Genomic DNA, 55,897 nt, shown 5'->3' with positions numbered 1-55,897 from the left:
CATACACACTTTCTAATGGCCTTTCCTGCCATTCTTTTACTATTGGCAGGATCTTATCAGTAATCCGGCTGACAGTATTCGTATTAATATTATTGTCATCTATTGTGACGAATAATTTATATTTTAATTCTTCGGTATTACAATGCTTGATTTTGTCGTTTTTTATTTATTGTTTAGGAACTTTTGTAGGAGAACAGTTTTCGGATAAAGATCTAAAAATTGTTTCTATGTCATATGTAATATCTGCAACAATAGTAGCCTTTTCGATATATGTAGAATATTTTTCCGTTGGATTTGATATTACGTCACGTCAATATGCGTACGCATCAAAAAATTCAATATCGCAAATTATATTTACAGCTATTGTTATACTTATGTTTATCCATTTTGATAAATTTAGAATTTTCAATTTGCTAAAAATAGTAGTCATACTTTTTGAGGTGATTTTGCTGATGTTTTTAAAATCAAGGGCTACGATTGTTGGATTTGCAATATGTTTACTTTACATTATTTTAGGAAAGCAATTCAATCGTAAGATAAAATATTTATTAACGGTAGTTGTGGTAATTGGCACATTAGCTTTACTTATGAATGAAAATTTATTTGATATGTTCGTGGGTAATATATTGTTTGCAGGAAGAAACGCTTCTAGTTTAGATTCGCTAACATCTGGAAGAGTTTCTATTGTATCAGAATTTCCAACTTTAATAGAAGGACATTGGTTGACTGGAATAGGTTCTTTGTATTTTGAATGTTTCCCTTTATCATGTATATTACAATTTGGCATTATTACAGGAAGCATTATAATTGGAATAGCATATTTACCAGTTATAAAAAGTTTAAAACTTGACAGAACAAATGTTTATTCCTCGATACTTGTCATTGTATGTATAGGTTATGGAATAAATAGCATATTTGAGGGATTAGCTCCTATAGGACCAGGTGTTAAATGTTATTATATGTGGTTAATGTATGGCATATTGTTTGCGCGTGGTATAGAAAAATATGCTTAATAAGTAAAAGGAAGTTCAAATGAGTAAACTTAAAAAAAATTTAGGATATCAGACAATATATCAAATATTAAATACATGTATCCCGTTAATTACATCACCGTATTTAGCGAGAGTATTAGGAGCTGAAAAGCAAGGGGTTTTTTCATATACACAATCTATCGTTAATTATTTTACATTATTTGCAATGCTTGGTGTAGTGAATTATGGAACGAGAACTATTGCAGATTGTGGGAAAGATAGGGGAAAAAGAAGTAAGACGTTTTGGAATATATATATGCTTCAATTATGCTGTACAGTAATTTCAATAAGCGTGTATGCGTTTTATTTAACCCAGATATGTTCTCAAAATATATACATAGCTTTTTTACAAATTTTTTACTTATTAGGATCATTGGTCGATATCAACTGGCTATTTTTTGGAGTAGAGAAATTTAAGATAACTGTGTCAAGAAATATGGTTATTCGAATTTGCTCTGTAATATTGATTTTAATGTTGGTTAGAAAGCCGAGTGATCTTTGGATATACACAGTAATTATGTCTGGTAGTACGTTTCTTAGTAATGCAATACTTTGGTTTTTTGCATCAAAAGAGATAGAATTAAAAGCTATTAAAAAGATTTCATGGTTTGAAGTTGCTAGCCACATAAAACCTAATTTAGTTTTGTTTGTTCCATTGATGGCAATGTCAGTTTATCACATTATGGATAAAACGATGTTGGGCTTATTAAGTACTTATAAACAAGTAGGCTATTACTATAACGCTGATAAAATTATTAACATTCCAATAGGCATATTAACGGGTGTTGGGACTGTTATGTTACCGAGGATGACTTCTTTAAATAAAGAAGGAAAATTAGAGGAAGCAAGAAAACTTTTTTTACTTTCTATTGAATTAATCATTGTAGTTGCTGTAGCAATGGCATGTGGAATTTCTGCAATTTCAAAAGAGTTTACACCGTTCTTTTTTGGGAAGGGTTATGATGAATGTATCAGATTAATTATTGCGCTATCCCCGGTTCTCGTAATAAAAGGTCTTTCAGAAATTGCTCGAATGCAATATTTAATACCAAATCATAAAGAAAAAATATTTATAGAGTCTGTATTTTGCGGTGCAGGTGTCAATTTTGTGGTGAATTGGTTTTTAATATCAAGGTTAGGAGCATTAGGAGCAGTTATTGGTACATTAGTGGCAGAATTGGTGAGTTGTGTTTGGCAATATATAAAAATGAATAAATATATTTCATGTTTAACTACAATTTTTAAGTCTGAGTTGTGAAGCTGATGAGGGAAGAGGGCCTGTTGACTTTAAAATTAGCCGAGGACAAGATATAACGGTTATAGAAGTAAAATTGTCTTCTAATGGTCAGTATATGCATGGATATGACACACAGGTGGAGGAATATGCAAAAGCTGAGCAGACGGACAATATGGTTTATGTATTGGTTGATGTTGGAAATCCAGGAAAGGTAAAAAAAGTTCTTGATCGTTATAATCGAGATATAGATGAAGGTAAAAAAGTTCCAGAAGTAATCATGATAGATTCGACAAGTAAGGAATCTGCAAGCATTACATAATAGGAATTAAAATATGTATGATAAATATTCAAAGAAAGAGAGTGTGAATAATAATGGGAACATATGATACTGTAAAATGGAAAGAAAATGGAAAGTTAAAATTGTTAATTATTGTAGGAACCAGACCAGAGATTATCCGTTTGGCTGCTGTAATTAATAAAACACGTAAGTATTTCGATGTGATTCTTGCCCATACAGGACAGAATTATGATTATAACTTAAATGGTGTATTTTTTAAGGACTTAAAGCTGGAGAATCCGGAAGTATATTTGAACGCTGTTGGAGCAGATCTTGGAGAAACTTGTGGAAATATTATTGCACAGAGTTATAAGCTGATGGCAGAGATTAAACCAGATGCAGTGCTGGTTCTTGGAGATACTAATAGCTGTTTGTCAGTGATTGGTGCGAAGAGATTGCATATCCCGATTTTCCATATGGAGGCAGGTAATCGTTGCAAGGATGAATGTCTTCCGGAAGAAACAAACAGACGTATTGTGGATATTATTTCCGATGTGAATATGGCATATTCTGAACATGCTCGTAGATATTTGGCAGATTGTGGTTTACCAAAAGAGCGTACTTATGTAACTGGTTCGCCTATGGCAGAGGTATTGCATAATAATCTGTCAGAGATTGAAGCATCAGACATTCATAGCAGACTTGGCTTGGAAAAAGGAAAATATATTTTGCTGTCAGCACATCGAGAGGAAAATATTGATACAGAAAAGAATTTCTTATCTTTATTTAATGCAATCAACAAGATGGCTGAGAAGTATGATATGCCAATTTTATATTCATGCCATCCAAGAAGCAAAAAGAGAATTGAATCCACTGGATTTAAACTTGATCCGAGAGTAATTCAGCATGAACCACTTGGGTTCCACGATTATAACTGTCTGCAGATGAATGCGTTTGCAGTAGTGTCAGATTCTGGAACATTACCGGAAGAGAGCAGCTTTTTCACATCGGTTGGACATCCATTCCCGGCTGTATGTATCCGTACATCAACAGAACGTCCGGAAGCATTGGATAAAGCGTGTTTTATTCTTTCAGGGATTGATGAAAAAGGATTGTTACAGTCTGTAGATACTGCAGTTGAAATGAACCGAGCAGGAGATTATGGTATCCCAGTTCCAGATTATATTGAAGAAAATGTTAGTTCAAAAGTTGTAAAGATTATTCAGAGCTATACAGGTGTTGTTAATAAAATGGTTTGGAGAAAAGAAGTGTAAATGGAGTGTTGCACAGATTCTATAACAAATGGAATAAGGATGTGAGTTGTATGAATATTTTAGTAACAGGTGCGAAAGGCATGGTAGGCACTGCCTTAGTAAATAATTTAAAAAATATCCGGGATAACAAAAATAGGACAAGACCGAATATCTCAGTAGAAGATATCTATGAGTATGATCTTGATTCAACGCCAGAAGAATTAGATCAGTATTGTCAGAAGGCTGATTTTGTATTTAATCTGGCGGGAGTAAATCGCCCTGAAAATCCAGAAGATTTTATGAAGGGAAATTTTGGATTTGCTTCTGATTTAATGAATACATTAAAGAAATACAATAATAAAGCAACAATTATGCTTTCTTCATCAATACAGGCTACGCTTGCAGGACGTTTTGGAAACTCAGAGTATGGACGTTCAAAAAAAGCAGGCGAAGAATTGTTTTTTGATTATGCAAATGAAACAGGAGCTAAGGTTGCCGTATACCGTTTCCCTAATTTGATGGGACATTCAAGACCAAAGTATAATTCCGCAGTATCAACTTTCTGCTGGGCAGTAGCAAATGATGAAGAATTTATGGTAAATGACAGTAGTACAGAATTGGAATTACTGTACATTGATGATTTAGTAGAAGGCATGTTTGATCTGATGGAGGGCAAGGAGAAGCACTGTGAATTTGATGGTGTGGAAACGGTTATAAAAGAAGATGGAAAATATTGCTGTGTTCCAGTGACACATAAAGTTACATTGGGAGAAATCGTGGACTTATTGCAGCAATTTAAAGAACAGCCAACGACACTTATGATGCCAAAAATGCCAGAAGGTTCTTTCGCAAAGAAATTATATAGTTTATATTTGACATATTTGCCAACAGAAAAATTCAAATATGCTTTAAAAATGAATGTGGATGACCGTGGAAGTTTTACAGAATTAGTGCATACTCAGGATTGTGGTCAGGTGTCAATTAATATTAGCAGGCCGGGAATTACAAAAGGGCAGCATTGGCATAACTCCAAATGGGAACTTTTCATCGTTGTGGCAGGTCATGGATTGATTCAGGAACGCAATATTAATACAGGAGAAAAGGTGGAATTTGAAGTAAGTGGAGATAAAATTGAGGCTATACATATGATTCCAGGCTGGACACATAATATTATCAACTTGAGTGAAACAGAAAATCTTGTGACTGTTATGACATGTAATGAGATTTTTAACCCAGAAAGACCGGATACATTTTTTGAAATAGTTTAGGAAATATAAAGTATGATTTCAATGGAGGGGTTATGAGTAGATTGAAAAAATATGAGCAATACGAAGGCATTTTAAAAGAGGTTTATCATTTATCCAAAATAAGAAAATCTGAAGAAAAAGTAGATGTGATAGACAGAATAAAATCTGGTCAGCCATATAGTGATAAAGTATATGACTTCCTGATGCAAACAGATTTGGATACTGTGAAATTTGTTCAGACAGTTATGTATTTAGGGCGGGATTATAAAATTCCAGAAGAGAATGAATATGAAATTGAAAGACGAATGGAATTAGCGGCAGAAGGAATTAAAGTAGTACCTAAAAAACTGGAATCAGTAGCTGAGCCAGATATGTTGATTGACGAATATATGGCTGATCTGACAAAAGCGAAGGGATGGAAAAGCCAAGATATTGAAGCCTATCAAGTCAGTAGCAAGAGTACTTTGGATAAATATATGGAAAGAGCTTTTAAAATATTAGGTATTTAATTTCAGGGAATTTAAGGAGAGAAACGATATAATGAAGATTGCAGTTGCGGGAACCGGATATGTAGGGCTTTCTATTGCTACATTGTTATCTCAAAATCACGAGGTAATGGCAGTTGATATTGTCCCGGAAAAGGTAGAGAAAATCAATAAAAGGATCAGTCCAATTCAGGATGAGTATATTGAAAAATACTTAAAAGAAAAAGAGTTAAATCTGACAGCTACGTTAGATGCGGAGGCTGCATATAAGGATGCGGATTTTGTAGTTATTGCTGCACCGACAAACTATGACAGCAAGAAAAATTTCTTTGATACATCAGCGGTAGAAGCTGTAATCAAGCTGGTTATTGAATATAACCCAGATGCAATTATGGTAATTAAATCTACAATTCCGGTAGGGTATACCGCAAGTATTAGAGAAAAATTCCACTGTGATAATATTATCTTCAGTCCGGAATTTTTACGAGAGTCAAAAGCATTATATGATAATCTGTACCCATCCAGAATTATTGTGGGAACAGATGTTGAAAATGCTAGACTTGTAAAAGCTGCGAACACGTTTGCTGGATTGTTACAGGAGGGTGCGATTAAAGAAAATATTGATACTTTGATAATGGGATTTACAGAAGCAGAAGCGGTAAAACTATTTGCCAATACATACTTGGCTCTCAGAGTTTCATATTTTAATGAGCTTGATACTTATGCAGAAATGAAGGGACTGAACACGCAGCAGATTATTAATGGGGTGTGCCTTGATCCGAGAATTGGTTCTCATTATAACAATCCGTCATTTGGTTATGGTGGATATTGCTTACCGAAAGACACAAAGCAGCTTCTGGCAAATTATGCAGATGTTCCTCAGAATATGATGTCTGCAATCGTTGAGTCTAATAGAACAAGGAAAGATTTCATAGCAGATCGTGTTTTACAGAAAGCAGGATATTACGCTTATGGAGATGAGAATACATATGATGCTTCTATGGAAAAAGAGGTTGTGATTGGTGTATATCGTCTTACTATGAAATCAAATTCAGATAATTTCCGCCAGTCTTCTATACAGGGAGTTATGAAGAGAATCAAAGCTAAAGGGGCAGCTGTGATTATTTATGAGCCAACATTGGAAGATGGAAGTACTTTCTTTGGAAGCAAGGTTGTGAATGATCTGGACAAATTTAAAGAACAGAGCCAGGCAATTATTGCTAATAGATATGATAGTTGCTTGGATGATGTGAAAGACAAAGTATATACAAGAGATTTGTATGGCAGAGATTAAATAATATGTAAGAAGATATTTCAGGGAATGGGAGAAAATATGGGAGAACTTTATAAATCATCATTTTACAATAGGTTTTATGAAGTGGGCGGTCGATATTGGATTTTTAATACGTTAAATCAAGGGTTATTAGAGGTGCCAGAGCAGAGTTTCCGATTGCTGCAAAACAATAAGTTCGATATCGAAAAATGTGACCAAGATATGGTGGAAGATATTAATGAATTGATAGAAAATGAATTTGTTGTTTTTGAAAATTATAATGAATTGAAAACTATTAAAAATCTGTTCCATAATGATAAATACAAACGAGATTATATGTCTGTTACAATTATTCCCACGTTGGAATGTAATTGCGCTTGTTTTTATTGTTTTGAGAGGCAACATCATATAAAGCAAGAAGATAGTTTTGATTGGAATAAAGTAACAGAAGGAATTCTTCATTATATTGAGGAAAAACTTCCATATGTAAAAACACTTAATATTGCATGGTTTGGTGGCGAACCCTTATTGAAAATCAAGGAGATAGATGATTTAAGTGAAAAGTTAATTGCATTGACAGAAAAATATGGGGTGGATTATACAGCTTCAATGACTACTAATGGCACTCGGTTAAAGTATATTCCAGACGTGTGCAATAGATTAAAGAAAAATAAAATTTCTAATATTCAGATTACATTAGATGGAGATAGAGAACATCATGACCAAACAAGAAAATATGCAAGTGATGGTCAAGGTACATTTGAAGATGTTGTAAAAGCCATAAAAATATTATATTTAGAGAAATTTAATGTAAGTGTTAGAATTAATCTGAATAAAAAAAATATACATACCATTTCAAATGTTTTTGATGTTTTGGAATATGAAGATTTAAAGAAAGTGAAACTATATTTTGGACAATTATTGGATTATTCGTCTGGAAATACTTCGGAAATCTACATGAATATAGAGGAATTTTCAGATACGATTGTAAAATTATATGAGGTATTGAAGGATAGAGGATTTCCTTATGGTATGGATGATCATTATCCAACAGCAGCAAGAGCTTGTATGGCCTGTCGTCCAGACTCAGCAGTGATTGATTGCAACGGAAATATTTTTAAGTGTAGAACACAAACTGGAGAACTGGATAAAAAGATAGGAAATGTGTTAAATCTAGAGAATCAAACTAGAAAAGAAGCAATACAGGAAATAAATTGGGCAGAGTGGTCACCATTTGAATATTCAAAATGTACAGAATGTCAATTTTTACCATTGTGTATGTGTGGTTGCCCATATACGTTATACGATAATAATTCTACTGAGCCTATTTGCGTAGAGTGGAAATATATTACAGATTATTTTGTTGTCGAGAAAATAAAGGAGGCAATAATAAATGAGCAAGATTAAAAAAATTGTTGAACCTAAGAAATTCTTGAAGAATCAGAATATCAAAAAAGAGAATAAAGGCGAGTATCCATATTGCTATTGTCCTGATTGTAGATGTGAGGAATGCAATAACTAATTAACTTTTTTATTAATAGGCGATAGAATTATTATAAACAGGCTTATCAAGGTGTTTCTTTGATAAGCCTAAGTATGGATATATGGAGTGGTTTGATGAATTTATATGAAGGAGTTGCAAAATACTACGATATAGAAGAAAGTGAGTATCAACAAGAGGATATGGATTTCTATATTGAGTATGCACAAAAATGTAAAGGTAATATTTTAGAACTGGGATGTGGAACTGGAAGAGTGAGCCTACGGCTTGCATCTTTGGGATATGATGTTACTGCTTTAGATTTATCAAAAGAAATGATTCAGATAGTAGAAAGAAAGAAAAATGAACAAAACTGTAATTTGGAAGTTATTTGTGGAAATATGTCAGATTTTCATTTAAATAAAAGGTTTTCATTAATATTGACACCAGGGAGATCATTTCAAAGTTTATCTGAGCAGAAGGATATTATAAGTGCGTTGAGTTGTATATACCAACATCTTTTTCAGGGTGGGTTGTTTATTTTAGATTTGTTTCAACCGGAAACATTTTTGAAGTATCAATGTAAAGATGATAAAACTATATTTTCAAAAACGGTTGGAAATGAAAAAATAACAATGAAGTATGCATGTAATCTTATTGACAAAAAAAATAAGATTGTTCATACCACACATACATATGAAATAGAAAAGGATAATAATTTTCATCAAACTCAAAAAGCGTATATGGAACTTAGATATTATGAATATAAGGAAATAGTAACGTTATTAGAAAGTGTGGGTTTTAAGATAAAAGAGAAATATGGCTGGTATGATAAGTGTTCACTCGAAAAAGGACATGAAATTATTATAGTGGCAGAAAAATAATTTGTTTTGTTAATATTGAAAAAGTAATTGTAAAAACGGGGAGATAAAAATAAAATGTGTGGAATAGTTGGTTTTACTGGAACACAGCAGGCAGCACCTATTTTATTAAATGGTCTGTCTAAATTAGAGTACCGAGGGTACGATTCGGCTGGAATCGCTGTGCGAGATGGGGAGCGTCTGGCACAGGTGGTTAAAGCCAAGGGAAGATTAAGCAATCTGATTGAAAAAACAGATGAAGGAAAAGTATTGATAGGAACATGTGGAATCGGACATACACGTTGGGCAACACATGGCGAGCCAAGCCAGATTAATGCACATCCGCATGTATCTGGAAATTGTACAAGATCAGGTTCTGGAGAAGTAGAATCAGAAGTGGTTGGCGTACACAATGGTATTATTGAAAATTATACGGAACTTAAAGAAAAATTATTAAAGCATGGATATACTTTTTACAGTCAGACTGATACAGAGGTAGTAATTAAATTAGTGGACTATTATTATAAGAAGTATAATCTCGGACCGATTGATGCGATTGCCAAAACGATGGTTCGTGTGCGTGGTTCTTATGCCTTGGAACTTATGTTCAAAGATTATCCGGGAGAAATTTGGGTAGCAAGAAAAGACAGTCCAATGATTATTGGAGTGACAGACGGCGAAACCTATGTAGCTTCTGATGTTCCGGCTATTCTGAAATATACCAGAAATGTTTATTATATTGGTAATCTGGAATTTGCTAGATTGACACCCGGAGAAGCTCATTTCTTTAACCTTGATGGGGATGAGATTGAAAAGCAGACAACAGAAATTAAGTGGGATGCTGAGGCAGCCGAAAAAGCAGGATTTGAAGACTGTCACTGGCAGATGGTGATCTTGGTAAAAATAATAAGGATGAGAGCAATAGTATTGAAAACCAGAGATTGATTTTACAGAACTTTGTAGAATCTATGGATGAACTGGATGGGGATGTTACAGAATATGTCGATGATGGGCATACTGGAACGAACTTTAACCGTCCGGCATTTCAGGCAATGGTGGAAGATGCAAAACGTGGGAAGATAGAGGTTATTCTTGTAAAAGATTTATCCAGAATCGGAAGAGATTATATTGGTGTGGGAGATTATCTGGAACAGATATTCCCAATCTTAGGTGTACGTGTGATTGCAGTCAATTCCCAGTATGACAGTAATAATTATATTGGAAATACGATGGGTTTGGAGATGAGCATCAGTAAGGTTTATCAGGCTTCTACTTCTGAGCTGTACGGCAAGGTGGAGGAGGTTCCTCAGCGTGAGACAACGCCGTTTCATCCATATTCCCCATATGCGGTTGCGAAGCAGTATGGTTTCTGGATGGTGAAGGAGTACCGTGATGCTTATGGCATGTTTGCTGTAAATGGAATTTTGTTTAATCATGAATCGGAGCGTCGCGGCGAAAACTTTGTTACCCGTAAGATCACTCTGGCTGCGGGACGTATTGCGGAGGGACTTCAGGATCATCTGGAGCTTGGAAATATGAATTCTCTTCGTGACTGGGGTTATGCAAAGGACTATGTCGAGTGTATGTGGCTGATCATGCAGCAGGACAAGCCGGAGGACTTTGTGATCGCAACGGGTGTTCAGCATACCGTGCGTGATTTTACGGAGAAAGCGTTTGCAGCCAACGGTATCACGATCCGCTGGGAAGGCTCCGGTATCGAGGAAAAAGGTTATGATGTGGCTACCGGAAAAATGCTTGTATGTGTCAATCCGCAGTGGTTCCGTCCGACAGATGTTGACAATCTGTGGGGAGATCCGACCAAGGCAAAGACGGTTCTTGGCTGGAATCCGCAGTCCACGACCTATGAGCAGCTTGTTGAGATCATGGCCAGGCATGACCGGGAACGTGCAAAGCGTGAGAAGGCCATGAAGGCTGTTTTATAAGAAAGAAGGCAGAGGATAATGATGGAAAAAAATGCAAAAATCTATGTTGCAGGTCATCGTGGAATGGTAGGTTCTGCGATTGTACGTGAGCTTAAACGTCAGGGATATACGAATATTGTTACCCGTACACATAAGGAGCTTGATCTGATTCGTCAGGATGCGGTGGAAGCGTTTTTTGCAGAGGAAAAGCCGGATTATGTTTTTCTTGCTGCTGCAAAGGTCGGAGGTATTATTGCAAATCAGGAAGCACTGGCAGATTTTATGTACGATAACATGACGCTGGAGATGAATGTTATCCATTCTGCATGGAAAAACGGATGTAAAAAGCTGGAGTTCCTTGGTTCTTCCTGTATCTATCCGCGCATGGCGCCTCAGCCGATGAAGGAGGACTGCCTTTTGACAAGTGAACTGGAAAAGACCAATGAGGCCTATGCACTTGCCAAGATTTCCGGGCTTAAGTACTGTGAGTTTCTGAATCGTCAATATGGTACGGATTATATTTCTGTCATGCCGACCAACCTGTACGGACCGAATGACAACTATCATCCGACGCACAGTCATGTCGTGCCTGCTTTGATCCGCCGTTTCCATGAAGCGAAGGTGAATGGTTTAGAAAGTGTTGTCTGCTGGGGAGATGGTTCTCCGCTGCGTGAGTTTTTGTATGTGGATGATCTTGCAAACCTGTGTGTGTTCCTGATGAATCATTATTCCGGTAATGAGACTGTCAATGCCGGTACGGGTAAGGAACTGACCATCCGGGAGCTGACGGAGCTGGTGGCAAAAGTGGTCGGATATACTGGCAAGATCGAATGGGATACTTCCAGACCGAATGGTACACCGCGGAAGCTTCTGGATGTTTCCAAGGCAGCGAAGCTTGGCTGGACTTACAAGACGGAGTTAGAAGACGGACTGCGCCTGTCTTATGAGGACTTTCTGCATAATCCGATGCGCGCAGAACGATAACAGGCTGCTGTGATCGATAATGTATTTTGGCCGCATTTGTAGAGATATGGATGCGGCTTTTTATTTTTATACATCGTGTGGTTATATTTTATGGAGGAGTTTTGTTATGAATATAGTTTTATTATCGGGTGGTTCCGGCCAGCGTCTGTGGCCGCTTTCCAATGATATCCGTTCCAAGCAGTTTATCAAGATTTTTCATAAGGAGGATGGTTCCCTGGAATCTATGGTGCAGCGTGTATATCGGCAGATTAAGACGATTGACATGGATGCTACGGTTACGATTGCAACTTCAAAGTCGCAGGTATCTGCAATCCATAACCAGCTCGGGGAGAACGTGGGAATCAGTGTGGAGCCGTGCCGCCGTGACACCTTTCCGGCGATTGCACTTGCAGCAGCTTATCTGAAGGATGTGCAGGGAGTCGGGGAGGAGGAATCTGTGGTTGTCTGCCCGGTGGATCCTTATGTGGAGGATGACTATTTTGAAGCATTGAAGGCATTGGGCGAGAGAGCACAGAAAAGCGATTCGAATCTTGTCCTGATGGGGATTGAGCCTACCTATCCGAGTGAAAAATATGGCTACATCATTCCGCTTGGCAAGGAAGCAATAAGCAGGGTTTCTATGTTTAAGGAGAAACCGACACAGGAAGTGGCAAAGGAATATATCGAAAAGGGTGCGCTGTGGAATGGTGGTGTGTTTGCCTTCAGACTGGGCTATGTTCTGGAGCGGGCACATGAGCTGATCGATTTTCTGGATTATGATGATCTGTTCTGTAAATATGAGACTCTGAAAAAGATCAGTTTTGACTATGCGGTTGTCGAGCATGAGCCGGAGATTGAAGTTATGCGTTTTGCAGGTATATGGAAGGATCTGGGTACGTGGAATACGCTGACGGAGGCCATGGACAGCCGTGCAGTGGGTGAGGCTCTGTTCAATGAGAATTGTGAAAATGTCCACGTTGTCAATGAACTGGATATTCCGATCCTCTGCATGGGGCTGAATGATGTGGTCATTTCCGCGTCACCGGAGGGAATTCTTGTATCGGATAAGGAACAGAGCTCCTACATTAAACCGTTTGTGAGTACTCTGGATCATCGTGTGATGTTTGCTGAGAAGTCGTGGGGCAGTTTTAAGATTATTGATATTGACAGTGAATCCATAACCATCAAAGTGACGTTGAATCCGGGTCATAAGATGAATTATCATAGTCATAAGAATCGAGATGAGGTCTGGGTCGTTATTTCGGGTAAGGGAAAAACGGTCGTAGATGGTATGGAGCAGAGTGTCAGGGTAGGAGATGTGATCACGATGGCTGCCGGATGCCGCCATACGGTGATCGCTGAAACGGAACTGAAGTTGATCGAGGTGCAGCTTGGGGAAGACATCAATGTTCATGATAAGCAGAAATTTGAACTTGAGTATTGAGAAATGGAAGGAAGCTTTTGATGAATGACGGAAATATGCCTCTTTTGCTCAGACCGTCCGGAAAGGACTATCTTTGGGGCGGAAGCAGACTGAATGATGAATTTGAAAAGGGAATCAATCTGTCACCCGTGGCAGAGACCTGGGAATGTTCTACGCACCCGGACGGTCCGAGTTATGTGGTCGGTGGTGAGTTTGCTGGTATGAAGCTGGCAGAGGTGCTGCGAAATCACCCGGAGTATCTGGGAGAGCGTCACAGAGGAATGACGGAGCTTCCGATTTTGATCAAATTTATTGATGCAAAAAAGGATCTCTCCGTTCAGGTGCATCCTACGGATGAATATGCATGGGAGCACGAGAAGGGACAGCTGGGAAAGACGGAAATGTGGTATGTGCTGGATGCCGGCAGAGATGCAAAGCTGGTGTATGGTCTGAAGCGTGACAGCTCCGAAGCGGAGGTGCGAAAAGCTATTGCAAATGGGACACTTATGAATTATCTGCAGCAGGTTCCGGTCAGAAAGGATGATCTGTTTTTTATTGAGGCGGGTACGATCCATGCAATTGGAGCTGGTACGCTGGTGGCAGAGATACAGGAGAATTCAAATCTGACTTATCGGCTGTATGATTATGACCGCACGGGAAAAGACGGCAAAAAGAGGGAACTTCACATTGACAAGGCTCTGAAGGTAGCGAATCTGAAAAGCAGTACGGAACCCCGGCAGCCGCTTCGTGTGCTGAGATATCGTCAGGGAGTTGCCTTGGAACTGTTGACGCGCTGTAAATACTTTGAAGTATATCGGATGCTGATAAATACTGAACGCCGCCAGAAGGTGCATTATCGTGCAGATGAGATTGCCTTCCGTGTGCTTTTGTGCGTGAATGGATGCGGTACGATCTCCTGTGAGGATGGAAGCATGGAGTTTTATAAGGGGGACTGTATTTTTGTCCCGGCGGATTCTGAAGTGCTTACCATCAGTGGACAGGCGCAGTTTCTTGATGTGAGAGGATAAGAATGAGGAGATGGAAATGGATTACAGGAAAGAATATGAGCGTTGGATGAAACAGGCAGCGATGGATGAAGATATCGTTGAAGAATTGAGATCAATGGATGATGCAAAGATGGAAGATGCTTTTTATCGGGATCTTGCTTTTGGTACCGGCGGCCTGCGTGGTGTGATCGGTGCCGGAACAAACCGTATAAATATTTATACCATAGCAAAGGCTTCGCAGGGGCTGGCTGATTATCTGAAGAAAAATTTTGAGGAACCGTCTGTGGCAATCGGTTATGACAGCCGGATCAAGAGTGATGTGTTTGCCAGAACTGCTGCCGGAGTGTTTGCAGCGAACGGTGTCAGAGTCAGTATCTGGCCGGTTCTTATGCCGGTTCCGACCGTCTCTTTTGCAGCAAGATATCTGCATACCTCTGCGGGTGTGATGATCACGGCATCGCATAATCCATCCAAATATAATGGTTATAAGGTTTATGGACCGGATGGCTGCCAGATCACAGTGGAGGCAGCGGATAACATCCTGAAAGAGATTGAGAAGCTGGATATTTTTGCGGATGTCAGAAACAGTGATTTTGAGACAGGAATTGCAAATGGCAGCATTCAGTATATTCAGGATGAGGTATTTACCGCGTTTATAGAGCAGGTGAAAAGCCAGTCTGTTTTATTTGGTGAGGAAGTTGATAAGAATATTGCGATCGTATACAGTCCATTGAATGGAAGTGGCTTAAAACCTGTTACCCGTACCCTGAAAGAGATGGGATATACGAATATTACGGTGGTGAGAGAGCAGGAGCAGCCCGACGGAAGATTTCCGACCTGTCCGTATCCGAATCCGGAAATTAAGGAAGCAATGGCACTGGGGATAGAATATGCCAAAAGATGCAATGCAGATCTGATGCTGGCTACAGACCCGGACTGTGACCGTGTGGGGATTGCGGTTAAGAATCATGCGGGAGAGTATGAATTGCTGACGGGGAATCAGACGGGGATGTTATTGTTGGATTATATTTGCAGCCAGCGTCAGAAGCACCATAAAATGCCCGCAGATCCGGTTATGGTCAAAACCATTGTAACGATGGACATGGCACAGCAGATCGCAGAGCATTATGGATTGCGTACGATCAATGTTCTGACGGGCTTTAAGTTTATCGGTGAGCAGATCGGCAAACTGGAAGAGCAGAAGAAAGCCGACAGTTATGTCTTTGGCTTTGAGGAAAGCTATGGTTATCTGACCGGCTCCTATGTCCGCGACAAAGATGGCGTGAACGGTGCCTGCATGATCTGTGAGATGTTCAGCTATTATGCTACGAAAGGCATTGGTCTTCTGGATAAACTGGATGAATTGTACCGGATGTATGGATACTGTCTGAATACCCTGCACAGTTATGAATTTGATGGCAGTGCCGGATTTGTCAAAATGCAGAAGATCATGAAGGCGTTTCGTGGTGATGTTGAGAAATTTGGTAATAAGAAGGTGCTTAAACTTCTGGATTATGCAGCAGGTCTTGATGGCCTTCCGAAATCCGATGTATTGAAGTTTCTGCTGGAAGATAACTGCTCCATTGTAATCCGTCCGTCTGGTACAGAGCCGAAACTTAAGATGTATATTTCTGTCAGCGCAGAAGATAAAGAGACCGCTGAAAAAACAGAAGAGGAAATCTGCAGGAGTGCAGAAGAGTGTCTGAATGTACCAAAAATGGATATAAGAAACCCCCGTTGAGAAATCAACGGGGGGCTTGGTTGTTTTGTTAAACGGCAGAACTTACCTGCTCTGGTTTTAATGTGGAGAGTTTGCTTCCAACTGCTGCTGCAATGAAAATCCAGATAAACATTTTGACTGGGAAGCAGAGGAAGAGAAGCATGGTTACTGCCAGCGGTTTTTTCATAATTCCGCCGAGAAGTGATGCGGTAACGATTGCAGCTCCAAATACCACATGTCCCCCGTCCGGCCCGCAGGTCAGCATTGCCATGCCGTATCCCATACATACTCCGGCAAAGATGACAGGGAAAAAATGTCCTCCCTTTAAACCGAACTGAATACACAGATTTGTCAGCAGGAGCTTGAGAAACGCAATGCCAATAAGTGCCAGTGGCAGATAAGAGGTATAGGTTTTCATAAGCGTTCCCATCTGTTCTTCTCCGGAAAACATAAGTGCAGGTAAGAAGGAACCCGTGACTCCAAGGCATATACCTGCAAAAATCTCTTTGACAACTGCCGGGAATCTGCTGGAAATACTTCTGGTCAGTTTGTGTGTTGCCTGATAGAAGCAGGCCAGGATAAGACCACACAAAATATACAGAATCATAAGCAGATAGTCTTTTCTCTGGATTTCCACCATATCAAAGGATGGAAATCCGGAGAGCCCTGCACCAAAAAGTGCAGATAAACCTGCATAAATACCAGTGCCTGCAGCCAGCGCGATTCCGTAAAGAAATAATTTGGAACCCTTTGTTAAGGCGGCAAGATCTTCCTCAGAGTTTTCTTCTACTTCGAAAATGCCGAACAGAGGTGCATGAAACAGCACACTCATGGAGACTGCGGCACCGATCTGTGAATAATTTCTGGTATTCTGTCTGGCATATTTCAGGTTGTCTCCGGCCCAGTAGCATAAACCTACGATGATTCCGGTAAGTCCGGCTTCGGGACCTACACTGCTTCCCATGAGTAATGGCAGCAATGCTGCAACCATCATTACAAGCATGTTTTTGTATTCGTATCTTTTTTCTGTTCTGACTTTTTCCATAACGGTTTCCAGATCTTCGGGATAGTCTCCGAATATTTTTCGGAAAATACCGATAATTGCCGCACAGGCTGCACAGATAAGAATCGTATAATAGGGAACAGAGGTTTTTCCGGGAAGCCATTTCCATAGAAATTCAGTTCCGACTGCCATTATTTTCAGCAGGATCCATACCAGTGCACCGGCAACAGCACCAATGAGTGCACAGAACAGCCACAATTCAAGCTGATTTTTTAAAGATACGTTTTTGGGGTTTTTTGCGTTATTCATACAGTTATACCCTTTTTGTCAGCTTTCTGCCTTTCCAAAATTGATTCCAAGTACGATCATATTGATACCCTGCATGAAAACAGAAAAAGCGATCATATATCCTGCAGAGATCATGGTAAGCACAGGATGGGTAAATGAAATGATGCTGACAATCACGGATAAAACACCGCACACAATGCTCAGGATACCTTTTCCTTTAGAAGTTTTATATACCTTTGTGCCGCTGACAATCTGGAAAATACCATAAACCAGAATACTTGCACCAACCAGATAAGCAGCCATTACATCTGTGATGAAACGCTGGATGCCGCTGAATAATAAGATAATACCTGCAAGTCCTTCCAGAACACCGAGAATACATCCCCCGATCTCTTTCTTTTCTTTGGATAAAGAAAGGATTACAAGTTCAATACCATTTACAAACAGAAGGATTCCCAGGATCCAGCCGATCGTGAGAAAAGTCCTCATTGGCCTTACAAGAGTGTAAATTCCTAACAACAGTGTTAAAACTCCGGTGATCAAAGTGATGTATTTCATTGCTTTATTATCTTTCATACTGTTAAGCTCCTTTCATATTGCAAGTGAAACCGTTTTATACTATACTTCAATTAATTTCAGACAACAGATTATTTCATTGGAGGACAGGGGCATGAAAAGAATTAAAGTATTAGGCAGTGTTTTAAAACGGACTCGCGCAGATAAAATTATCATTGGTTTTATTGTGTTTATTTTTGCTGTCGCAGCAGTGATCCAGCTGGTTGAACCGGACATTAACCGATACGGAGATGCGCTGTGGTATTGCTATGCGGTGATCTCCACTGCCGGATTTGGTGATGTGGTTGCGGTTACTTTTATTGGAAAAATGTGTTCCGTTCTTCTGACGATCTATTCGATTTTTGTAGTTGCCATTGCCACCGGGGTAGTGGTTAATTTCTACACCCAGATGGTGGAATTGCAGCGAAAAGAGACACTTGCCATGTTTATGGATCAGCTGGAAAGACTTCCTGAGCTTTCCAGAGAAGAACTGGAGAATATTTCCAGAAAAGTGCGCCAGTTTCGGTAGCTGTGGATCTTACTGATTCTTGGAAGAATGATCTTCTTCCTGTTTGCTGCGTACCTGTGGAATCAGAGAAGCTGCCAGCTTTCCTCTTCCGCGGTTTCGCAGATACAGAATACCGATGATAGAAAATACGACTGCACCGATAAAGTTTACGATCAGATCTTTCATGGTGTCAACAATACCGATATCAAGATAGCCGCCCAGATTCCAGGTCTCGCCGTTAACGACCAGAGACTGAACATCTACATGGATCGGAACATTTGCACCGGTAGGATTCAGCTTCACAGAGTTGATGGCCGGTACGATCCAGTCTTTCTGCATATCCATTCCAAAGAACCAGTCCATACTGAATTCAAAGAATTCCCACATAACACCAACAGTCATTGAAAAACAGAATGCAAAAAAAGCTACAAAATACGGTGACATTTTAATGGAAAACCTGTCACTGCGGTTAAAAAGATCAATCAGTGCAAATCCGATGGCAGCCATCAGAAAGCCGTTAGTAGTATGTAAAATGGTATCCCAGATGGGGATTTTTACATAAAAGGCATTGATCTCGCCAAGAATCTCTGCTGAAAAGATAAAAATCAGAATGACTGTCTCCAGTCCCGGTGGTATTGTGACACTCAGTTTCCTGTCCAGAAACTGTGGAACCATAAAAAGGATCAATGTTAAGATTCCCAGAAACATATTGTGGTAATTTCCCAGAAAAAACTGACGTACAACGGATAAGATCACCAGGGCGGTAAGCACCATCTGGATCTTTGTTCTGTTCTTTTTCAAACCTGAATCAGTTCTCATTTTCTTTCCCTCCTTTCTTTGTATCGTTATCCTCGCTGTTTTTATTTTAACATAAATACATTTAAACAGCAATGACTTTGTGAATTTAAAACGAGTAAACGCATGTAAATCTTAAATGCTTTTTTAATATATTAATTTAAACTCAAAAAACAAATAACAATTAAGAGTTTAAAATGAAATTATGAAAAGTTTTATTGTATTTTGACGAAAGTTATAGTAACATAAAAGTCAGAAAATTATTAATGAACAGAAAGCAGGTACTTTTACATGAGATATAATGTACTTCATTTTTTTGAACGTAAGAATATTGATATAGCTAATATTCTTTATCTTACACGTCAAAATCCACATACAAAAATTACATTTTTTGATGGAAAAGAGATCCTGACTGCAATTCCGGTGAAAGAGATTGCAATTTATCTTCCGGATGAAGAATTTGTGAATATTACAAAAGGTATTCTTCTTCGAAAATCACAGATTGTAAATATTTCAGATGACGGATTATATACTATGACAGATGGAAGTGTATTTCAGGGACGAAAAAGGAATATCAGTCAACATAAACAGCTTAGACAGGCGCTAGGATTGTCCAAAGAACAGGATGCAAAAGCAGAGAAAATGAGCCCCCTTGAATTGTTGGAAAAATGTAGTATTCTCAATGACATGCCGCTTGCTTTTTGTGTTATTGAACTTGTATTTGATGCGAACGGCAGGGGCGTAGATTTTGTATTTCGTTATTGTAATGAGGAGATGGCTGTTGTAGAGGGAATTCCGGTTTCAGAAATGCTGAATAATTCGTTTTATGAGGTGTTTAAAAATGGAGATAAAAAATGGCTGGTTATTTATGCCGACGTAGCTTTAAACGGAACAAAGGTCATTTTACATGATTACAGTCCGGAAATCGGGAAAGATCTGTCTATTTATTGCTTTCAGCCGCATCCGGGGTATTGTGCATGTATATTGATTCCGAGCTGAATGTAATAGACCCGGGTGAATGGGAGTATCTGAAGGTATCCGGGATGAACCTGAAAACCCCCGTTGAGAAATCAACGGGGGTTTTTATGCCCATTTTCAGGGATACATAGATCTTACTATATTTATCAGTCTCTCTTGAAGATGTCTCGTGTATACACCTTGTCCTTCACATCATCGAGGCAGGAATCATATCTGTTTGCGATGATCGCCTGGCTTTTCTTTTTGAATTTGTTCAGATCATTTACAACCAGGGAACCGAAGAAGGTGTCTCCGTCCTTTAATGTTGGCTCATAAATGATCACAGAAGCACCCTTGGCTTTGATTCGTTTCATAACGCCCTGAATAGATGACTGTCTGAAATTGTCTGAATTAGATTTCATAGTTAAGCGGTACACGCCGATAACACAGGTTTTCTCCTGATCCGGAGCATAATCTCCGCGATTATAATAATCATAATATCCTGCCATATTCAGTACCTGGTCGGCGATAAAATCTTTTCGTGTACGATTGCTTTCTACGATAGCAGAGATCATATTCTGCGGTACATCGTTGAAGTTTGCGAGAAGCTGCTTGGTATCCTTTGGCAGGCAGTATCCGCCGTATCCGAAGCTTGGATTGTTGTAATGTGTTCCGATACGTGGATCCAGGCAGACACCCTCGATGATCTGCTGTGTATTTAATCCTTTTGTCTCTGCGTAGGTGTCGAGTTCGTTGAAATAAGATACACGAAGAGCGAGATATGTGTTTGCAAACAGCTTAACAGCTTCGGCCTCGGTGAATCCCATGAACAGAGTATCTATATTCTCCTTGATCGCCCCCTGCTTAAGAAGGGCGGCAAAGGTATGAGCCTGCTCTGAGGATTCCTCATCACAGGATACAATGATTCTTGACGGGTAAAGATTGTCATAAAGAGCCTTCGATTCACGGAGAAATTCCGGGCTGAAGATGATATTTCTGGTATTGTATTTCTTTCTTACGGAAGCGGTGTATCCCACCGGAATGGTTGATTTGATGATCATGGTTGCAGCCGGATTAACCTTTAATACGAGTTCGATCACCGCCTCTACAGCTGAGCAGTCGAAGAAATTCTTCTTGCTGTCGTAGTTTGTCGGTGCAGCAATCACAACAAAGTCCGCGTTTTTGTATGCTTCCTCACCGTCAAGTGTAGCAGTAAGGTCGAGGTCTTTTTCCGCAAGATACTTCTCAATATAGTCATCCTGGATCGGAGACTTCCTGTTGTTGATAAGATCGACTTTTTCAGGGATGATATCGACAGCTGTCACATGGTTGTGCTGAGAAAGAAGGGTGGCGATAGAAAGTCCTACATAACCGGTGCCGGCAACGGCGATATTGTACCTTCTGTCAAGAACCGGTTTGTTTACAGCAGGCTTATCGTCTTCGAATAAGTCGACTACCTCAAAACCAAGTACTTCAGCGATAGCCTGAAGCTGATCGATTGACGGGGTGTAGTCAAGACTTTCCAGACGGCTGATCATGCCGCGGTTGATATTGGTCATCTCGGCGAGCTGTGCCTGTGTGAGTTTCTGAGCTTTTCTTCTGGTGATAATGGTATCGGCCATTTTTGTAATAGATAATTTCTTCATGATTCCTCTCCAAATCTTAATCTTATAAATTATTATGAAAGTGTCAATTGCATTTGATATGATAAGGTGTAACTATTCAGAAGGTAGTATCCCGCGAGGCGTTTTGGCATATTTTTGCCAAAATCCCGAGACATACAAGGCAAAATGCCATCACCGAAGGTGATTTGGAATGCATTTTGACTCGTAACTGTGAGGGTACTGAACAATTACGATAAGGTGAGCATAGCAGATAGTAATTGAAATGTCAATTATAATAGAATAAATAAAAAATATTTTTTGTAATAGAATAAATAATGTCGTTTAAAATAACATAAAACTGTAGAATGAAAATAAAATATCTCTGCAAAAAAAATATGTGAAAATGCAATAAAAAAGGACAATAATATAAAGACATTGAAATCATCATCGGATTGTGCTATTATAAGCTAGAATTTTTTTACTTTTAATATGCATTGAAGGAATAAGAGGAGATATATTTATGTGTGGAATCGTAGGATTTACAGGTGATCATCAGGCAGCACCGATCTTGCTGGATGGACTTTCCAAGCTTGAATATCGTGGCTATGACTCTGCCGGAATCGCAGTGCGCGATGGGGGGAAGGAGACCAGAGTTATCAAGGCAAAAGGTCGTCTGAAAGGGCTTGCTGAGAAGACAAACAACGGAGAATCTGTTCCAGGCACCTGTGGTATTGGTCATACTCGCTGGGCGACTCATGGAGAGCCTTCGGAGAATAATGCACATCCACATATCAGTGATGACGGAAATGTTGTAGCTGTACACAACGGAATCATTGAGAATTATCAGGAACTGAAGGATAAGCTACTTCGTAAGGGTTATACTTTCTATTCCGAGACAGACACAGAGGTGGCTGTAAAGCTGATCGATTATTATTATAAGAAATATGAAGGAACTCCGGTAGATGCGATCAATCATTCCATGGTTCGTATCCGTGGTTCTTATGCAATGGCAATCATGTTCAAGGATTATCCGGAAGAGATTTATGTGGCAAGAAAAGACAGCCCGATGATCCTGGGTGTTGAGAATGGTGAATCCTATATTGCATCAGATGTTCCGGCAATCCTGAAATATACAAGAAATGTTTATTATATAGGGAATATGGAGATGGCCCGTGTGCATAAGGGCGAGATTACATTCTATAATCTGGACGGTGAAGAGATCGAGAAAGAACTGAAGGTAGTCGACTGGGACGCAGAGGCGGCAGAGAAGGCCGGTTTTGAGCATTTCATGATGAAAGAGATCCATGAGCAGCCGAAGGCAATCCAGGATACTCTGAATTCTGCCCTGAAGGATGACAGAATCGATCTCACAGAGGTTGGACTTACAGAGGAAGAAATCAGGGATATTTCCCAGATTTATATCATTGCCTGTGGATCCGCCTATCATGTAGGTATGGCAGCACAGTATGTGATCGAGGATATGGCAAGGATTCCGGTGCGTGTAGAGCTTGCATCTGAATTCCGTTATCGTAATCCGATTCTGGATCCTCATGCACTGGCGGTTGTGATCAGTCAGTCCGGAGAGACCGCAGACAGTCTTGCCGCACTGCGTCTTTGTAAGAAGCATGGAATCCGTACGCTTGCAATCGTTAATGTAGTTGGTTCTTCTATTGCCCGTGAGGCGGATAATATCTTCTACACACTTGCAGGACCGGAGATTTCCGTTGCTACGACCAAGGCATACAGTACACAGCTGATCGCAGCTTATCTACTTGCAATCCAGTTTGCCAAGACCAGGGAGCAGATCACAGAGGAGCAGTATACAGGATATATTGAAGATCTCAAAACTCTTCCGGAGAAAGTGCAGAGAATTATTGATGATAAAGAAAGAATCCAGTGGTTTGCCTCCAAGCAGGCAAATGCACATGATGTTTTCTTTGTAGGACGTGGAATCGATTATGCGATCAGTATGGAAGGCAGTCTCAAGATGAAGGAGATCAGCTACATCCATTCGGAGGCATATGCGGCAGGTGAGCTGAAGCACGGAACCATTTCTCTGATCGAGGACGGAACGCTGGTGATCGGTGTTCTCACCCAGCCGGCTCTTTACGAAAAAACCGTCAGCAATATGGTAGAGTGTAAGAGCCGCGGTGCCTATCTGATGGGTCTGACCACATTTGGAAATTACAATATTGAAGATACTGCAGACTTCACAGTTTATATTCCAAAGACAGATCCTCACTTTGCTACCTCACTTGCAGTGATCCCGCTTCAGCTTCTGGGATATTATGTAAGTGTTTCTAAGGGCCTCGATGTAGATAAACCGAGAAACCTCGCAAAAAGCGTTACTGTAGAATAATAGTAACTATTCAGAAAAAAATAATGAATGAAATCAGGCAGAGGGACAATCATTGCTATGAATGACTGTACCCTCTGCTTTTTGGTGTTTTATAATATTCTGTAAAAAAGGAGAAGATACCAATGAGAACAAGAGAAAGCAGATGAACCGGTTGAAATTTCATATGGCGGTTTCATGATCCGGAATGCTTTTTCATCCAGTTCTGGATATATTCCATCTGCTCCCGGTCGGATAATTCCTGTGAAGCCGGATCGTTTCCGGCGGCAAGACAGCAGAAGAGTACAAGTATCTGCAGCAGAAAAAAGAGTATCAGAAAAATGATCAACATAAAAAGCCTCCTTCTGGTTTCTATGGCTTTCAGTATTGGCATTTTTTCAAAAATTATGCATCATTGTACTTTTTTGAATACATTAAAATAAGTCCATTTATCAGGAGTATATTCATGAAGCAGTCAGTTTATACCGGAAAAGGCATCGGTGTGGTACTTCTGGATACGGGAATTTATCCTCATATGGATTTTGGTGATCGTATTTATGCTTTTGCAGATTTTATTTCATATAGAACCTTTCCCTATGATGACAACGGACATGGAACGTGTGTTGCGGGGATTCTTGGCGGAAGCGGAGAGGCTTCCATGGGAAAGTATAAGGGAATGGCACCGGGATGTTTTCTGATAAGCCTTAAGGTGCTGGACCGTTTCGGAAATGGAAACAAGGAGGATATTCTGGCGGCGTTTCGGTGGATCGAGAATCACCGGGAGGAATACAAGATCCGGATCGTAAATATTTCGGTCGGAACAACATATAAGACCAGAAGTGACAAGGATGTTCTGGTCCGTGGAGTGGAGGCTCTCTGGGACCAGGGACTGGTGGTGGTTGCGGCGGCGGGAAATCGTGGTCCGGAGCCGGGCAGCATTACCGCGCCGGGATGCAGTAAGAAGGTGATCACGGTGGGCTCTAGTGATATGCTTCTGGGAAAGACGGCAATCTCTGGAAGAGGACCGACGTTTGAGTGTGTCTGCAAACCGGATCTGGTTGCACCGGGGCGGCGGATCATGGCATGTGCACCGGGAGTGGGGAATACCTATGCAATGAAAAGCGGCACTTCGATGTCTACACCGGTGATATCCGGAGCGGCGGCACTTGCCCTGGAAAAGGATCCGATGCTTACAAATGTGGATATCAAGATGATGCTGCGTGACAGCGCGGATGATCTGGGCCTTTCCAGGAATCAGCAGGGATGGGGGAAATTTAACTGTAAAAAGTTCCTTTCGCTGTAATTTTCTGGAAAATTTGTAAGATTTACTATGGTAAAGCCCGAAAGTATTGACGGACAGAGTTTTTTTCGCTACAATGTAACAAATCGCTGTTCAAAGCAACAGGAGCAGCGTATAGTAACTTACTGTGAACAGTAAAATAAATGCTACACAGAGAGGAGAAACTTATGACAAAAATTCAGATGACAACGCCGTTAGTAGAAATGGACGGAGATGAGATGACCAGAATTCTCTGGAAGATGATCAAGGATGAATTACTGCTTCCGTATATTGACCTGAATACAGAATACTATGATCTTGGTCTTGCACACCGTAATGACACAGATGATCAGGTAACGATCGATGCAGCAGAGGCAACCAAGAAATATGGTGTTGCAGTTAAATGTGCGACGATCACCCCGAACCATGCGCGTATGGACGAGTATGATCTCAAGAAGATGTACAAGAGCCCGAACGGAACGATCCGTGCGATCCTGGACGGAACGGTATTCCGTGCTCCGATCGTAGTGAAGGGAATTGAACCATGTGTACGAAACTGGAAGAAACCGATCACTCTTGCACGTCATGCATATGGTGATATCTATAAGAATACAGAGATGTATATTGACAAACCGGGCAAGGTTGAGCTTGTTTATACTTCAGAGGACGGAGAAGAGAAGCGTGCCCTGGTACAGGATTTCAAGGCTCCGGGAGTTGCCATGGGTATGCACAACATGGAGGCATCCATCGAGAGCTTTGCAAGAAGCTGCTTCAACTATGCACTGGATACAAAGCAGGATGTATGGTTTGGTGCCAAGGATACGATTTCTAAGACTTATGATGCCAAATTCAAACAGGTCTTCCAGACTATATTTGATGAGGAATTCAAGGAGAAATTCGAGGAAGCCGGTCTTACTTACTTCTACAGTCTGATCGATGATATCGTTGCTCGTGTCATGAAAGCAGAGGGTGGATTTATCTGGGCATGCAAGAATTATGACGGAGATGTTATGAGTGATATGGTATCTTCTGCATTTGGTTCCCTTGCAATGATGACATCTGTTTTGGTTTCTCCGAATGGATATTATGAGTATGAGGCTGCTCACGGAACGGTACAGAGACATTATTATCGTCATCTGGAGGGCGGTGAAACCTCCACAAACTCTGTGGCAACTATTTTTGCATGGACAGGAGCTCTTCGTAAGCGTGGAGAACTTGACGGAAATGCGGAACTGGCACAGTTCGCGGATAAGCTGGAGAAAGCAACTCTTACTACTATTGAGTCTGGTAAGATGACCAAGGATCTGGCACTGATCACTACTATCGAAAACCCGACCGTATTGAACAGCGAGGGATTTATTCTTGCGATCAGAGAAACGTTGGATACTCTTCTTAAATAGTAAAAATTAACCAGAGCAATACGGATATAAAGAAATGGGAAACCCACGGCATTACGCCAGGGTTTCCCATTTTTCGTAAAGTTCTTCAAGCTCTGCCTGAATTTTGTCTTTTTCGCGGCTGAGTTCTGCACAGCGTCCGACGTTGGTACAGACATCCGGAAGAACCAGTGTTTCATCAATTTCTTTGTCTCTGGTTTCGAGTTCTTCAATCCTCTGTTCTGTCTTCTTAAGTTCCGCCTCCTGCTTACGCTTACGTGCCTGTTCTTCTTTCTGCTGCTGCCAGGTAAGCTTTCCTTCGGATGCCGCAGGTGCTGCTTCATCGGAAGTGGTTTCTTCTATCTGCTGTATCGGAGCATATTTTTCAGTGAGTTCTTCTTTTTTCTCAAGGTAATAATCGTAATCACCGATGTAGTTGACAACGGCCTGATTGGTAAGCTCCAGGATCCTGGTCGCGGTCTGGTTGATAAAGTATCGGTCATGAGAAACATAGAGAACCGTACCGGTGTAGCTGTTCAGTGCCTCCTCCAGGATTTCCTTGGATGCGATATCCAGATGGTTGGTCGGCTCATCGAGGATCAGGAAGTTGGCCTCGGAGAGCATCAGCTTTGCGAGAGAGACACGACCGCGCTCACCACCGGAGAGGGAAGAGATCAGCTTAAATACATCATCGTTGGTAAAAAGAAAGGCGGCGAGCATGTTTCGGATCTCTGTCTCGGTAAGGGTCGGATAGGTGTCGGAAATTTCTTCAAAGATGGTTTTTTCCGGATGCAGTACGTGATGCTCCTGATCGTAATAGCCGATCTGAACCTTTGAACCTAGGGTGAAGGTTCCGGAATCAGCGGGAATAAGATCGTTGAGGATCTTGAGCATGGTTGTCTTGCCGGTACCGTTGTTTCCGATCAGGGCAACGCGTTCGCCTCGCTTGATCTGGAAGGAGATATCGGTAAAAAGAGTCTGCTCCGGGAAACTCTTGGAAAGCTCCTCCACGGTAAGAACGTCATTTCCACTGATGACTCTTGGTTCGAGAGAGAGGCGCATCTGGCTCTGTACCTCTGTCGGCTTCTCGATTCGCTGGATCTTGCCGAGCATTTTTTCACGGCTCTCGGCGCGGCGGATGGATTTTTCACGGTTGAAGGATTTCAGCTTGACAATGACTGCCTCCTGGTGCTTGATCTCTCTCTGCTGGTTCAGATAAGCCTTGTACTGTGCATCACGCAGCTGAGCCTTCTTTTCTGCGTAGGCAGAGTAGTTTCCACTGTACATACGGACCTGTCCGGCATCGATCTCAATGACCTTGGTTACAACCTTATCCAGGAAATAACGGTCATGGGAAACAATAAATACAGCACCTGGATAGTTCAGGAGATAGGTTTCCAGCCAGGCAATACTCTCCATATCCAGATGGTTGGTCGGCTCATCGAGAAGAAGAATGTCAGGCTTAGAGATCAGAAGCTTACCAAGTGCAACGCGTGTCTTCTGTCCACCGGAGAGCGTTTCAATCTGCTTGTTGAAATCTTCTTCGGTGAAACCAAGACCCTTGAGGACACCCATCAGTTCACTCCTGTAAGCGTAGCCGTTTTCGAGCTCGAATTCATGGGTCAGCCGGGTATAGGTGTTCATCAGACGCTCGAGCTCCTCGCCGGAGGCATGCTTCATCTGTATTTCTGCTGCACGCATGCGGTCTTCCATATCAATGATGTACTGCTTGGTTGAGAGCAGCTCCTCGTAGATGGTGCGGTGTCCCTTGATCTCCTGATACTGTGCGAGATAACCGATCTTCTTGTCTTTCATCAGAACGACCTGACCGGAATCTGCGGAAATTTCTTCCATTATAATACGGAGAAGGGTTGTCTTTCCTGCTCCGTTGTTGCCGATAAGAGCGGCTTTCTCACGCTCTTCTATATGAAAAGAGGCATCGTTCAGAATGACTTTTTCGCCAAAAGACTTATAGATGCTCTGACATGATAAGATCATAAATATTCCTCCAAAATCAATATACGCTATGATTATAAGGGGAAAAATTATCTTTGTAAAGGAAAAACCAACGAAAAAACAGCAAAAATTGCACAGAATTACCAACATAGATTGACAATAAAATGTCATTTCGTTATAATTAACAGGAAAGTATTAAGGGAGGGACAACGGTGGAGGCAAAACAGATATCAAAAGCTGTAATTAAGAGACTGCCCCGGTATTATCGCTATCTTGGCGAATTACTGGAAGACAATGTTGAGCGTATATCTTCCAATGATCTTAGTAAGAAAATGCGTGTCACAGCATCTCAGATCCGTCAGGATTTGAATAATTTCGGAGGGTTTGGGCAGCAGGGATACGGTTATAATGTAAAATATCTTTATACAGAGATCGGTAAGATCCTGGGACTGGATGAGGTACACCCGATGATCATCGTTGGTGCCGGTAATCTTGGACAGGCACTTGCCAATTATGTTGACTTTGAAAAACGTGGTTTTAAGTTACTAGGAATCTTTGATGTGAACCCGGTACTTGAAGGTATTGCTGTTCGCGGAATTGAGATCCAGATGATCAGCAATCTTCCATTTTTCTTAAGAGAGAATAATATTGAGATCGCAATCCTTACACTTCCGAAGAATAAGGCGAAGGATATGGCGGATATCCTGATCGAGAATGGTATCAAGGCGATCTGGAATTTTGCTCATATTGATCTGGATACTCCGGATGACGTAATTGTAGAGAATGTTCATCTTTCGGAGAGTCTGATGACTTTATCCTACAATCTCAGTCAATATCGACAGGAACATGTAGAAGAGCAGCATTCATAAAAAGAGGACAGTGAAAGGCTGTTACCCGGCTCCTTGCATTAAGGAGGCTGCGTAACAGCCTTTCTGTTGTTTTTGGAGAGGAGACGAAATGAGACGGATTGTGAACGGACCGGAAATGAAGACATTGGATCGTTATACGATTGACAGGATGGGTGTGCCGTCCTGCGTTCTGATGGAGAGAGCGGCACTGGCGGTCGTGGATGAGATGGAACGGCATTTTGCGGATACGAAGCAAAAAGAGCGGATCTTATGCGTCTGCGGAGGCGGAAACAACGGCGGAGACGGTGTTGCCATTGCCAGGATCCTGCACCTTCATGGATATGCTGCAGAAATCTATATGATGGGAAACCCGGATCATCGGACAGAGGAAACGCGCCGTCAGCTGGAAATTGCCGGAAATTATCAGGTTCCTCTGGTGAATAACCTGGAACTGAGGGAATATACTACTATAGTAGATGCCATTTTCGGCGTCGGACTGGACCGTGCGATCGAGGGACGTTACCGGGATGTGCTGAGTGCAATGAATCAGGCGTCTGCCTGGAAAGTGGCGGTCGATCTTCCGTCCGGCGTGAGCAGCAGCACCGGGGAAGAACTTGGGATTGCCTTTCATGCAGATCTGACAGTGACCTTTGCTTTTGGCAAAACGGGCTTATGTCTTTATCCCGGGAAGATGTTTGCAGGAAGGGTTGTCACGGCGGATGTCGGCATCTATGAGAATCCGGAGCTTTTGCCGGAGAAAGGGGTTCTGGAGAAGAAAGATCTCCGGAAAATCCCGAAGCGTATTGCGAATGGAAATAAAGGTACCTTTGGCAAGGTTCTTATTGTTGCAGGAAGTAAGGGGATGTGCGGTGCCGCATATCTCTGTGCAGAGGGAGCGTTTGCCGCGGGTGCCGGGATGGTGAAGATCCTGACAGATGAAGAGAATCGTATTCCGCTGCAGACGCTTCTTCCGGAGGCGATGTTTGCGGATGATTCCAGTGGGGAAGATACATGGTCTGATGCGGCACGCTGGTGTGATGTGATCGTGATCGGACCGGGGCTTGGACAGTCAGAAAAAAGTACACAGAAAACAGAATCTTTTCTCTCTTTCGCACAGAGAATGGGGAAACCTGTGATCCTGGATGCGGATGGACTGAATCTGCTTTCGAAGAACCCGACGTGGAAGAAATATTTTCATGGCAGTCAGGTGATCTGTACCCCGCACCTGGGAGAGATGAGCCGGCTGAGTGAGGAGTTTATGTCCAAAAAGCCGGAATCCAGTCGGTCTTTATCTGAAAAACAGGTATCCAGGTTATCAATACCGGAAATACAGAAGGATCTTATTGGAACGGCTGAGAAGTTTGCCATGCAAAACGGTGTGGTCTGTGTGTTAAAGGATGCGTCGACGGTCATCACAGGCCCGGAGGACGATTTTTGCTGGATCAATCAGAGCGGAAATCCGGGAATGGCGACGGCGGGAAGCGGAGATGTCCTGTCGGGAATTTTGGCAGGTGTTTTGTGTACGTTCCTTTCAGAACATGACGGCAGAGTGAAACTGGCGGAGATGGCGGCCCTGGGTGTTTTTCTTCATGGGCTTGCAGGAGACAGGGCGGCACAGGATAAGGGCACTTACGGAATGAAGGCCGGAGACATTGCAAAAGCCGCGGCGAAGGTCCTCAGAGAACGGGAAAATATGTTAGAATATATTTGATAAGAATATTTGCGATATGCAGTGAGGAGATAAAGGATTATGAAGAAATTCGAGAGAGTAAAAGCGGTTGTATCATTAGATGCGATCGCACATAACTTTGCGGAAATGAAGAAAAATATTGCAGAGGGAACGCAGATCGTTGCGGTGATCAAGGCAGATGGATACGGACATGGGGCAGAGGCAATCGCCCGTCTGATCGAAGACTATGATTATATCTGGGGATTTGCGGTTGCAACACCTGAGGAGGCACTTCAGCTTCGTACCTTCGGCGTCAAAAAACCGATTCTGATCCTGGGGATTGTTTTTGAGGAATATTATACAGAAATGATCGCAAAAGAGATTCGTCTGACGGTCTGTACTTATGAGATGGCACAAGAACTCTCAGAGGAAGCAAAGCGTCAGGGAAGAAATGTACATATTCATATTGGTCTGGATACCGGAATGAGCCGGATCGGATTTGCAGACAGGCAGGAAAGTGTCGCCCAGATCAAAAAGATCAAAGAGCTTCCGAATGTCGAGATTGAGGGAATGTTCACTCATTTTGCGAGAGCGGATGAAACAGACAGAAGTCCGGCTATGGATCAGCTGAAGCGTTATCTGAATTTTGCAAAGCTTCTGGAGGATGCCGGAGTTCAGATTCCGATGAAACACTGTTCCAACAGTGCCGGAATTATCCGTATTCCGGAGGCGAATCTGAATGCAGTACGGGCAGGTATCACGATCTATGGAATGTATCCTTCTAACGAAGTAGAGAGAGACAATCTGAAACTGATCCCGGCTATGGAGCTTAAGAGCCACATCGCCTATGTCAAGACTCTGGAGCCAGGGGCTGCGATCAGCTATGGCGGAACCTTTACCGTCAAGAAGGAAATGAGAGTGGCAACGATCCCGGTCGGATACGCAGATGGATATCCGCGTTCTCTGTCAAATAAAGGCTGGGTGCTGATCCGCGGTAAGAAGGCTCCGATCCTTGGAAGGGTCTGTATGGATCAGTTTATGGTGGATGTCACAAAGATTCCGGAGGCGGATATGGGTGACGAGGTGACTCTGATCGGAAAAGACGGAAAGGAATTTATCAGCATGGAAACCTTCGGGGATCTGTCCGGACGTTTTTCCTATGAATTTGCCTGCGATATCAGCAAGCGTGTTCCGAGAGTCTATATCAGAGACGGCAGAGAATGGGGAGAGCTTACCTTCTTTAACTAAGGAAGATGATTCGTAACTGTGAGGCTGAGCAGTTACGAAATCAGATGGAAACACCACACATGTATACACGAGAAAAAAATGGAAATACTAATTCCAGAGAAAAAGAATGGGATGTTCCATAAGGGACAGTAACAGAAGAATCGGAGTGTGAATTGTGTGGTAATTAAAAGAGGAGATATCTTTTATGCAGATCTGCGGCCTGTGGTCGGAAGCGAGCAGGGCGGTATCCGTCCGGTGCTGATCATCCAGAATGATGTGGGCAACCGGCACAGCCCGACTGTGATCTGCGCAGCAATTACATCAAAGATGAATAAAGCGAAACTGCCGACACATATTGAGATCGATGCGTCTGCCTATGGGATCGAGAGGGATTCTGTGATCCTTCTGGAGCAACTGCGGACGATCGACAAACGAAGGCTGAAGGATAAGGTCTGTCACCTGGACCAGGCAATGCTGGATAAGGTGAATCATGCACTGGAAATCAGTCTTGAGCTTACTTTTTGAGCAGTTATCCTTGACGAATTTCATGGAAAGTGCTATATTTTATCAGTAATTACGCAGGTTTACCGGCTTTTTGAGCATGGTTTACAGGAAGATAAGAAATAAAAGGAGCGAGAAAAATGTCAGGACATTCAAAATTTGCGAATATCAAGCATAAAAAAGAAAAGAACGATGCCAAAAAAGGTAAGATCTTTACCGTGATCGGCCGTGAGATCGTTATGGCAGTCAAAGCCGGCGGTGCGGATCCGAACAACAACAGCAAGCTTCGTGATGTCATTGCGAAGGCAAAGGCAAACAACATGCCGAACGATACGATCGAGCGTGGAATCAAGAAGGCAGCAGGAGCTGATTCTGCTGACAACTATGAGCATGCTACATATGAAGGTTATGGCCCGAACGGTGTGGCGATCATCGTTGAAACTCTGACTGACAATAAGAACCGTACAGCAAGTAATGTAAGAAATGCTTTCACCAAGGGATATGGAAGCATCGGAACACAGGGATGTGTATCCTTCATGTTCGACCAGAAAGGTCAGATCATCATCGACAAAGAAGAATGCGAGATGGATGCGGATGATCTGATGATGACTGCACTGGATGCAGGTGCTGAGGATTTCAGTGAAGAAGAGGACAGCTATGAGGTTCTCACTGCTCCGGATGATTTCAGCGCAGTAAGAGAGGCACTCGAGCAGGCTGGCGTACCGATGCTTGAGGCACAGGTTGCCATGGTTCCTCAGACTTATGTAGAGCTTACCGATGAGAAGGATATCAAGAACCTTCAGAGGACTCTGGATCTCCTCGATGAGGACGATGACGTCACAGATGTCTGGACGAACTGGGACGAATGATCTGAGAGAGTACGTATAACAATCTATATTTTTGCACAGAATACCTCCATGAATGATACATGGAGGTATTTTTATGTCTGAGAGAAATAAGGATGAGAAGCAGAAAGAACTAGATTGTCAGGAGCAGCAGAATGCACAGATCAGGGAAACGGGAGAGGCGGTTCTGGATCAGAATCGACTGGATCACAGGATTGAACTTCTGACAGTCATTGGAGAAGTGGAAGGGCATGAGACGGCTCCCTCACAGAGCAAGACGACCAAATACGAGCATGTTCTTCCGAAGCTTGCGATGATTGAGGATGATAAGGAGGTTGAGGGGCTTTTGATCCTTCTGAATACGGTCGGCGGAGATGTGGAGGCCGGGCTTGCCATTGCGGAAATGATCGCATCCTTAAGTATTCCCACGGTCTCTCTGGTGCTCGGAGGAGGACATTCCATTGGAATTCCCATGGCTGTATCGGCGGATTATTCCTTTGCTGTTGCAAGTGCAACGATGGTGATCCATCCGGTACGGTCAAGCGGCATGTTCATAGGAGTGGCACAGACCTACCGAAATATGGAAAAGATCCAGGACCGTATCACAGGTTTTATCGCTGCCCATTCCAGGGCATCCAGGGAACGTTTGGAAGAACTGATGCTGGATACCAGTCAGCTTGTAAAGGATGTAGGGACTTTACTGGAAGGTGAGGAAGCGGTAAAGGAGGGGCTGATCGATGAAGTGGGCGGAATCAGGGAGGCACTGATGAAGCTTCATCAGATGATAGAGACAAACAGAGAAAAATCCGGAGAGAAATTGTAGAAACATATAGAAAAAAGAGTGCATAATTAGTGTGTTTTTGAATATTCCCCTTGTATTAGAAGGAATTTTAGCGTATTATTAATAAAGGATTGAATGAATATACGCTAGGAGGGGAACAATGTATAAGATTTTAAAAGCCGAAACACTGGCAGCTAAGATTCATCTTATGGTTGTACATGCACCGCGTGTTGCAAGCCATTGTCAGCCAGGACAGTTCATCATCGTCAAAATGGACGAGAAGGGTGAGAGAATCCCACTTACAATCTGCGATTACGACCGCGAAGAAGGAACCGTAACTATCGTGTTCCAGGAGATCGGAGCATCTACAATCAAGATGGCTCAGTTAAAAGCAGGAGATTCTTTCCGTGATTTTGTAGGACCTCTGGGATGTCCTTCTGAATTTGTTCATGAGGACATTGAAGAACTCAAGAAGAAAAAAATGGTATTTGTTGCAGGAGGTGTTGGTACAGCACCGGTTTACCCGCAGGTAAAATGGCTTCATGAGCATGGAATCACAGCGGACGTGATCCTTGGCTCCAAGACCAAAGACATGGTGATCCTTGAGAAGGAACTTGCGGCTGTTTCCAACCTTTATGTTACAACAGACGACGGTTCCTATGGCCGTTCCGGTATGGTAACAAAGACTCTGGAAGACCTTGTCACAAACGAAGGCAAGCATTACGATGTCTGTGTTGCGATCGGACCGATGATCATGATGAAATTTGTCTGTCTGCTTACCAAGAAACTCGGCATCCATACAATTGTCAGCATGAACCCGATCATGGTTGATGGAACAGGTATGTGCGGAGCCTGCCGTCTTCAGGTTGGCGATGAGATCAAATTCGCCTGCGTAGATGGACCGGAATTCGACGGACATCTCGTTGATTTTGATCAGGCTATGAAGAGAAGCCAGATGTACAAGACCGAAGAGGGACGTGCATTACTGAAGCTTCAGGAGGGTGATACCCACCACGGCGGATGCGGACATTGCGGAGGTGACGAATAATGGCAGATGCAAAAATGTTAAAGAAAGTTCCTGTAAGAGAGCAGGATCCGAAGGTACGTGCAACAAACTTTGAAGAAGTTTGTCTTGGATATAACCAGGAAGAAGCAATGGAAGAAGCACAGAGATGCTTAGGCTGCAAGAAACCGAAATGTGTGGAAGGCTGTCCTGTATCCATCAATATTCCAGGATTTATTGAACATATCAAAGATGGCAACATCGAAGAAGCCTATAAGGTGATCGGTTTATCTTCCGCTCTGCCGGCGATCTGCGGACGTGTATGCCCACAGGAATCCCAGTGTGAAGGCAAGTGTATCCGTGGAGTCAAGGGTGAGGCAGTTTCTATCGGCAAACTGGAGAGATTTGTTGCTGACTATGCTCTTGAGCATGACATTAAACCAGCCGGAGCAGAAGTTAAGAACGGACATAAGGTTGCAGTTATCGGTTCCGGTCCGTCCGGACTTACCTGTGCAGGAGATCTTGCAAAAGCAGGCTATGATGTAACTGTATTCGAAGCTCTTCATGAGCTCGGCGGCGTTCTTGTTTATGGTATTCCGGAATTCCGTCTTCCGAAGCAGAAAGTCGTTAAGAAAGAAATTGAGAAGGTTAAAGAACTCGGCGTTAAATTTGAAACAAACGTTGTTATCGGTAAATCCACAACCATCGATCAGCTGATCGAGGACGAGGGATTTGAAGCTGTATTTATCGGCTCTGGTGCAGGTCTTCCGATGTTCATGGGAATTCCAGGAGAGAATGCAAGCGGTGTATTCTCTGCAAACGAATACCTGACAAGAAGCAACCTGATGAAAGCGTTTGATGACTCTTATGATACACCGATCGCAGCAGGCAAGAAGGTTGCTGTTGTCGGTGGTGGAAACGTTGCCATGGATGCTGCAAGAACAGCATTAAGACTTGGTGCTGAGGTTCACATCGTATACAGAAGAAGTGAAGCAGAGCTTCCTGCACGAGCAGAGGAAGTTCATCACGCAAAAGAAGAGGGAATCATCTTTGATCTTCTTACCAACCCGAAAGAAATCCATGTTGACGAAAACGGCCATGTAAATGGAATGAAGGTTGTCAAGATGGAACTGGGCGAGCCGGATGCTTCCGGAAGAAGACGTCCTGTTGAAATCCCGGGATCTGAGTATGATATGGACGTAGATACCGTTATCATGTCACTTGGTACCTCCCCGAACCCGCTGATCTCTTCCACAACCAAGGGTCTGGAAGTCAACAGAAGAAGATGTATTGTTGCTGAAGAAGAAACAGGTAAGACATCCAAGGACGGCGTATATGCCGGTGGTGATGCCGTTACAGGTGCAGCTACAGTTATCCTTGCTATGGGAGCAGGTAAAGCCGGTGCCAAAGGTATCGATGAATATCTCAAAAATAAATAATATCTGAACATATTGGAATTCCCTGTCGGTTCTTAAGTGGGCTGGCAGGGAATCTTTTTTTCTGAAAACTCTGGACATTTTCACAAACAAATGTTTGGAAACTTGTAACTTGAACTGAAATATGTTATACTGACCTGAACTGATAGCTGTTATAAGGACGCAGGCTGCTGTGAACGGAGTGAACCGTAGCGGACGCAGCAGTATGTAGTATTAAAGGAAAAGGAAAAAGGTATGACAGTCTTATATATTATTTTATTAGCGATTGTACAGGGGATCACAGAATTTGTTCCGGTGAGCAGTTTTGGGCATCTGTGCATTCTGGAGAATTTTTTTGGAATGGATCATGATGCGGGAGTCCTTCTGGAGGCAATGCTGCATTTGGGGACTCTGGGTGCGGTATTTATGACTTTTCAGAAGGATATCCGCCATATTCTATATGAGATCCTGGATATGATCCTGGACATTGTGGGAAACGCTCATCTGTATATACATAACAGGAGGACGGGGAAGCAGCTTCATTATGCGAGGATTATCAGCAACACCTATCGTAAGTTTGCTGTACTTCTTCTTGTTTCCATGATCCCGACCGCTCTTCTCGGTTACACAGCAAGAAGGCTGGTCGTTCTGGCGGCGGACTCTGTACTGATCCCAAGTGCCGGACTGCTTGTCACAGGAATCGTTCTTCTTGTGATCGACCTTGCACGGACCGGAGGAACCAAGGCCGCTAAGGATGCGAATCTTTCGGATGCGATGTGGATCGGACTCTGCCAGGGTATTTCCGTATTTCCGGGACTTTCCAGAAGTGGTCTTACGATCAGTGCCGGTCTAATGAGTGGCTTCAGCCGCACGTTTGCAGTGAAGTATTCTTATATTTTGTCAATCCCGGCAATTATCGGATCACTGATCATGGAACTTGGACAGTTTGGTTCACCTGCCATGACAGTGGGACTTGGATTTGCCTATGTGTTAGGAATGATCGTTTCAGGGGTAACTGCGTTTTTTGTGATCCGTTATTGTCTGAAACTTGTCCATAAGGGAAGATTTCGCGTATTTGCGATTTATTGTTTTGTGATCGGTCTTGTAACGCTGATCATAAATCATATGCTTTGATTGGTAACTATTCATAAGGTAGTATCCCGCGAGACATTTTGACTCGTAACTGTGAAGGTAATGAACAGTTACTTTGACTGAAATTTTAGTAGGAGGGTGCCCTAAATGGCAGCAAAGAAACAGAACAACAGAAGAGGAACCGCCAAGACTACTTCCAAGAAAAAAAACACCAGGAAGAAAACTGCAAAAGACCAGGGAGTTGCCAGTGGATTCCAGACAGAGATTATTTTATGGATTTTCTTTGCCGCTTCAATAATTCTTATCATCAGCAACCTGGGTATGGGAGGAACTGTCGGAGGCAGCATCAGCCAGGCTTCATTCGGGATCATGGGGCTTCTGGCCTATCTTTTCCCGGTGCTGCTTTTTGGATGTGCAGTGTTTTTTATATCCAACAGAAAGAATCCGCTTGCATACAAGAAGCTTCTGGCAGGACTGGTATTCTGGATTTTTCTGTGCGGACTGGTCCAGCTTCTGACAGAAGGCTATATGGCGGAGACGACATTTGCTGAATATTACAGGATTTCTTCCAGTTATCATACAGGCGGTGGTGTGATCGGAGGTGCGATCTGCATTTCAACGACGTCTGCCTTTGGTACCGTCGGTGGCTGTGTGATCATTTTACTGGTTCTGCTGATCACACTGATACTGATCACGCAGAAATCTTTTTTTGGTTTTATTTTCCGTGTCTGGGATGCTGTCTGTGCAATGGCCAGAGACAGACATGCACTATATATGGAAGGTCAGCCGGAGCGTGACCTTAAGAAGGAGCTCCGCCAGCAGGAGCGCAGGATGCGCAGGGAACAGCGGCGTGCAGAGAGAATGAAAGAGCTGGAGGAGGCACTTGCCGAAGAAGAGGAGACGGAGCCTGAGAAACAGGAATTTCTGGCGGGAACGAAACTGACACCTCCGTCTGCTGAGCGGGAGATGAAACCGGTTCCGGCCGAGGAAACAGCATCTTCGGAAGAAAGAGTGGAGATGGAAGAGAGCAGCCAGGGACAGGTCGAATTTAAGATACATCGTGCGGAAACATCTGATGTTCCTGTGCAGGAAGAAGAAGAGAAGCCTTCTTTCCCTGTCTTTGCCAGATCAGAGACTGAAGAAGAGAATCTGCCGCAGGAAGTGGAAGAGATACCTGTTAAGGAAACAAGTGAAGCACCAATGGACAGAACAGAAGTGACATCTGCAGATGATGCGGAGGATGCCTATGAGGATGCGGACTGGCAGGAGCAGTTAAGAAATGAAGTCCGCCCTGAACCAAGAGAAGAAGCACAGACTGCCGGGAAAGAAGCTGAGGAATCATCTCCGGCATCGCAGAAGAAAAATCCGAAATCCTCAAAGGAGGAGATTCAGAGCGGCATCACCAACATTCAGAAGGAGATCACCTCCCAGGCCGAGGAAGTGCCGGTGGAATACCATTATCCGCCGCTTAAGCTCCTTAAACGGGGAGACGGCAGATCCCAGGGAGATTCCGATGAGCATCTTCGCAGGACTGCAAAGAAACTGCAGGAAACCCTGCATAATTTCGGGGTAAATGTCACGATCACAAATGTAAGCTGCGGTCCGACGGTCACCCGTTATGAATTACAGCCGGAGATGGGTGTTAAGGTAAGCAAGATCGTGAATCTGGCAGATGATATCAAGCTGAATTTGGCAACGCCGGATATTCGTATTGAGGCCCCGATCCCGGGCAAGGCAGCTGTGGGGATCGAAGTTCCGAACAAAGAAAATCATGCGGTCATGCTCAGGGAGATCCTGCAGTCACAGGAATTCCAGACGGCAAAATCAAAGCTGTCCTTTGCCGTAGGTAAGGACATTGCAGGCAAGCCGGTGGTGACAGATATCGCCAAGATGCCGCATCTTCTGATCGCGGGTGCCACGGGCTCCGGTAAGTCGGTGTGTATCAATACTCTGATCATCAGTATTCTCTACAAGGCATCACCGGATGAGGTGAAACTGATCATGATCGACCCCAAGGTGGTCGAGCTGAGTGTCTATAACGGAATCCCGCATCTGTTTATTCCGGTTGTCACAGATCCGAAGAAGGCAGCAGGCGCCTTAAACTGGGCAGTATCTGAGATGATGGGCCGATATAATACATTTGCGGAATACGGAGTCCGGAATCTTGGAGAATATAATCGCAAGATTGCGAAGATGGAGGTTCCGGAGGGAGAGGAACCGAAGAAACCAATGCCTCAGATCGTGATCATCGTCGATGAGCTTGCGGATCTTATGATGGTTGCACCGGGTGAGGTGGAAGATGCGATCTGCCGTCTGGCACAGCTTGCACGTGCGGCGGGCATCCATCTGATCATTGCAACGCAGAGACCTTCTGTCAATGTCATCACAGGTCTTATCAAGGCAAATATGCCTTCCCGAATCGCATTTTCTGTTTCATCCGGGGTCGATTCCCGGACAATTCTGGATATGAACGGTGCCGAGAAGCTTCTCGGAAAGGGTGATATGCTGTTTTATCCGCAGGGATATCAGAAACCGGCGAGACTGCAGGGTGCTTTTGTCTCTGATGAGGAGGTAAGTGGCATTGTGGAATTTCTTGCAGATAAGAATCCCAAGGTGAGTTATAACACACAGATCGAACAGCAGGTAAATACGATCAGCCTGTCGGGAGGTTCTTCCGGCGGTAGTGACGCAAATGACGTATATTTTGTAGATGCAGGTAAATTTATCATTGAGAAGGAGAAAGCTTCGATCGGCATGCTTCAGCGAATGTTCAAGATAGGCTTTAACCGGGCTGCAAGGATCATGGATCAGCTTTCGGATGCCGGAGTGGTCGGGCCGGAGGAAGGCACAAAGCCACGTAAGGTACTGATGTCAATGGAAGAATTTGAGACTTATATAGAGGAACACAACGTATAATGGAAATCCGAATTTTAACAGTTGGAAAGATCAAAGAAAAATATTTAAATGACGGAATTGCGGAGTATGCAAAGCGTCTTGGGCGGTACTGTAAGCTTACATTCTGTCAGGTACCGGACGAAAAGACACCGGATAAAGCTTCTGATGCACTGAACGAGCAGATCAAGGCAACGGAAGCTGAGCGGCTGATGAAACACATACGCGATCAGGATTATGTGATCGCACTTGCAATTGATGGCAAGATGCTGGATTCTGTGCAGCTGTCACAAAAGATCGGTCAGCTTGGCGTGGAAGGAAAGAGTTCGATCGCTTTTGTGATTGGAGGTTCTCTTGGACTTGGGGATCAGGTGCTCAGACGAGCCGATTTTAAGCTGAGCTTTTCGAAGATGACTTTTCCGCATCAGTTAATGCAGATGATACTCCTGGAACAGATCTACCGAGGATACCGGATTCTGAACCACGAGCCTTATCATAAATAATCTGTAATTGTTCAGTACTATCATAGTTACGGATCAAAATTCTATCTACAAGAGGAGGAAACAATTATGACAACAGAACGCGTAGAAAACATGGCAGGCGGTACAGGACATGTGCTGATCAAACGTCTTCTGGACGAGAAACAGTTAAACGGCAAATGCAAAATGTATGCAGAGGTTACGCTGGAGCCGGGATGTTCTCTTGGATATCATGAGCATCATAACGAAAGCGAGACTTATTATATCCTTTCCGGTAAGGGAATTTACAGTGATAACGGAACTCTCCGCATGGTAAATGCCGGAGACGTTACCTTTACACCGGACGGCAAAGGCCACGGATTGACAAACAGCGGCGATGAAGACCTTGTTTTCATGGCACTGATCATTCTGGATTAACAGGAGGAGATGTCCGATGGCGGCAGAATTAAATACTGAGAAATTTGAAGATTTTATAGCAGAATATCCGATTTATGAATATCGCCTTCTGGACACCAAGGATCTGTCTGTGGCAGAGCGGGTGAGGATCGTCTGCAAGCAGGAATGTGAACGATATGGGACAACCTGGGCCTGTCCGCCAGCGGTTGGTACGCTCAAAGAGTGCGAAGCCCGCATCCACAGTTATGACCGGGCCGTCTTTTTTTCCAGTGTTGCGGAAGTTTCTGATCTTATGAATATGGAAGAAATGCTTGCAACAAGGGATGCCCATGAAGAACTGACTACGAAGGTAGCGGAATATCTGAAGGGAGAAGGCTTTTGTACCTTCACGCTTTCAACCGAATCCTGTGACATCTGTAAGGAATGTGCCTATCTGAAGGGAGAACCCTGCAGACATCCTGAGCGGATGCATCCCTGCCTGGAAAGCCATGGCGTCGTGGTGAGTGAGATCGTAGAGCAGAAGCAGATGGAATATAATCTGGGAGGCAATACAATTCTGTGGTTTTCCATGGTTTTGTTCCGCTAACCTGCATAAAGTTAAGATAACTGTTCAGTATCCTCACAGTTACAAGTTAAGATTCTAAACAGAAATCTCCGGCATATATTTAAAAGAAAAGCCGGAGATTTTTGTGAAAAAGAAACATCAGTGGAAGGAAAATCTGGCAGAGGCGCTGGAGGTTCCGAGGGATCTGGCTTTGAAGGAATCTGTATTTACTGTCACCGGGAACAGCCGGATAAGAATAGAAAATTATCGCTGTATTCTTCGTTATGAGACACAGGAGCTGGTGATCCTGACGTTTTCGGGGAAACTGATCATTCATGGGAAATCACTTCGGATCCTGTGCTACACACCGGAAGAAATGCAGATTCAGGGAAGTTTATCAGAAATAATCCTGGAACAGTAGAGGTGTTTATGGAAAAACTGATCTATTTTTGGAAGGGTTATATCAAGATCCGGATACGGGGAGAACAGACGGAGCGTTTCCTGAATCTCTGCAGGGGAAGAAATATCTGCGTCAGAAAGCTTTTGCGTCATCCTGACGGAGAGCTTACCGGGATCATTGCAATCAGAGATTTCTTCCTTCTTGGACCGCTTCATCGTAAGACCCGGGTCAGAATACATATTGTCGAAAAACATGGAATGCCCTTCTTTTTTTACAGAAGTAAAAAGAGAAAGGCTTTTTTTCTTGGTATTTTACTGTGGATCGGTCTTTTTATTTTTTTATCGGGACATATCTGGAATATCCATGTCGAGGGAAACCGCCGATGCAGTACACAGGAAATCCTGGATTTTCTGGAAGAGCAGGGAGTCGTGCATGGTATTTCAAGGAAAAAAGTAAACTGTGGCAGGCTTGCCGAGGCACTGAGGGAAGAATATCCGGAGATGACCTGGGTTTCGGTAAAGATGGAGGGAACCAGCCTGAGTCTGGAGATCCGGGAGGGGATCCTGAGCGAAAGGAAGGAAGAGACTACGCAGAACGCTTTTAGCCTGGCAGCAGAAAAAGACGGAAAGATCGTAAAGATGATCACCCGCGCAGGTGTACCGCTTTTTCATGTGGGAGAGGTATGCAAAAAAGGAGATATCCTGGTATCGGGTGAACTGGAATTAAAAAACGACAGCCAGGAGGTTTATCAGTATCAGTATGTAAAGGCAGATGCGGATATCTATATTCAATATAAACAGGCATATTATCATGAAGTACCACTTGCATACCAGGTGGAAATTTTTACCGGAAAAGAGAAAAGAGGTGTCTTTTTTCGGGCGGGAAACTGGTGTCTGGCCATTGGAGAGAAGGCAGAAAAAGGGTTTGAGCGTTCCATAGAATATCACCCGTTTCAGGTGACGGAGAGCTTTTTTCTGCCGGTTTCTTATGGAAAAATCATCCGGAAAGAATATAAAAAAACTGCCAGAAAGTACACGGAACAGGAAGCAAAGCTTCTTTCCTGGGAGATTTTACAGGCTTATGAGAAAAAATTAATGGAAAAAGGGGTTCAAATATCTGCAAATAATGTTAAAATAGAGGTTGACCATGAGACCTGCATCAGTAAAGGGTCTTTGGAAATTATAGAAAAAACCGGAAGGGAGGTTCCCATTGAGAGAAGGGAGCAGCCCGAAGAAAGGACAACAGAGAATGACTGACAGCATTATTGAGTTACACACTCAGGTACCCGCAGATCTGGAAGGAAATGTATTCGGCCAGTTTGACGAACATCTGAAGCTGATCGAGCGTACATTGAATGTGACACTGATATCCAGAGACGGAATGCTCAAGATTCTGGGTACAGATGGAAGCGCAACTCAGGCGAAGAAGCTGATAGAGGAACTGGTAACGCTTGCGGGCAGGGGAAACACCATCACCCGGCAGAATGTGACATATGCATTATCCCTTGCGATGGAAGCGAGAAATCAGGTACTTACAGAGATAGATAAGGATTTTATCTGCAACACGATCCAGGGACGTCCGATCAAACCCAAGACACTGGGTCAGAAGGAATATGTTGAGCAGATCCGTAAGAAGATGATCGTATTTGGAATCGGACCGGCGGGAACCGGTAAGACGTATCTGGCGATGGCAATGGCGGTAACAGCCTTCCGCAATGAGGAGGTCAGCCGGATCATTCTGACCAGACCGGCGATCGAGGCAGGGGAGAAGCTTGGATTTCTTCCGGGAGATCTTCAGAGCAAGGTAGATCCATATCTTCGTCCCTTGTATGATGCTCTGTATCAGATCATGGGAGCCGACAGCTTTGCCAAAAACATGGAGCGCGGGCTGATCGAGGTTGCACCGCTTGCCTATATGAGAGGACGTACACTGGATAATGCGTTTATTATTCTGGATGAGGCACAGAATACAACACCGGCACAGATGAAAATGTTCCTGACCCGTATCGGTTTTGGTTCCAAGGTAGTCGTAACCGGTGATGCCTCTCAGAAGGACCTGCCAAGGGATGCTGTGTCCGGACTTGATGTTGCGGCCAAGGTACTTAAGAAAATAGATGATATAGGATTTTGTCAGCTTACCAGTAAGGATGTTGTCCGTCATCCGCTGGTACAGCAGATCGTACAGGCCTACGATGATTACGAAAAGAAGCAGAAGCCGGTAAGACGAAGTACGGCGAGACGCAGTGAGGAGAAGAAAAAATGACCATTCAGATTGAGTATGAAACAGAACGAAAACTGGAAATACCCTATGAGAAACTTGCAGAAAAAATAGCTTCCCACATTCTGGAACTGGAGAAATGTCCGTATGAGATCAGCGTGAACCTGGTTATTACAGATAATGAAGAGATTCGCAAAGTAAATGCAGAATTCCGCCTGATCGATTCGCCGACAGATGTGCTCTCTTTCCCGATGATCCCGTTTGAGAAGCCGGCAGATTATTCGGTGATCGATGATCAGGATGAATATTTTGATCTGGATACCGATGAACTGCTCCTTGGAGATGTGATGATCTCTGTAGACAGAGTTTATTCTCAGGCACAGGAATATGGACACAGCATCGAACGTGAATTCAGTTTCCTGTTTGCACACAGCATGCTCCATCTTCTCGGATACGATCATATGACACCCGAGGAGGCTGCCGTAATGGAGCAGAAACAGGCCAAAGCCCTGGATGATCTCGGGATTACCAGATAATCTGTCTTTCTCAGGGCAGCAGAAGGATACGACAATAAATTATACTTGGAGAGATACGAAACAATGAATTACCGTGAGATGTTAAAGGATAAAAAACGAATTGTGGTGAAGGTAGGTTCCTCTTCTCTGATCCACAAAGAGACAAACAAACTGGATCTGCGTAAGCTTGAAGTGCTGGTTCGTGAATTAAGTGATCTTCACAATCAGGGCAAGGATGTAGTACTGGTAACTTCAGGAGCCGTGGCAGTAGGAGCTTCCGCACTTGGATTTCATGGAAAGCCGGCAGAACTTAAACAGAAACAGGCATGTTCGGCCGTTGGACAGGCAAAGCTTATGATGATCTACCAGAAGCTGTTTGCTGAATACAATCAGGTGGCAGCACAGATACTGATGACCAAGAGTACCATGGTCAACAATCTGAACCGCAGGAATGCCAGAAATACCTTCGAAGAGCTTTTGAGCGTCGGAGCGATTCCGATCGTAAATGAGAACGACTCTGTTTCCAGCTATGAGCTGGAGATGATGGAGTCCTTTGGCGACAATGATACCCTGTCAGCCGTGATCACAGGCCTGATCGGAGCGGACCTTCTGATTCTGCTCTCCGATATTGACGGACTGTTTACAGATGATCCGAACAGCAATCCGGATGCAGAATTTATTCATGTGGTAGAGAAGCTGGATGAGAAACTTCTGAGCATGGGCAAAGGACCGAAGAGTAAAGTCGGAACAGGGGGAATGGCAACGAAGCTTACAGCTGCCGAGATCGCGACGGCAGCAGGCGCGGACATGGTCATTGCAAATGGCGCGGATTTCCACATCATCCACAAGATCGTGGAGGGCCGTGACTATGGAACTCTGTTTGTCAGTGATAAGAAGGAAGAATTTTTCCTGATCGACTACATCGAAAAATTACTGTAACTATTCAGAACTGCGAGGGTAATGAACAGTTACAGATTACTTAAAAAGGAGATACCACAATGGGAATGGATAATACAAAAATAGACCGCATCAATACTCTGGCACACAAGGCCAAGAGTGTAGGACTTACAGAAGAAGAAAAGGCTGAGCAGGCAGAACTGCGTAAGGAATATATTGCAGCGGTCAAAGGTAATCTGAAGGCACAGCTCAATAACATCAGCATTAAGGAATCCGATGGATCTGTCACAAACTTAGGTGAAAAATATGGAAACAAAAAAACTCATTAGAAAGCAGATTTTTAAGCTCAGAAAAGAATGTACCGATGAACAGGTGGAAACCTGGAGCCGTGAGATCGCAGCCAGAATGGCCGCACTCCCTGAATTTCGAAATGCACAGAGGATCCTTGCCTATGCGGATTACAATCATGAGGTTATGACTGGTTTTATGATCGAAGAAGCATGGAAGCAGGGAAAGGAAGTAGCGGTTCCGAAGGTTGTCGGACAGGATATGGTATTTTATAAGCTGACGGATTTTGCACAGCTTGAGAAGGGATACTTCGGGATCCCGGAACCTGCACGCGGTGAGATCATTCAGTGGGAGGATGCCATGATGATCATGCCGGGAGTGGCATTTGATCCGCAGAACCACAGGGTAGGCTATGGAGGTGGCTTTTATGACCGCTTTCTTGAGAAGCATCCGATGATAAAGAGGGTGGCTGTGGCTTTTGAATTCCAGATTCTGCCCTCTGTTCCGACGGAACCGACGGATATTTCTCCGGAGTTTATCGTTACCGAAAATACAATCTATTCACTTACAAAATAAAAGACATATTTCCGAAGGAGGTTTTGGCCATGAATGAAAGGTTACTGCAGCTTGGAAAAAACGCCAAAAAAGCTGAGACAGAGCTTCGAAACATAACAACAAACAAGAAGAATGAGGTCCTTGAGGCTGTGGCAGAGCATCTTGTAGAGTGTACCGAACAGCTGCTTAAAGCAAATGCAGTCGATGTCGCACACGGACGAGAGAATCAGATGCCGGAAGGTCTGGTGGATCGTCTTCTCCTCACAAAGGAAAGAATCGAGGGAATGGCAGAGGGACTTCGCCAGCTCGTTTCCCTGGAGGATCCGATCGGTGAGGTAACAGGAATGAAAAAACGCCCGAACGGTCTTCTGATCGGGCAGAAAAGAGTTCCGCTTGGTGTTGTGGGAATCATCTATGAGGCACGTCCGAATGTTACGGCAGATGCGTTTGGTCTTTGTTTCAAGACAGGAAATGTTGTAATTCTCAAAGGCGGCAGTGACGCAATTCATTCAAATAAGGCAATCGTGGACTGCATCAGAGAAACCTTACGTTCTCATGGAGTGACAGAAGATGCCATCCAGCTTATTGAGGATACCTCCCGTGAAACGGCAGCAGAATTCATGAAAATGAATGAATATGTCGATGTTCTGATCCCGAGAGGTGGAAGAGGACTTATCAAGGCAGTGGTAAACCAGAGCACCATCCCGGTGATCGAGACCGGAACCGGAAACTGCCACATTTATGTAGATGAGAGTGCAGATCTTACGATGGCGGTCAATATCATCATGAATGCCAAGACGCAGAGAGTCGGTGTCTGCAATGCCTGTGAATCGCTTCTGGTCCATGAAAATGTGAAAGAAAAACTTCTTCCGGTTCTTGCAGAGAAGCTGAAAGAGAAGCATGTCGAAATGCGTGCCGATAAGGAATCAAAAGAACTGATGCCGGGTGCGGTTTCTGCGACAGAGGAAGACTGGGGAACGGAATATCTGGATTACATTCTTTCGATCAAGGTTGTGCATAATGTAGAGGAAGCAATCGCACATATTAATCAATATAACACAGGCCATTCTGAGGCGATCATCACAGAGAATTACACGAATGCACAGAAATTCCTGGATGAGGTAGATGCGGCAGCAGTATATGTAAACGCTTCTACCAGATTCACAGACGGATTTGAATTTGGTTATGGAGCTGAGATCGGGATCAGTACACAGAAACTTCATGCGAGAGGTCCTATGGGTCTCCTTGCTTTGACAACAACCAAATACATTATCTATGGAAACGGCCAGATTCGACAGTAAAGGCAAAAAAGGTCGAACGATAATGACCGGAAACAGGCATCGTTGATTTGACATTTCACAGAGGCGTGTGTATAATGAAATACAGTTTATTATTACAAACTTTAACTGAAAAGAAGCGTTTTGACGATGCTGCATATTTATTTACAATCGACAATACGAAGTTTACATATTTGTGATTGTGAAATGAAGACACATGGGAGGATTTAAATTGAGACGTAAACAGTTATATGCAATGATCCTGGCCGGAGCACTTGCAGCCGGAGGAGTACCGGTTACTGCAATGGCGGCAGATACTGCGGCAGAAGAAGCAGGAGATCTTGGAGCTGGTGAGAATACAGAGGAATCTGCGGCAGAAGAACAGCCAGCAGAGGAGAATAAAGAACCGACTGAGGCACCTGCAGAGCAGCCGGCGGAAGCACCAGCTGAGTCCAATCCTGCAGAAGCACCGGCCGAGCCTGCACAGGAAGAGAAGCAGGAAACAGAAACCCCGGCTGAGACAACGGAGGAGAACAAAGAACCGACTGAAGCACCGGCTGAGGAGCAGACCGACACCGGAATTGCGATTAATGAAGTTGATGCAGATGGAAATGTCACACCGAAATATTATAACAGCCTTCAGGAGGCGATAGATGCAGCAAAGGCCGCAACAGCGGAGTCATCTGCTACAGTGATCGAAGTTTCCAAGCCGATTGCCTTATCATCTACAGTTAACGTATCCGGCAGGAAAATCTCCATCTGTGCAGTTGGAGATATCTCCATTGCCCGAGAGACAGATTCCTTTACCGGAGATATGTTTAAGGTATCCGGTGAGAACAGTTCCCTGTCATTTGAAACAAAGGACGGAGGCAGCCTGACAGTCAGCGGTGCATTTACGGATGCAGCGGTGACAGCAGAAGGCTCTATCGTCAACGTGAGTGACAGTGGAAGCTTTGGATTATTTTCCAATGTAGTGCTCAGCGGAAACATCAGCAGTGCAGACGGTGCGGCTGTCAACTGTACAGGCGGACAGATTGTTCTGGCAGGCGGCACGATCACCGGAAACACCGGTGCCAAAGGTGCTGTCTACAGTGATTCAGCTGTTTGCGTTCAGGGAACTGTCGCAGTGAAGGATAATAAGATCGGTGATGCACAGGCAAACGTATATCTGGATGGGACAGCGGAGTTTGTTATCACAGATGAACTTACCGGTTCTGATATTTCTTTCACCCATGCCGGTGCGGCAGAGGGTACAGAGGTACTTGCCGTGGCAGAGGGTGTGACAGTTGTAGATTTTAAAACTGTGGCAGAACAATTCAGTTATGATACAGAGGAATATATATTGAATCCAGATACAGAGACAAACAAAGCAACACTTAAAAAGAAAGCAACAGAGCCGTCCGTGAGTCCATCCGTGAGCCCGTCGGTAAGTCCGTCTGTTAAGCCAACTACGACAGCAAAACCGACAACGAAGCCGACAGTGACCCCAACCAAGACACCTTCTTTCCTGAAGTATAAGAGTGGTTCACTGAAATGGACAGATCATACAACAGTTTCCCTGCAGATGTCTACCACACAGCACTGCAAATGGTATTACTTCTTTGTAGATGCAGATACTGATACAAAGGTGATCCAGAACATGTATGATGCAAGTCGTGCCACAAACGTAGCGAAAGCAAACACAAGTTTTACCGTTAAGGCAGAGAATGTTCCGGAGGCAGATACCTGGCTGGTTGTCTGTGCGAAACCTGATTCTGGCAAGGCCAAGATGAGTATTTTTAAATTAAATACCGCATCCTTTAAGAAGAAACGTCCGGGTGCGGCAACTACATCTACTCGTCCGGCACGTACCTATGCGGTTACTAAGAGTACGATCACAGGTCTGGAGAATCCACTGAAATTCACTCCTGGCACTTTCTATGAATTCAGCGTAACAGGTGCAGGACAGAATGACGAGAAGCCATATGTTTCCGGGGATGAGAGATGGATTCCGATGTACTGGAGTCTTTCAGAGAATCCTACGAAATCAGGTGAGAAGAATACCACATTCAGGATCGGTTCCCCGAAGGGTATTGCAGATGCCAAGACTTACAACATCTATGTATTCTTCAAGAAACAGATTTACAATGGATCAGAATGGCAGGATACAGATGTGATTGAGTCTGTGAAGACACAGTTCAGTTCACAGAAGCTTTCTCCGGAGGATCTTACAGTAACTCCGACCGGAGCTGCAGGCGATAATGGTTCTGGTGGAGGCGGAGACGGAAGCGGCAGTGGTGATAAGACAGATGCCGAGCTGACTGCAACGGAAGCAGCATCAGAGAAGGATGGCGGCTCCAGTTCCAAGTCAGCAGTTTCTACTCTCGATGAATCTCCGATCGGAGCCATGGTGGCACTGGCAGCACTCTCACTGCTGGCAGGAGGCTATATCCTGATCCGTAAACGTAAAAAAGATATCTGATAATGTACAAAACTGAATATTTTTTTGGAGGCAGGTTCTTTTGACCTGCCTCTTTTCATATATTAATACAGGGCAGATACATGATTCTGGATAAAGTTTTTTTACAAGAAATGGAGGGAAAAGATTATGCCAGATACACGTTCCTGTACATATGAAGATCTTTATTATGAAATGTGGGAGATGTCTCAGCGTTACCGCCAGATCGCACAGTTTCGGATCATCGGAAAGAGTCACGATGAAAGAATGATCCCCATGATAGAACTTGGAAAAGGAAATAGCTGTATTTTTTGTCTTTCGGGGCTTACCGGCCCGGACAGGCAGACACCGAAGTTTCTGATTCGGATGATCCAGGAATATACCAAAGCCTGGGAAAGCGGATGGAAGATAGAAGAAATCTACGATGTCAGGGAGGCTTTAGATAAGTGGCGACTGTGTTTCATCCCTCTTCTGAATCCGGATGGGTATGAGATTTATGAAAGGGATTTTCAGGCGATCCGCAATCCGATCTATCGGCAGATGCTTCGGATGCAGGAAATTCCGGCAAAAGAATATACGGGAAATGGACGAGGGATAGATTTACGCAAAAATTTTCCTACGCAGTACTATCAGCGCAGACAGGTCATGCAGCAGCCTGCAAGTGAAAATGAAACAAAGGCGCTGATCCGTATCTTTCAGGAATATCCAAGCAGCGGACTTCTGTCATTCAATCATTTCAGGAATCGCATTCTGTACTTTAAACAGTCCCGATCCTTTGCCGCGAACCAGAAAAGCTATCGTCTGGCCAGACATCTGCAGAAATGCAGCAGCTACTATATGGACAATCTGCCGGCGGGACAGGGAGATTTTTCTGTTGCCGGTCGTCCGGGAAGCGGTTCACCCGAGCAGTTTTATGCAGAAATCTGTCATAAACCATCGTTTCGGATTGAAACACTGAAAGAAGAAAGCGAGGATAAGGAGGAACAGAGACAGAACGAGTACCGGAAGATCCATACGCTTCCGCTTGAGTACCTGTTTTCTCTTTGATATAACGCTTGCACATATTCCGATTTTTTTGTAAAATACAGATAACTGTTCAGTATCTTCACAGTTATAAGGAAAAATGCCACCTTCTGAATAGTTACGAACAGTTTCAACAAGAATTGCAGATGCATAAACAGAATACATTCAGGTCGAACCGGTGTACGACCTGTATATGGATAAGGAGTTATCAAATGACAAAAGAATCACAGAAAACAAATACAATGACTGCCGAAGAAACTGCACGCCAGAATTCTTTTATCGAACTGGCACAGACTCTTAGTGCACAGAAATCCAACACACTTGGACGCCCTCTTACTTATTGTCTGACCACCTTCGGATGCCAGATGAACGAGAAACAGTCTGAGGTTGTGGCCGGGATCATGGACGAGATCGGATATCACAGACAGGATAGCGAGGATGCCGATGTGGTGATCTACAATACCTGTACGGTACGTGAGAATGCAAACCTTAAGGTTTATGGAAGACTCGGACATCTTCACAGCCTGAAGGACAAGAACCCGGATATGCAGATCGTGCTTTTTGGCTGTATGATGCAGGAGCCACATGTTGTGGAGAAGATCAGGAAGACCTATCCATTTGTAAACCTTGTTTTTGGTACGCACAACATTTTTAAATTTGCTGAGCTCTTTTATGAAATGCAGCAGTCTGAGCAGCAGATTGTAGATATCTGGGAGGGAACAGACCAGATTGTGGAAGACCTTCCTACAGAACGAAATTATACCTTTAAATCCGGTGTTAATATCATGTTTGGATGCAACAACTTCTGCAGCTACTGTATTGTGCCGTATGTCCGCGGACGTGAACGAAGCCGCGAGCCGGAGGCTATCATCAAAGAAGTAAAGCGTCTGGCTGCAGATGGTGTCTCTGAGGTTATGCTCCTTGGTCAGAACGTAAACTCTTATGGAAAGACTCTGGAAAATCCGGTTACATTTGCACAGCTTCTGGAAATGCTGGAGGATATTGAAGGTCTTAAGAGAATCCGCTTTATGACCTCTCATCCGAAGGATCTCTCCGATGAGCTGATCGAAACCATGGCTAAGAGCAAAAAAATCTGTCATCACCTTCATCTTCCGCTCCAGTCCGGCAGCAGCCGTGTTCTGAAGGTAATGAACCGCCGCTATGACAAAGAGAAGTATCTGGATCTGGTAGAGCGGATCCGCACAGCAATCCCGGATATCTCTCTGACTACGGATATCATTGTCGGTTTCCCGGGTGAGACAGAAGAAGACTTCCAGGAAACTCTGGACGTTGTCGCAAAATGTGAATATGACACAGCCTTTACCTTCCTGTATTCCAAACGAAGTGATACACCGGCAGCAGCTATGGAGAATCAGGTACCGCAGGACGTGGCAAAAGAAAGATTTAACCGCCTTCTGGCACTGGTACAGAACGAAGGACGCAAACGTTCCTCCAGATTCGAGGGAAGTGTGCAGGAAGTCCTTGTAGAAGAAGAAAGTAAGGAAAAGGGAATTTTCACCGGAAGAACCCAGTATAATCTTCTGGTACATTTTGCAGGAGATGAATCCCTTCTTGGCAAATATGTCAAAGTACATCTTGATGAATGCAAAGGTTTCTATTATCTGGGAACCCTGGAAGAGAACGAATGAAGATTTATCTTGCCCCGTTAGAGGGGATTACAAATTATGTATATCGAAAGGCTCTTTTTACCTGCTTCGATGGCTTTGACAAATATTTCATTCCGTTTATCCGTGCGAAACAGAATTTGAACTTAAGCGGGAGAGAAAAGAAAGACCTGCTGCCGGAGAATAATAAGGGAATGTATGCTGTTCCGCAGATCCTTACAAGAAAGGCAGAGGATTTTATCCGCACAGTGGAGCTTCTTAAGGAATATGGTTACAGGGAAGTCAATCTGAACTTAGGCTGTCCGTCAAAAACGGTTGTGACCAAGGGCTGCGGCGCGGGCTTTCTCGAAGATCCAGGGGAACTGGAACGATTCCTGGATACTGTTTTTGAGAAGTGCGATATGAAGATTTCGGTAAAAACCCGCCTGGGAATGGAGGATGCCTCGGAATTTTCTGAACTGATGAAAGTATATAATAAGTTTCCTCTGGAAGAACTGATCATCCATCCAAGGGTGCAGAAGGATTTTTACAAAAACACGCCAAATCTTTCTGCCTTTGCAGAAGCCTTTGTCCAAAGCAGAAATCCGGTCTGTTATAATGGGGATATTTTTTGTGTAGAAGATTATCGGAGAATCCGTGAGAAATTTCCGGAGCTGGGAGCTGTTATGACAGGCCGGGGAGTGCTGGCAGACCCGGCTCTTGCAAGAGAACTTCGTGGTGGAGAAAAACTTACGAAGTCAGAATTCCGGAAATTTCACGATCTGGTATATCATACTTACCGCGAGGAGGTTTCCGGAGACCGGAACGTGCTCTTCAAGATGAAAGAACTCTGGTTTTATATGGCACCACTGTTTTCGGATAACAAGAAATATCTCAAAAAGATCAAAAAGAGCGAGAAATGCGTGGTATATGAAAGTGCCGTGATGGAACTGTTTGGCAGTGAAAGTGCGGTGTTTGATCCAGGAAATTTAATAAGATAAAGAAATGGCAGATATGTTTCTCATTATAGAGATCATACCTGCCATTTCTTAGGTCTGTGGAAATCTTAATAGTAAGTTTCTTCCTGGACCAGATTTTCATTAAAAAGCTCAGAATCGGAATCCGAACCACCGGTATCATAATCGATCTGAGTATCACCGGAAGCATCTCCAGAAGTATCGGTATCCTGCGTGCCATCAGTAGAATCTTCTGTCGGATATGTGATCTGATCGGAAGTATCATAATCACCGGAATCACTGTCCTCGTTGGCATAGTCACCGGAAGCAGTGCTGTCGTAAGACGGATCCGAAGACTGGGAAGTGTCTGTCGTGTCCGGGGCAGGATCCGTAGTGGTGGTATCCTGAGTGCTGTCAGAGGCAGCGGTATCCGAAGAAGTATCGTAGTCATAATTGCTGTCCTGGGAATAGATAGTAAATCCGGTATCCTCGGCGTCAGACTCTGCCTGTGCCTGTGCCTCGGCAGCAGTTTCCGGCGCCTCCTTAAATGTACTAGTGCTGCGTGCCTTAAGGACACTGACATCCTTGGGGACGGCTGCGTAAATCAGAACCATCACACAGCAGAAGCATGCCGCCATGACCCCGATCCTTATCTCGTCTTTGTATCTCATAATCACTCATTCCTTCTTCATATCTGTTTTTCATAAGTATACCATGAAATCATAAAGTTTTGTAATAAAAATTATTCGGATTTTGGTTTGGTGTGAGTATAGTCTATATCTTCAGGTTATTTTTTTCAATTTCTGGTTGCACTTCAAACACAGACTTGCTGCCATGAATGGGAAGGGTGAATCAGATGTTTTTCTACGTCATATCATTACGTGTGGAATGCCTCAATTTTATTGTACTAATAAAATAAATAAGATCCGCTTTAACAAAGCTTAGCAAGAATTCTCCTACCTCTTCAGGTAGTGAGATGAATTGTGGCTCTGAGCATAAATGCTCAAAAGAATCTTGTAAATAAAGAGAAGAAACACTTGTTCTGGTGGCGGTTTTGTATTATAATAAAAGAACAAGATGTTCAAAAGCAATGATTGAAATCATTTATCAACATATAGAAATAAGAGGTGAGGAAAATAAACCGGGCAGTAAAAATAAGAATCTATCCAAATGCAGAACAACGTGTGCAGATAGAAAAAACA

Annotated in this window: 51 protein-coding genes and 2 pseudogenes; 45 read left to right on the top strand and 8 right to left on the bottom strand. The window is 43.3% G+C overall.

What is annotated here, in order from left to right; translation table 11 throughout:
- A pseudogene (locus tag GT674_RS17910) lies at positions 1 to 79 on the bottom strand (transposase); the annotation flags it as partial.
- A gap of 953 nt (positions 80 to 1,032) precedes the next feature.
- Here GT674_RS17910 and GT674_RS10645 point away from each other — a divergent pair.
- From GT674_RS10645 to GT674_RS10580, 14 genes and pseudogenes are all read left to right on the top strand, one after another.
- Positions 1,033 to 2,289: a flippase gene (locus GT674_RS10645; protein WP_161285668.1), complete on the top strand. Its 1,257-nt coding sequence runs from the start codon at positions 1,033 to 1,035 to the stop codon at positions 2,287 to 2,289.
- A 73-nt stretch (positions 2,290 to 2,362) separates the two neighbouring features.
- A complete protein-coding gene (locus GT674_RS10640) occupies positions 2,363 to 2,587 on the top strand; it encodes a hypothetical protein (RefSeq protein ID WP_161285667.1) in 225 nt (74 codons plus the stop codon).
- Between the two features lie 53 nt (positions 2,588 to 2,640).
- Positions 2,641 to 3,819: a non-hydrolyzing UDP-N-acetylglucosamine 2-epimerase gene (wecB, locus tag GT674_RS10635; protein WP_118420057.1), complete on the top strand. Its 1,179-nt coding sequence runs from the start codon at positions 2,641 to 2,643 to the stop codon at positions 3,817 to 3,819.
- A 50-nt stretch (positions 3,820 to 3,869) separates the two neighbouring features.
- The gene (locus GT674_RS10630) at positions 3,870 to 5,066 is read left to right on the top strand and encodes a polysaccharide biosynthesis C-terminal domain-containing protein (RefSeq protein ID WP_161285666.1); all 1,197 of its coding nucleotides are present in this window, start codon (positions 3,870 to 3,872) and stop codon (positions 5,064 to 5,066) included.
- 32 nt (positions 5,067 to 5,098) lie between these two features.
- A complete protein-coding gene (locus tag GT674_RS10625; protein WP_118420059.1) occupies positions 5,099 to 5,554 on the top strand; it encodes a hypothetical protein in 456 nt (151 codons plus the stop codon).
- A gap of 31 nt (positions 5,555 to 5,585) precedes the next feature.
- Positions 5,586 to 6,824, top strand: a complete 1,239-nt coding sequence (locus GT674_RS10620; protein WP_118420060.1) for a nucleotide sugar dehydrogenase — start codon at positions 5,586 to 5,588, stop codon at positions 6,822 to 6,824.
- Between the two features lie 27 nt (positions 6,825 to 6,851).
- Entirely contained in the window at positions 6,852 to 8,210 is a 1,359-nt protein-coding gene (locus GT674_RS10615) for a radical SAM/SPASM domain-containing protein (RefSeq protein WP_118420061.1), read from the top strand.
- Positions 8,211 to 8,420: 210 nt separating this feature from the next.
- On the top strand, positions 8,421 to 9,167 hold the full coding sequence (locus GT674_RS10610; protein ID WP_161285665.1) for a class I SAM-dependent DNA methyltransferase: 747 nt from the start codon (positions 8,421 to 8,423) through the stop codon (positions 9,165 to 9,167).
- 54 nt (positions 9,168 to 9,221) lie between these two features.
- Positions 9,222 to 10,031: pseudogene (locus GT674_RS10605) on the top strand (glutamine--fructose-6-phosphate transaminase (isomerizing)); the annotation flags it as partial.
- A 53-nt stretch (positions 10,032 to 10,084) separates the two neighbouring features.
- Positions 10,085 to 11,086, top strand: a complete 1,002-nt coding sequence (locus GT674_RS10600) for a GDP-mannose 4,6-dehydratase (protein WP_161285664.1) — start codon at positions 10,085 to 10,087, stop codon at positions 11,084 to 11,086.
- A gap of 21 nt (positions 11,087 to 11,107) precedes the next feature.
- Positions 11,108 to 12,049: a GDP-L-fucose synthase family protein gene (locus GT674_RS10595; RefSeq protein ID WP_334297016.1), complete on the top strand. Its 942-nt coding sequence runs from the start codon at positions 11,108 to 11,110 to the stop codon at positions 12,047 to 12,049.
- Positions 12,050 to 12,155: 106 nt separating this feature from the next.
- Positions 12,156 to 13,472, top strand: a complete 1,317-nt coding sequence (locus tag GT674_RS10590; RefSeq protein ID WP_161285662.1) for a sugar phosphate nucleotidyltransferase — start codon at positions 12,156 to 12,158, stop codon at positions 13,470 to 13,472.
- Between the two features lie 20 nt (positions 13,473 to 13,492).
- Positions 13,493 to 14,479, top strand: a complete 987-nt coding sequence (locus GT674_RS10585; protein ID WP_243149100.1) for a type I phosphomannose isomerase catalytic subunit — start codon at positions 13,493 to 13,495, stop codon at positions 14,477 to 14,479.
- A gap of 10 nt (positions 14,480 to 14,489) precedes the next feature.
- Positions 14,490 to 16,199 carry a phospho-sugar mutase gene (locus tag GT674_RS10580; RefSeq protein ID WP_442859859.1) on the top strand — a complete coding sequence of 570 codons (1,710 nt, stop codon included), beginning with the start codon at positions 14,490 to 14,492 and terminating at the stop codon, positions 16,197 to 16,199.
- Positions 16,200 to 16,227: 28 nt separating this feature from the next.
- On the opposite strand, the gene GT674_RS10575 is transcribed toward GT674_RS10580, so the two are convergent.
- A complete protein-coding gene (locus GT674_RS10575; protein WP_161285660.1) occupies positions 16,228 to 17,490 on the bottom strand; it encodes a chloride channel protein in 1,263 nt (420 codons plus the stop codon).
- A gap of 18 nt (positions 17,491 to 17,508) precedes the next feature.
- Positions 17,509 to 18,045: an HdeD family acid-resistance protein gene (locus GT674_RS10570; RefSeq protein ID WP_161285659.1), complete on the bottom strand. Its 537-nt coding sequence runs from the start codon at positions 18,043 to 18,045 to the stop codon at positions 17,509 to 17,511.
- Positions 18,046 to 18,139: 94 nt separating this feature from the next.
- Between GT674_RS10570 and GT674_RS10565 the strand changes: the two genes are divergently transcribed.
- On the top strand, positions 18,140 to 18,553 hold the full coding sequence (locus GT674_RS10565) for a potassium channel family protein (RefSeq protein WP_161285658.1): 414 nt from the start codon (positions 18,140 to 18,142) through the stop codon (positions 18,551 to 18,553).
- Between the two features lie 9 nt (positions 18,554 to 18,562).
- Here GT674_RS10565 and GT674_RS10560 read toward each other — a convergent pair whose 3' ends face one another.
- Entirely contained in the window at positions 18,563 to 19,351 is a 789-nt protein-coding gene (locus GT674_RS10560; protein ID WP_161285657.1) for a hypothetical protein, read from the bottom strand.
- A 267-nt stretch (positions 19,352 to 19,618) separates the two neighbouring features.
- On the opposite strand from GT674_RS10560, the gene GT674_RS10555 reads away from it, so the two are divergent.
- On the top strand, positions 19,619 to 20,326 hold the full coding sequence (locus tag GT674_RS10555) for a hypothetical protein (protein WP_161285656.1): 708 nt from the start codon (positions 19,619 to 19,621) through the stop codon (positions 20,324 to 20,326).
- A 125-nt stretch (positions 20,327 to 20,451) separates the two neighbouring features.
- On the opposite strand, the gene GT674_RS10550 is transcribed toward GT674_RS10555, so the two are convergent.
- Positions 20,452 to 21,930, bottom strand: coding sequence for a nucleotide sugar dehydrogenase (locus GT674_RS10550; RefSeq protein WP_161285655.1), 1,479 nt, complete (start codon positions 21,928 to 21,930; stop codon positions 20,452 to 20,454).
- Positions 21,931 to 22,408: 478 nt separating this feature from the next.
- Here GT674_RS10550 and glmS point away from each other — a divergent pair, with 478 nt between their 5' ends.
- Entirely contained in the window at positions 22,409 to 24,247 is a 1,839-nt protein-coding gene (gene glmS / locus GT674_RS10545) for a glutamine--fructose-6-phosphate transaminase (isomerizing) (protein WP_161285654.1), read from the top strand.
- Between the two features lie 172 nt (positions 24,248 to 24,419).
- Here the strand turns inward: glmS and GT674_RS17125 are convergent, their stop codons facing one another.
- Complete coding sequence (locus GT674_RS17125) at positions 24,420 to 24,575, bottom strand: hypothetical protein (RefSeq protein ID WP_173901963.1); 156 nt, start codon at positions 24,573 to 24,575, stop codon at positions 24,420 to 24,422.
- Positions 24,576 to 24,689: 114 nt separating this feature from the next.
- On the opposite strand from GT674_RS17125, the gene GT674_RS10540 reads away from it, so the two are divergent.
- Both GT674_RS10540 and GT674_RS10535 read left to right on the top strand, forming a co-directional pair.
- Positions 24,690 to 25,526, top strand: coding sequence for a S8 family peptidase (locus tag GT674_RS10540; protein WP_161285653.1), 837 nt, complete (start codon positions 24,690 to 24,692; stop codon positions 25,524 to 25,526).
- 164 nt (positions 25,527 to 25,690) lie between these two features.
- Positions 25,691 to 26,902, top strand: coding sequence for an NADP-dependent isocitrate dehydrogenase (locus GT674_RS10535; RefSeq protein ID WP_161285652.1), 1,212 nt, complete (start codon positions 25,691 to 25,693; stop codon positions 26,900 to 26,902).
- A 51-nt stretch (positions 26,903 to 26,953) separates the two neighbouring features.
- Here the strand turns inward: GT674_RS10535 and abc-f are convergent, their stop codons facing one another.
- Positions 26,954 to 28,876, bottom strand: a complete 1,923-nt coding sequence (gene abc-f / locus GT674_RS10530; protein ID WP_161285651.1) for a ribosomal protection-like ABC-F family protein — start codon at positions 28,874 to 28,876, stop codon at positions 26,954 to 26,956.
- A 170-nt stretch (positions 28,877 to 29,046) separates the two neighbouring features.
- Between abc-f and GT674_RS10525 the strand changes: the two genes are divergently transcribed.
- The 25 genes from GT674_RS10525 to GT674_RS10405 all read left to right on the top strand — a co-directional run bounded on the left by GT674_RS10525 (position 29,047) and on the right by GT674_RS10405 (position 54,740).
- Entirely contained in the window at positions 29,047 to 29,703 is a 657-nt protein-coding gene (locus tag GT674_RS10525; RefSeq protein ID WP_161285650.1) for a redox-sensing transcriptional repressor Rex, read from the top strand.
- A gap of 88 nt (positions 29,704 to 29,791) precedes the next feature.
- Positions 29,792 to 31,393 (top strand): NAD(P)H-hydrate dehydratase, encoded by a 1,602-nt coding sequence (locus GT674_RS10520; RefSeq protein ID WP_161285649.1) that lies wholly within the window; start codon positions 29,792 to 29,794, stop codon positions 31,391 to 31,393.
- 39 nt (positions 31,394 to 31,432) lie between these two features.
- Complete coding sequence (gene alr, locus GT674_RS10515; protein ID WP_161285648.1) at positions 31,433 to 32,599, top strand: alanine racemase; 1,167 nt, start codon at positions 31,433 to 31,435, stop codon at positions 32,597 to 32,599.
- Positions 32,600 to 32,755: 156 nt separating this feature from the next.
- Positions 32,756 to 33,103: a type II toxin-antitoxin system PemK/MazF family toxin gene (locus GT674_RS10510; RefSeq protein WP_022215039.1), complete on the top strand. Its 348-nt coding sequence runs from the start codon at positions 32,756 to 32,758 to the stop codon at positions 33,101 to 33,103.
- A gap of 116 nt (positions 33,104 to 33,219) precedes the next feature.
- Positions 33,220 to 33,948 carry a YebC/PmpR family DNA-binding transcriptional regulator gene (locus tag GT674_RS10505; RefSeq protein WP_161285647.1) on the top strand — a complete coding sequence of 243 codons (729 nt, stop codon included), beginning with the start codon at positions 33,220 to 33,222 and terminating at the stop codon, positions 33,946 to 33,948.
- 73 nt (positions 33,949 to 34,021) lie between these two features.
- On the top strand, positions 34,022 to 34,747 hold the full coding sequence (locus GT674_RS10500) for a ClpP family protease (RefSeq protein ID WP_161285646.1): 726 nt from the start codon (positions 34,022 to 34,024) through the stop codon (positions 34,745 to 34,747).
- 118 nt (positions 34,748 to 34,865) lie between these two features.
- Positions 34,866 to 35,753: a sulfide/dihydroorotate dehydrogenase-like FAD/NAD-binding protein gene (locus GT674_RS10495; RefSeq protein ID WP_161285645.1), complete on the top strand. Its 888-nt coding sequence runs from the start codon at positions 34,866 to 34,868 to the stop codon at positions 35,751 to 35,753.
- Positions 35,753 to 37,147 carry an NADPH-dependent glutamate synthase gene (gltA, locus tag GT674_RS10490; RefSeq protein ID WP_161285644.1) on the top strand — a complete coding sequence of 465 codons (1,395 nt, stop codon included), beginning with the start codon at positions 35,753 to 35,755 and terminating at the stop codon, positions 37,145 to 37,147. Before GT674_RS10495 ends, gltA begins: the two co-directional genes overlap by 1 nt.
- A 231-nt stretch (positions 37,148 to 37,378) precedes the next feature.
- Positions 37,379 to 38,257: an undecaprenyl-diphosphate phosphatase gene (locus GT674_RS10485; RefSeq protein WP_161285643.1), complete on the top strand. Its 879-nt coding sequence runs from the start codon at positions 37,379 to 37,381 to the stop codon at positions 38,255 to 38,257.
- A 105-nt stretch (positions 38,258 to 38,362) separates the two neighbouring features.
- Positions 38,363 to 41,131 carry an FtsK/SpoIIIE family DNA translocase gene (locus GT674_RS10480; RefSeq protein ID WP_192926013.1) on the top strand — a complete coding sequence of 923 codons (2,769 nt, stop codon included), beginning with the start codon at positions 38,363 to 38,365 and terminating at the stop codon, positions 41,129 to 41,131.
- Positions 41,131 to 41,610 (top strand): 23S rRNA (pseudouridine(1915)-N(3))-methyltransferase RlmH, encoded by a 480-nt coding sequence (rlmH, locus tag GT674_RS10475; RefSeq protein WP_161285642.1) that lies wholly within the window; start codon positions 41,131 to 41,133, stop codon positions 41,608 to 41,610. Before GT674_RS10480 ends, rlmH begins: the two co-directional genes overlap by 1 nt.
- Positions 41,611 to 41,676: 66 nt before the next feature.
- Positions 41,677 to 42,003, top strand: a complete 327-nt coding sequence (locus tag GT674_RS10470; RefSeq protein ID WP_161285641.1) for a cupin domain-containing protein — start codon at positions 41,677 to 41,679, stop codon at positions 42,001 to 42,003.
- A 16-nt stretch (positions 42,004 to 42,019) separates the two neighbouring features.
- Entirely contained in the window at positions 42,020 to 42,568 is a 549-nt protein-coding gene (locus GT674_RS10465) for a DUF2284 domain-containing protein (protein WP_161285640.1), read from the top strand.
- Positions 42,569 to 42,671: 103 nt separating this feature from the next.
- Positions 42,672 to 42,947: a YabP/YqfC family sporulation protein gene (locus tag GT674_RS10460; RefSeq protein ID WP_265107698.1), complete on the top strand. Its 276-nt coding sequence runs from the start codon at positions 42,672 to 42,674 to the stop codon at positions 42,945 to 42,947.
- Positions 42,948 to 42,955: 8 nt separating this feature from the next.
- On the top strand, positions 42,956 to 44,182 hold the full coding sequence (locus GT674_RS10455; protein WP_161285639.1) for a sporulation protein YqfD: 1,227 nt from the start codon (positions 42,956 to 42,958) through the stop codon (positions 44,180 to 44,182).
- Entirely contained in the window at positions 44,175 to 45,188 is a 1,014-nt protein-coding gene (locus tag GT674_RS10450; protein WP_161285671.1) for a PhoH family protein, read from the top strand. The genes GT674_RS10455 and GT674_RS10450 overlap by 8 nt, the downstream gene beginning before the upstream one ends.
- Complete coding sequence (gene ybeY, locus GT674_RS10445; protein WP_161285638.1) at positions 45,185 to 45,679, top strand: rRNA maturation RNase YbeY; 495 nt, start codon at positions 45,185 to 45,187, stop codon at positions 45,677 to 45,679. Before GT674_RS10450 ends, ybeY begins: the two co-directional genes overlap by 4 nt.
- Positions 45,680 to 45,742: 63 nt before the next feature.
- Positions 45,743 to 46,597: a glutamate 5-kinase gene (proB, locus tag GT674_RS10440; RefSeq protein ID WP_161285637.1), complete on the top strand. Its 855-nt coding sequence runs from the start codon at positions 45,743 to 45,745 to the stop codon at positions 46,595 to 46,597.
- A gap of 65 nt (positions 46,598 to 46,662) precedes the next feature.
- On the top strand, positions 46,663 to 46,884 hold the full coding sequence (locus GT674_RS10435) for a DUF896 domain-containing protein (RefSeq protein ID WP_161285670.1): 222 nt from the start codon (positions 46,663 to 46,665) through the stop codon (positions 46,882 to 46,884).
- A complete protein-coding gene (locus GT674_RS10430) occupies positions 46,862 to 47,419 on the top strand; it encodes a 5-formyltetrahydrofolate cyclo-ligase (protein WP_161285636.1) in 558 nt (185 codons plus the stop codon). Before GT674_RS10435 ends, GT674_RS10430 begins: the two co-directional genes overlap by 23 nt.
- 29 nt (positions 47,420 to 47,448) lie before the next feature.
- Entirely contained in the window at positions 47,449 to 48,699 is a 1,251-nt protein-coding gene (locus GT674_RS10425) for a glutamate-5-semialdehyde dehydrogenase (protein ID WP_161285635.1), read from the top strand.
- 208 nt (positions 48,700 to 48,907) lie between these two features.
- Complete coding sequence (locus GT674_RS10420) at positions 48,908 to 51,136, top strand: hypothetical protein (protein ID WP_161285634.1); 2,229 nt, start codon at positions 48,908 to 48,910, stop codon at positions 51,134 to 51,136.
- A gap of 126 nt (positions 51,137 to 51,262) precedes the next feature.
- Positions 51,263 to 52,159 (top strand): M14 family zinc carboxypeptidase, encoded by an 897-nt coding sequence (locus tag GT674_RS10415; RefSeq protein WP_161285633.1) that lies wholly within the window; start codon positions 51,263 to 51,265, stop codon positions 52,157 to 52,159.
- Between the two features lie 188 nt (positions 52,160 to 52,347).
- On the top strand, positions 52,348 to 53,784 hold the full coding sequence (gene miaB, locus GT674_RS10410; protein ID WP_161285632.1) for a tRNA (N6-isopentenyl adenosine(37)-C2)-methylthiotransferase MiaB: 1,437 nt from the start codon (positions 52,348 to 52,350) through the stop codon (positions 53,782 to 53,784).
- Positions 53,781 to 54,740 (top strand): tRNA dihydrouridine synthase, encoded by a 960-nt coding sequence (locus tag GT674_RS10405; RefSeq protein WP_161285631.1) that lies wholly within the window; start codon positions 53,781 to 53,783, stop codon positions 54,738 to 54,740. The genes miaB and GT674_RS10405 overlap by 4 nt, the downstream gene beginning before the upstream one ends.
- 65 nt (positions 54,741 to 54,805) lie before the next feature.
- On the opposite strand, the gene GT674_RS10400 is transcribed toward GT674_RS10405, so the two are convergent.
- Positions 54,806 to 55,366: a hypothetical protein gene (locus GT674_RS10400; RefSeq protein ID WP_161285630.1), complete on the bottom strand. Its 561-nt coding sequence runs from the start codon at positions 55,364 to 55,366 to the stop codon at positions 54,806 to 54,808.
- 456 nt (positions 55,367 to 55,822) lie between these two features.
- On the opposite strand from GT674_RS10400, the gene GT674_RS18250 reads away from it, so the two are divergent.
- A partial coding sequence (locus tag GT674_RS18250; protein ID WP_161285418.1) for a helix-turn-helix domain-containing protein occupies positions 55,823 to 55,897 on the top strand: 75 nt, incomplete at its 3' end.

This window comes from Blautia sp. BIOML-A1 (genome assembly GCF_009883055.1).
Classification (GTDB): domain Bacteria; phylum Bacillota; class Clostridia; order Lachnospirales; family Lachnospiraceae; genus Blautia_A.
This window is presented reverse-complemented; position numbering and strand designations above follow the sequence as displayed.

Bases quoted from the DNA above. Each gene is read 5' to 3' on its own strand.
- GT674_RS10645 (WP_161285668.1), top strand. From the start codon at position 1,033: ATGAGTAAACTTAAAAAAAATTTAGGATATCAGACAATATATCAAATA.
- wecB (WP_118420057.1), top strand. From the start codon at position 2,641: ATGGGAACATATGATACTGTAAAATGGAAAGAAAATGGAAAGTTAAAA.
- GT674_RS10630 (WP_161285666.1), top strand. From the start codon at position 3,870: ATGAATATTTTAGTAACAGGTGCGAAAGGCATGGTAGGCACTGCCTTA.
- GT674_RS10625 (WP_118420059.1), top strand. From the start codon at position 5,099: ATGAGTAGATTGAAAAAATATGAGCAATACGAAGGCATTTTAAAAGAG.
- GT674_RS10620 (WP_118420060.1), top strand. From the start codon at position 5,586: ATGAAGATTGCAGTTGCGGGAACCGGATATGTAGGGCTTTCTATTGCT.
- GT674_RS10615 (WP_118420061.1), top strand. From the start codon at position 6,852: ATGGGAGAAAATATGGGAGAACTTTATAAATCATCATTTTACAATAGG.
- GT674_RS10610 (WP_161285665.1), top strand. From the start codon at position 8,421: ATGAATTTATATGAAGGAGTTGCAAAATACTACGATATAGAAGAAAGT.
- GT674_RS10595 (WP_334297016.1), top strand. From the start codon at position 11,108: ATGGAAAAAAATGCAAAAATCTATGTTGCAGGTCATCGTGGAATGGTA.
- GT674_RS10590 (WP_161285662.1), top strand. From the start codon at position 12,156: ATGAATATAGTTTTATTATCGGGTGGTTCCGGCCAGCGTCTGTGGCCG.
- GT674_RS10585 (WP_243149100.1), top strand. From the start codon at position 13,493: ATGAATGACGGAAATATGCCTCTTTTGCTCAGACCGTCCGGAAAGGAC.
- GT674_RS10580 (WP_442859859.1), top strand. From the start codon at position 14,490: ATGGAAATGGATTACAGGAAAGAATATGAGCGTTGGATGAAACAGGCA.
- GT674_RS10575 (WP_161285660.1), bottom strand. From the start codon at position 17,490: ATGAATAACGCAAAAAACCCCAAAAACGTATCTTTAAAAAATCAGCTT.
- GT674_RS10570 (WP_161285659.1), bottom strand. From the start codon at position 18,045: ATGAAAGATAATAAAGCAATGAAATACATCACTTTGATCACCGGAGTT.
- GT674_RS10565 (WP_161285658.1), top strand. From the start codon at position 18,140: ATGAAAAGAATTAAAGTATTAGGCAGTGTTTTAAAACGGACTCGCGCA.
- GT674_RS10560 (WP_161285657.1), bottom strand. From the start codon at position 19,351: ATGAGAACTGATTCAGGTTTGAAAAAGAACAGAACAAAGATCCAGATG.
- GT674_RS10555 (WP_161285656.1), top strand. From the start codon at position 19,619: ATGAGATATAATGTACTTCATTTTTTTGAACGTAAGAATATTGATATA.
- GT674_RS10550 (WP_161285655.1), bottom strand. From the start codon at position 21,930: ATGAAGAAATTATCTATTACAAAAATGGCCGATACCATTATCACCAGA.
- glmS (WP_161285654.1), top strand. From the start codon at position 22,409: ATGTGTGGAATCGTAGGATTTACAGGTGATCATCAGGCAGCACCGATC.
- GT674_RS17125 (WP_173901963.1), bottom strand. From the start codon at position 24,575: ATGTTGATCATTTTTCTGATACTCTTTTTTCTGCTGCAGATACTTGTA.
- GT674_RS10540 (WP_161285653.1), top strand. From the start codon at position 24,690: ATGAAGCAGTCAGTTTATACCGGAAAAGGCATCGGTGTGGTACTTCTG.
- GT674_RS10535 (WP_161285652.1), top strand. From the start codon at position 25,691: ATGACAAAAATTCAGATGACAACGCCGTTAGTAGAAATGGACGGAGAT.
- abc-f (WP_161285651.1), bottom strand. From the start codon at position 28,876: ATGATCTTATCATGTCAGAGCATCTATAAGTCTTTTGGCGAAAAAGTC.
- GT674_RS10520 (WP_161285649.1), top strand. From the start codon at position 29,792: ATGAGACGGATTGTGAACGGACCGGAAATGAAGACATTGGATCGTTAT.
- alr (WP_161285648.1), top strand. From the start codon at position 31,433: ATGAAGAAATTCGAGAGAGTAAAAGCGGTTGTATCATTAGATGCGATC.
- GT674_RS10505 (WP_161285647.1), top strand. From the start codon at position 33,220: ATGTCAGGACATTCAAAATTTGCGAATATCAAGCATAAAAAAGAAAAG.
- GT674_RS10500 (WP_161285646.1), top strand. From the start codon at position 34,022: ATGTCTGAGAGAAATAAGGATGAGAAGCAGAAAGAACTAGATTGTCAG.
- GT674_RS10495 (WP_161285645.1), top strand. From the start codon at position 34,866: ATGTATAAGATTTTAAAAGCCGAAACACTGGCAGCTAAGATTCATCTT.
- gltA (WP_161285644.1), top strand. From the start codon at position 35,753: ATGGCAGATGCAAAAATGTTAAAGAAAGTTCCTGTAAGAGAGCAGGAT.
- GT674_RS10485 (WP_161285643.1), top strand. From the start codon at position 37,379: ATGACAGTCTTATATATTATTTTATTAGCGATTGTACAGGGGATCACA.
- GT674_RS10480 (WP_192926013.1), top strand. From the start codon at position 38,363: ATGGCAGCAAAGAAACAGAACAACAGAAGAGGAACCGCCAAGACTACT.
- rlmH (WP_161285642.1), top strand. From the start codon at position 41,131: ATGGAAATCCGAATTTTAACAGTTGGAAAGATCAAAGAAAAATATTTA.
- GT674_RS10470 (WP_161285641.1), top strand. From the start codon at position 41,677: ATGACAACAGAACGCGTAGAAAACATGGCAGGCGGTACAGGACATGTG.
- GT674_RS10465 (WP_161285640.1), top strand. From the start codon at position 42,020: ATGGCGGCAGAATTAAATACTGAGAAATTTGAAGATTTTATAGCAGAA.
- GT674_RS10455 (WP_161285639.1), top strand. From the start codon at position 42,956: ATGGAAAAACTGATCTATTTTTGGAAGGGTTATATCAAGATCCGGATA.
- GT674_RS10450 (WP_161285671.1), top strand. From the start codon at position 44,175: ATGACTGACAGCATTATTGAGTTACACACTCAGGTACCCGCAGATCTG.
- ybeY (WP_161285638.1), top strand. From the start codon at position 45,185: ATGACCATTCAGATTGAGTATGAAACAGAACGAAAACTGGAAATACCC.
- proB (WP_161285637.1), top strand. From the start codon at position 45,743: ATGAATTACCGTGAGATGTTAAAGGATAAAAAACGAATTGTGGTGAAG.
- GT674_RS10435 (WP_161285670.1), top strand. From the start codon at position 46,663: ATGGATAATACAAAAATAGACCGCATCAATACTCTGGCACACAAGGCC.
- GT674_RS10430 (WP_161285636.1), top strand. From the start codon at position 46,862: ATGGAAACAAAAAAACTCATTAGAAAGCAGATTTTTAAGCTCAGAAAA.
- GT674_RS10425 (WP_161285635.1), top strand. From the start codon at position 47,449: ATGAATGAAAGGTTACTGCAGCTTGGAAAAAACGCCAAAAAAGCTGAG.
- GT674_RS10415 (WP_161285633.1), top strand. From the start codon at position 51,263: ATGCCAGATACACGTTCCTGTACATATGAAGATCTTTATTATGAAATG.
- miaB (WP_161285632.1), top strand. From the start codon at position 52,348: ATGACAAAAGAATCACAGAAAACAAATACAATGACTGCCGAAGAAACT.
- GT674_RS10405 (WP_161285631.1), top strand. From the start codon at position 53,781: ATGAAGATTTATCTTGCCCCGTTAGAGGGGATTACAAATTATGTATAT.
- GT674_RS10400 (WP_161285630.1), bottom strand. From the start codon at position 55,366: ATGAGATACAAAGACGAGATAAGGATCGGGGTCATGGCGGCATGCTTC.